48 protein-coding genes and 1 tRNA gene (1 of these 49 cut by a window edge) are annotated in these 56,989 nt (G+C 63.6%); 19 read left to right on the top strand and 30 right to left on the bottom strand.

The window, feature by feature from the left end:
- Positions 1-79: 79 nt before the first annotated feature.
- The 4 genes from FQ775_RS14535 (at position 80) to FQ775_RS14520 (ending at position 3,545) form a co-directional block, all read left to right on the top strand.
- Complete coding sequence (locus FQ775_RS14535; RefSeq protein WP_146301429.1) at positions 80-991, top strand: LysR family transcriptional regulator; 912 nt, start codon at positions 80-82, stop codon at positions 989-991.
- 154 nt (positions 992-1,145) lie between these two features.
- Positions 1,146-1,649, top strand: coding sequence for a cupin domain-containing protein (locus FQ775_RS14530; RefSeq protein ID WP_432420025.1), 504 nt, complete (start codon positions 1,146-1,148; stop codon positions 1,647-1,649).
- Positions 1,650-1,732: 83 nt separating this feature from the next.
- Entirely contained in the window at positions 1,733-2,935 is a 1,203-nt protein-coding gene (locus FQ775_RS14525) for an MFS transporter (protein ID WP_146301428.1), read from the top strand.
- A 136-nt stretch (positions 2,936-3,071) separates the two neighbouring features.
- On the top strand, positions 3,072-3,545 hold the full coding sequence (locus FQ775_RS14520) for a DUF302 domain-containing protein (RefSeq protein ID WP_146301427.1): 474 nt from the start codon (positions 3,072-3,074) through the stop codon (positions 3,543-3,545).
- Between the two features lie 332 nt (positions 3,546-3,877).
- On the opposite strand, the gene FQ775_RS14515 is transcribed toward FQ775_RS14520, so the two are convergent.
- The 4 genes from FQ775_RS14515 to cpdR all read right to left on the bottom strand — a co-directional run bounded on the left by FQ775_RS14515 (position 3,878) and on the right by cpdR (position 5,527).
- Positions 3,878-4,192: a hypothetical protein gene (locus FQ775_RS14515; RefSeq protein WP_146301426.1), complete on the bottom strand. Its 315-nt coding sequence runs from the start codon at positions 4,190-4,192 to the stop codon at positions 3,878-3,880.
- Positions 4,193-4,354: 162 nt separating this feature from the next.
- Entirely contained in the window at positions 4,355-4,762 is a 408-nt protein-coding gene (locus FQ775_RS14510) for a helix-turn-helix transcriptional regulator (protein ID WP_146301425.1), read from the bottom strand.
- Between the two features lie 246 nt (positions 4,763-5,008).
- Positions 5,009-5,083 (bottom strand) — tRNA-Val (locus tag FQ775_RS14505).
- An 81-nt stretch (positions 5,084-5,164) separates the two neighbouring features.
- Positions 5,165-5,527 carry a cell cycle two-component system response regulator CpdR gene (gene cpdR / locus FQ775_RS14500; RefSeq protein ID WP_146301424.1) on the bottom strand — a complete coding sequence of 121 codons (363 nt, stop codon included), beginning with the start codon at positions 5,525-5,527 and terminating at the stop codon, positions 5,165-5,167.
- A 269-nt stretch (positions 5,528-5,796) separates the two neighbouring features.
- Between cpdR and FQ775_RS14495 the strand changes: the two genes are divergently transcribed.
- Complete coding sequence (locus FQ775_RS14495) at positions 5,797-6,738, top strand: N-formylglutamate amidohydrolase (RefSeq protein ID WP_432420024.1); 942 nt, start codon at positions 5,797-5,799, stop codon at positions 6,736-6,738.
- A 241-nt stretch (positions 6,739-6,979) separates the two neighbouring features.
- Entirely contained in the window at positions 6,980-7,750 is a 771-nt protein-coding gene (hisN, locus tag FQ775_RS14490; RefSeq protein ID WP_146301422.1) for a histidinol-phosphatase, read from the top strand.
- A gap of 9 nt (positions 7,751-7,759) precedes the next feature.
- Here hisN and FQ775_RS14485 read toward each other — a convergent pair whose 3' ends face one another.
- A complete protein-coding gene (locus FQ775_RS14485) occupies positions 7,760-8,758 on the bottom strand; it encodes an alpha/beta fold hydrolase (protein WP_146301421.1) in 999 nt (332 codons plus the stop codon).
- Between the two features lie 406 nt (positions 8,759-9,164).
- Here FQ775_RS14485 and FQ775_RS14480 point away from each other — a divergent pair, with 406 nt between their 5' ends.
- Entirely contained in the window at positions 9,165-9,635 is a 471-nt protein-coding gene (locus FQ775_RS14480; protein WP_146301420.1) for an Hsp20 family protein, read from the top strand.
- A gap of 70 nt (positions 9,636-9,705) precedes the next feature.
- Here the strand turns inward: FQ775_RS14480 and FQ775_RS14475 are convergent, their stop codons facing one another.
- The 5 genes from FQ775_RS14475 to FQ775_RS14455 all read right to left on the bottom strand — a co-directional run bounded on the left by FQ775_RS14475 (position 9,706) and on the right by FQ775_RS14455 (position 13,598).
- Positions 9,706-10,305 (bottom strand): DoxX family protein, encoded by a 600-nt coding sequence (locus tag FQ775_RS14475; RefSeq protein ID WP_206064753.1) that lies wholly within the window; start codon positions 10,303-10,305, stop codon positions 9,706-9,708.
- A gap of 31 nt (positions 10,306-10,336) precedes the next feature.
- Positions 10,337-11,137, bottom strand: coding sequence for an HvfC/BufC N-terminal domain-containing protein (locus FQ775_RS14470; protein WP_146301419.1), 801 nt, complete (start codon positions 11,135-11,137; stop codon positions 10,337-10,339).
- The gene (gene bufB / locus FQ775_RS14465) at positions 11,121-12,032 is read right to left on the bottom strand and encodes an MNIO family bufferin maturase (protein WP_146301418.1); all 912 of its coding nucleotides are present in this window, start codon (positions 12,030-12,032) and stop codon (positions 11,121-11,123) included. The genes FQ775_RS14470 and bufB overlap by 17 nt, the downstream gene beginning before the upstream one ends.
- Positions 12,033-12,083: 51 nt before the next feature.
- Entirely contained in the window at positions 12,084-12,386 is a 303-nt protein-coding gene (locus FQ775_RS14460; RefSeq protein ID WP_146301417.1) for a BufA1 family periplasmic bufferin-type metallophore, read from the bottom strand.
- 162 nt (positions 12,387-12,548) lie between these two features.
- Positions 12,549-13,598: a threonine aldolase family protein gene (locus tag FQ775_RS14455; protein WP_146301416.1), complete on the bottom strand. Its 1,050-nt coding sequence runs from the start codon at positions 13,596-13,598 to the stop codon at positions 12,549-12,551.
- Between the two features lie 471 nt (positions 13,599-14,069).
- Between FQ775_RS14455 and gltB the strand changes: the two genes are divergently transcribed.
- Both gltB and FQ775_RS14445 read left to right on the top strand, forming a co-directional pair.
- A complete protein-coding gene (gene gltB / locus FQ775_RS14450; protein ID WP_146301415.1) occupies positions 14,070-18,797 on the top strand; it encodes a glutamate synthase large subunit in 4,728 nt (1,575 codons plus the stop codon).
- Positions 18,798-18,864: 67 nt separating this feature from the next.
- Positions 18,865-20,319, top strand: coding sequence for a glutamate synthase subunit beta (locus FQ775_RS14445; RefSeq protein ID WP_146301414.1), 1,455 nt, complete (start codon positions 18,865-18,867; stop codon positions 20,317-20,319).
- Positions 20,320-20,326: 7 nt separating this feature from the next.
- Here the strand turns inward: FQ775_RS14445 and FQ775_RS14440 are convergent, their stop codons facing one another.
- Positions 20,327-21,574, bottom strand: a complete 1,248-nt coding sequence (locus FQ775_RS14440) for an SGNH/GDSL hydrolase family protein (RefSeq protein ID WP_246730137.1) — start codon at positions 21,572-21,574, stop codon at positions 20,327-20,329.
- A gap of 14 nt (positions 21,575-21,588) precedes the next feature.
- A complete protein-coding gene (locus FQ775_RS14435; RefSeq protein WP_432420070.1) occupies positions 21,589-22,758 on the bottom strand; it encodes a lytic murein transglycosylase in 1,170 nt (389 codons plus the stop codon).
- Between the two features lie 235 nt (positions 22,759-22,993).
- Here FQ775_RS14435 and galU point away from each other — a divergent pair, with 235 nt between their 5' ends.
- Positions 22,994-23,899, top strand: coding sequence for a UTP--glucose-1-phosphate uridylyltransferase GalU (galU, locus tag FQ775_RS14430; protein ID WP_146301412.1), 906 nt, complete (start codon positions 22,994-22,996; stop codon positions 23,897-23,899).
- 15 nt (positions 23,900-23,914) lie between these two features.
- Here galU and FQ775_RS14425 read toward each other — a convergent pair whose 3' ends face one another.
- Positions 23,915-25,657, bottom strand: a complete 1,743-nt coding sequence (locus FQ775_RS14425) for an outer membrane beta-barrel protein (protein WP_246730136.1) — start codon at positions 25,655-25,657, stop codon at positions 23,915-23,917.
- Between the two features lie 149 nt (positions 25,658-25,806).
- On the opposite strand from FQ775_RS14425, the gene FQ775_RS14420 reads away from it, so the two are divergent.
- Positions 25,807-26,805, top strand: coding sequence for a KpsF/GutQ family sugar-phosphate isomerase (locus FQ775_RS14420; RefSeq protein ID WP_146301410.1), 999 nt, complete (start codon positions 25,807-25,809; stop codon positions 26,803-26,805).
- Between the two features lie 28 nt (positions 26,806-26,833).
- On the opposite strand, the gene FQ775_RS23990 is transcribed toward FQ775_RS14420, so the two are convergent.
- From FQ775_RS23990 to FQ775_RS14370, 10 genes are all read right to left on the bottom strand, one after another.
- The gene (locus FQ775_RS23990; RefSeq protein WP_246730135.1) at positions 26,834-28,225 is read right to left on the bottom strand and encodes an alpha/beta fold hydrolase; all 1,392 of its coding nucleotides are present in this window, start codon (positions 28,223-28,225) and stop codon (positions 26,834-26,836) included.
- A gap of 37 nt (positions 28,226-28,262) precedes the next feature.
- The gene (locus FQ775_RS14410) at positions 28,263-28,721 is read right to left on the bottom strand and encodes an NfeD family protein (RefSeq protein WP_146301408.1); all 459 of its coding nucleotides are present in this window, start codon (positions 28,719-28,721) and stop codon (positions 28,263-28,265) included.
- 18 nt (positions 28,722-28,739) lie between these two features.
- Positions 28,740-29,702 (bottom strand): SPFH domain-containing protein, encoded by a 963-nt coding sequence (locus tag FQ775_RS14405; protein WP_146301407.1) that lies wholly within the window; start codon positions 29,700-29,702, stop codon positions 28,740-28,742.
- 102 nt (positions 29,703-29,804) lie between these two features.
- Positions 29,805-30,821, bottom strand: coding sequence for an alpha/beta fold hydrolase (locus tag FQ775_RS14400; protein ID WP_146301406.1), 1,017 nt, complete (start codon positions 30,819-30,821; stop codon positions 29,805-29,807).
- Positions 30,822-30,826: 5 nt separating this feature from the next.
- Positions 30,827-31,891 carry a ferrochelatase gene (gene hemH / locus FQ775_RS14395; RefSeq protein ID WP_146301405.1) on the bottom strand — a complete coding sequence of 355 codons (1,065 nt, stop codon included), beginning with the start codon at positions 31,889-31,891 and terminating at the stop codon, positions 30,827-30,829.
- Positions 31,892-32,052: 161 nt separating this feature from the next.
- Positions 32,053-34,242 carry a 5'-nucleotidase C-terminal domain-containing protein gene (locus FQ775_RS14390; protein ID WP_167812983.1) on the bottom strand — a complete coding sequence of 730 codons (2,190 nt, stop codon included), beginning with the start codon at positions 34,240-34,242 and terminating at the stop codon, positions 32,053-32,055.
- Positions 34,243-34,415: 173 nt separating this feature from the next.
- Entirely contained in the window at positions 34,416-35,669 is a 1,254-nt protein-coding gene (locus tag FQ775_RS14385) for a phenylacetate--CoA ligase family protein (RefSeq protein ID WP_146301402.1), read from the bottom strand.
- Between the two features lie 114 nt (positions 35,670-35,783).
- Positions 35,784-36,152: an outer membrane lipoprotein Omp10 gene (gene omp10, locus FQ775_RS14380; protein ID WP_146301401.1), complete on the bottom strand. Its 369-nt coding sequence runs from the start codon at positions 36,150-36,152 to the stop codon at positions 35,784-35,786.
- Positions 36,153-36,277: 125 nt separating this feature from the next.
- Positions 36,278-37,723 carry a homospermidine synthase gene (locus tag FQ775_RS14375; protein ID WP_146301400.1) on the bottom strand — a complete coding sequence of 482 codons (1,446 nt, stop codon included), beginning with the start codon at positions 37,721-37,723 and terminating at the stop codon, positions 36,278-36,280.
- 237 nt (positions 37,724-37,960) lie between these two features.
- On the bottom strand, positions 37,961-39,715 hold the full coding sequence (locus tag FQ775_RS14370; protein WP_146301399.1) for a tetratricopeptide repeat protein: 1,755 nt from the start codon (positions 39,713-39,715) through the stop codon (positions 37,961-37,963).
- Between the two features lie 236 nt (positions 39,716-39,951).
- Here FQ775_RS14370 and ilvD point away from each other — a divergent pair, with 236 nt between their 5' ends.
- Entirely contained in the window at positions 39,952-41,787 is a 1,836-nt protein-coding gene (ilvD, locus tag FQ775_RS14365; RefSeq protein ID WP_146301398.1) for a dihydroxy-acid dehydratase, read from the top strand.
- 94 nt (positions 41,788-41,881) lie between these two features.
- The gene (locus FQ775_RS14360; RefSeq protein WP_146301397.1) at positions 41,882-42,172 is read left to right on the top strand and encodes a hypothetical protein; all 291 of its coding nucleotides are present in this window, start codon (positions 41,882-41,884) and stop codon (positions 42,170-42,172) included.
- Here the strand turns inward: FQ775_RS14360 and FQ775_RS14355 are convergent.
- Together FQ775_RS14355 and FQ775_RS14350 are read right to left on the bottom strand one after the other, a co-directional pair.
- Positions 42,169-43,089, bottom strand: coding sequence for a heme-dependent oxidative N-demethylase family protein (locus FQ775_RS14355; protein ID WP_146301396.1), 921 nt, complete (start codon positions 43,087-43,089; stop codon positions 42,169-42,171). The two genes, FQ775_RS14360 and FQ775_RS14355, sit on opposite strands and share 4 nt — an antisense overlap.
- A 14-nt stretch (positions 43,090-43,103) precedes the next feature.
- Positions 43,104-44,966, bottom strand: a complete 1,863-nt coding sequence (locus tag FQ775_RS14350) for a M3 family oligoendopeptidase (protein ID WP_167812981.1) — start codon at positions 44,964-44,966, stop codon at positions 43,104-43,106.
- A 141-nt stretch (positions 44,967-45,107) separates the two neighbouring features.
- Here FQ775_RS14350 and FQ775_RS14345 point away from each other — a divergent pair, with 141 nt between their 5' ends.
- Both FQ775_RS14345 and mepK read left to right on the top strand, forming a co-directional pair.
- Positions 45,108-46,622: a sigma-54-dependent transcriptional regulator gene (locus tag FQ775_RS14345; protein ID WP_146301395.1), complete on the top strand. Its 1,515-nt coding sequence runs from the start codon at positions 45,108-45,110 to the stop codon at positions 46,620-46,622.
- 238 nt (positions 46,623-46,860) lie between these two features.
- Positions 46,861-48,681, top strand: a complete 1,821-nt coding sequence (gene mepK / locus FQ775_RS14340) for a peptidoglycan L,D-endopeptidase MepK (RefSeq protein WP_146301394.1) — start codon at positions 46,861-46,863, stop codon at positions 48,679-48,681.
- A gap of 16 nt (positions 48,682-48,697) precedes the next feature.
- Here mepK and FQ775_RS14335 read toward each other — a convergent pair whose 3' ends face one another.
- Both FQ775_RS14335 and FQ775_RS14330 read right to left on the bottom strand, forming a co-directional pair.
- Positions 48,698-49,342: a 2-dehydro-3-deoxy-phosphogluconate aldolase gene (locus FQ775_RS14335; protein ID WP_146301393.1), complete on the bottom strand. Its 645-nt coding sequence runs from the start codon at positions 49,340-49,342 to the stop codon at positions 48,698-48,700.
- Positions 49,343-49,417: 75 nt separating this feature from the next.
- Positions 49,418-50,425 carry an N-acetylmuramidase domain-containing protein gene (locus tag FQ775_RS14330; protein WP_246730134.1) on the bottom strand — a complete coding sequence of 336 codons (1,008 nt, stop codon included), beginning with the start codon at positions 50,423-50,425 and terminating at the stop codon, positions 49,418-49,420.
- Positions 50,426-50,490: 65 nt separating this feature from the next.
- Between FQ775_RS14330 and trhO the strand changes: the two genes are divergently transcribed.
- Positions 50,491-51,435 carry an oxygen-dependent tRNA uridine(34) hydroxylase TrhO gene (gene trhO, locus FQ775_RS14325; protein WP_146301392.1) on the top strand — a complete coding sequence of 315 codons (945 nt, stop codon included), beginning with the start codon at positions 50,491-50,493 and terminating at the stop codon, positions 51,433-51,435.
- A 93-nt stretch (positions 51,436-51,528) separates the two neighbouring features.
- On the top strand, positions 51,529-52,287 hold the full coding sequence (locus FQ775_RS14320; RefSeq protein ID WP_146301391.1) for a tellurite resistance TerB family protein: 759 nt from the start codon (positions 51,529-51,531) through the stop codon (positions 52,285-52,287).
- 5 nt (positions 52,288-52,292) lie between these two features.
- On the opposite strand, the gene FQ775_RS14315 is transcribed toward FQ775_RS14320, so the two are convergent.
- Positions 52,293-52,910: a TetR/AcrR family transcriptional regulator gene (locus FQ775_RS14315; RefSeq protein ID WP_146301390.1), complete on the bottom strand. Its 618-nt coding sequence runs from the start codon at positions 52,908-52,910 to the stop codon at positions 52,293-52,295.
- A gap of 293 nt (positions 52,911-53,203) precedes the next feature.
- Between FQ775_RS14315 and FQ775_RS14310 the strand changes: the two genes are divergently transcribed.
- A complete protein-coding gene (locus tag FQ775_RS14310) occupies positions 53,204-53,959 on the top strand; it encodes an SDR family oxidoreductase (RefSeq protein WP_146301389.1) in 756 nt (251 codons plus the stop codon).
- Between the two features lie 161 nt (positions 53,960-54,120).
- Complete coding sequence (locus tag FQ775_RS14305; protein WP_146301388.1) at positions 54,121-55,899, top strand: SLC13 family permease; 1,779 nt, start codon at positions 54,121-54,123, stop codon at positions 55,897-55,899.
- An 18-nt stretch (positions 55,900-55,917) separates the two neighbouring features.
- Here FQ775_RS14305 and FQ775_RS14300 read toward each other — a convergent pair whose 3' ends face one another.
- Positions 55,918-56,292 carry a YciI family protein gene (locus FQ775_RS14300; RefSeq protein WP_146301387.1) on the bottom strand — a complete coding sequence of 125 codons (375 nt, stop codon included), beginning with the start codon at positions 56,290-56,292 and terminating at the stop codon, positions 55,918-55,920.
- 56 nt (positions 56,293-56,348) lie between these two features.
- On the bottom strand, positions 56,349-56,989 hold the 3' portion of the coding sequence (locus tag FQ775_RS14295; protein ID WP_146301386.1) for a pyridoxal phosphate-dependent aminotransferase. The gene runs 529 nt beyond the window's last position; 641 of the gene's 1,170 nt are visible here — the last part of the coding sequence; the start codon falls outside the window, past its right edge; its stop codon occupies positions 56,349-56,351.

Below are 56,989 nucleotides of genomic sequence, written 5' to 3'. Positions count from 1 at the left end.
CAGAAAAATGCCGCCATGCTATGAATTCCATACCCGCATAGCATTGGTTCAAGGTGCTCCCGCGCGCGAGGATCGGGCCATGGACATTCACCACATCCGCTACTTTCTCGCCGTCTGCGAAACGCGCAACTTCACCCGCGCGGCTGAGCGCTGCAACGTCACGCAGCCGGCCCTGTCGCGTGCGATCCAGCAACTGGAGGATGAGGTTGGCGGATTGCTGTTTCGTCGTGAGCGCAACCTCAGCCACATCACCGATCTGGGTGCCTTGCTGCGGCCGCGGTTCCAGCAGATCCTCGATGAACTGACCGGTGTTCGCCAGGAAGCTTCACGGTTCCTTTGCTTGGAAGACGCGAGCCTCAAGGTTGGCGTGATGTGCACGATCGGACCACGTCGTTTCACCGGCCTGCTCGCCGACTTCCACATGCGCCACAAGGGAATTCAACTGCAACTTGTAGAGGGCGTTCCAGGCAAGCTTTCAACGCTGCTCGAGGCAGGTGACATCGACGTCGCGCTGATGGGCACCAGTGAAGGGTTTCCCGAGCGATTCGATGTGAAACCTCTGTTCCGCGAGCGCTTCATGCTGGCCTTTCCGTCCGGACACCGCTTTGGCGGGATGGCGGCCATCCCGGTCGCCGAGGTCGCCGGAGAAAACTACCTGCGCAGGCTCAACTGCGAATACCGCGACCATCTGGCCAACCTGTGCCTCGACCACGGTGTAGCGCTACGCATCTCCTATGAGAGTGAACGCGAAGACTGGATCCAGAACATGGTCGCGGGTGGGCTCGGCATCTGTTTCATTCCCGAGTTCAGCGCAGTCATTCCAGGATTGCACGCACGCCCGGTGGTCGACCCTGAGGTGTGGCGGGAGGTGTGCCTGGTGACGGTGGCCGGCAGGCGCTTTTCGCCCGCGGTCGCCGCTTTCGTGGGTGCCGTGAAAGCCTATGGATGGCCGGCGAGCCCTCAGCCAGAGACGCACAAGAGTGCTGCCTGAGCCAAGTTGAACGACCGCCGCTCCGCGCCCCGATCGATACGCGCGCGCTATCAAATCCAGAAGGAGGCGGCATTTCCGCTCGGGCGCGCCCCCCGGCAATCTCCTGCGTATGCCCCGGCTGTCCGCCGGGTGCGTCAAACGGAGATTTCGTCCAATGAACACACTAACCATTTCCATGTCCCGCCGCTCGCCCCTTGCAGCGATGGCCGCCCTCGGGCTGCTCGCTGTTGCCTCGCTGCACGCAATTCCGGCGGCGGCCGGTGATTGCCCGGCCGACCAGATCGCCGCCGGCGCCACCGCTCCTGGCGCCACCGCACCCGAGGGCGTCACCGACGATGTGCTCGCCGTGATCGATCTCAGCCCGAAGGGCAAGGCCTGGGAAGGGCACATGTTCCGCATGCGCAAGCTGGTCGTGCAGCCCGGCGGTGTCGTGCCGTGGCACGAGCATTCCGCGCGTCCCGCCAACATCCTGATCGCCGAAGGTTCGATCACCGAATACCGCAGCTCGTGCAAGGTGCCGATCGAGCATGTAGCCGGCGAGGTTGCCGTCGAGTTCGGCGACCTTGCGCACTGGTGGAAGAACAACGGCTCCGTCGCTGCCGTTCTCTACTCTGCTGACATCCTGCCGCCGGAGATGCATGACGACCGGACCATGTAGTCCGCCCGCATTCTTCCTTCCACCGTCTTGCGCGCATCCCCGGTTCTCCGGGGATGCTGCGTTTTCACCTCCGGAGCAGTCCCATGACAGTCGAAAAGGTCGCTGCAAGGCGGCATCCAGCCATGACCGCGCATGCATGGCACTATGGTGTCATAGCCCTGATCGCGTTCCTTACCCTGGTTGACCTCTTTGCCGCCCAGGCCATCCTCCCGTCGCTGGTCAAGGAATTCGACGTTAGCCCGGCAGCCATGGGTTTTGCGGTGAACGCGAGCACTTTCGGCATGGCGGCGGCCGGCCTCGCCGTGGCCTTCTTCGGCCGCAATCTCGATCGCCGCAACGGCATCTGGATCAGCCTGGTCATCCTCGCCCTTCCGACGACCCTTCTTGCCTTCACCCACGACCTGACCCTCTTTGCCGTGCTGCGCGTGGCGCAAGGAGTGTGCATGGCGACCGCCTTCACGCTCACTATGGCCTATCTTGCCGAGCACTTCGAAGCGGGCGCGGCCACCGGAGTGCTCGCCGCCTACGTTACCGGCAACGTCGCCAGCAACTTCTTCGGGCGTCTGCTTTCAGCGGCGGTCGCAGAGACGCTAGGCCTGTCCCTGAACTTCCTCACCTTCGCTGGGCTTAACCTTGCGGGAGCCATCGTCGTCTGGGTGACCCTGAGCCGAAACGAGGACCTGCTGACGACCGAGTCGTCCGGCGCGGCGGTGTCTGGTGGCGCATGGAAGTTGCCGCTTGCCGATGCCCAACTGCGGGCGTCATTCGCGATCGGCTTCCTCATCCTCTTCGTCTTCATCGGAACGTTCACCTATGTGAACTTCCATTTGACGGCTCAGCCCTTGAGCCTGTCGCCGATGGCGCTGGGGTTGGTGTATTTCGTCTTCTTGCCGTCCATGGTAACGACTCCGCTCGCCGGCCGCCTGACAACCCGGCTGGGCGCACGCCACGGCATTCTGGCGACGCTCGCGTTGGCCGTGGCCGGTCTTGCAATGCTCATCTCTCCGAGTCTGCCCGCGGTGCTTGCCGGTCTCATGCTTGTTGCAGTCGGCACCTTTCTCGCCCAGGCGATGGCAACCGGCCATGTCAGCCGCACAGCACGCAGCGAGCGCGCGGCGGCGAGCGGCATCTACCTCGCATCCTATTACGCGGGTGGCCTGGCGGGTGGCTTCGTGCTTGGCATCACCTATGACGGCTTCGGTTGGAACGCGTGCGTCGCCGTCCTTGCTGCCGCGACCCTCGTGGCCATGTTTGTCGCGCGCCGGTTGTCGTCGCCCGATGCCTGAACGCGTTCACCGCCGTGACTGCGATCAACACCAGGCATCGAATCGGGTCCGCGACGGCATTATCGCCGGGAACGAGAACCGGTCACGGTGGTGCATCGCCCGGGACGAAGCCGGGCTGTCCAATCAGGAGACAAACATGATCAGGAAAGTCAGGACCTACCTCGCCTGTGCTGTGCTGGCGACAGCCGCGGGCCCCACTTTTGCCGGCTCACTTGACGGCGACGGTATCGTCACCGTGAAGAGCGCTTATCCGGTCGCCGAAACCATCGAGCGTATCCAGAAGGATGTCATCTCCAAGGGGATCACCTGGTTCGGCATCGTCGATCAGGCCAAACTCGGCAATGCCGCCGGCAACGAGGTGCTGCCGTCTACACTGCTGATGTTCGGCAATCCCGCGCTGGGCACGACTTTCGTGACGGCCAGCCAGACGGCCGGGCTCGACTGGCCGGTGCGGGTTCTGGTCTACGAGAATGCCAAAGGGGAGGTGTTTGCTGCCTATACAGATTTCGCCTGGATTGCGGATCGTCACGGCATCACAACCCGCGACGCGGAGTTCGCGATGGCCACCAGCGTCATCCAGTCAGTGACGGCATCGGTTCTTGGCGACTGAGCGGCAGAACGTGGCGCCTGCGGTAGCATGCTGCTGGCCGCGGGCGAATTCCCGCGACGTGACGGGCACTGCACGCTTCGGTGCTTTCCGGCTTCAAAGACCGTCATGTCGTCGCTCGTCCGGCCAAGGAGGCGGATGACAAGGGCGGATAGGTGCGCGCCCTACTCTGGGCGCCAGAACGCATCCGGACCGCTGCTGAGCGATTTTCCTAGGACTTCGATGATGGGTCAGAATTCCACTATCGGTGGCTCCCGCTGGCACTGATGAGCTTGGCTCCTTGCCCCCCGGGGTTCAATGTCGGCTGATCGTAGATTTCGCCCCCGTCCGAGCGCCTACGGCGACAACCGCCTCCTGATCTCGCCCAACCTTGCTTCCGGAGTCCGTTCGGTGATCAGACGCTTGCCATCGGACAGCGCGTAGATGCGTTCGTGCAGGCTGCGCACGTTGGCGACAGAGACGAAGCGGTTGGGTGACCTGGATTCTACCAGGAGTGCGTGGCCGGATCGAATGTCTTTCTGGATCCGCGAGAAATCACCGGGTCCAAGAACGAGTCCGTAGTGCTGATAGAGGCGCCGATGAAAGTGCCAATGGTGCTTCGGAATGAAAGCGCGATTCCAGCGGGAATCAAATGATGTTTGGTAGGGCATGATGTGTTCAGTCTCACGATCGGCACGCAGCGAGGCGCCCTGCTACTCAGGATGCGTGGCACTACGCACGTTCTGCGGCTTTGCGAGATGGAGGGAGTCGGACGACCCGCTGGTGTCGGCACGGGGAAACGCCGATCGGCGTCCTCGTCCTGCTCGGCTGGCTTACTTGCCGAAGATGCCGCGGATCGCTTTCTGGGCTTTCGTGGTCAGCGTCGGGTCGCTGTGATCTGACGCCGAGCGGATCTCTTCTAGCCAAGCCACCTCGTTGGCCGTGACGGGCGTGCCGAAGATTTCCTTGTGCAAGCGGGCCAGCGCCGAGTCTTGCTGCTCGACGGCCAGCATGAAGAGACGCGTCGGATCGCATTCGAGCGCCTTGGCCATGGCCGGCACCCGATCGAGCGGCAGCTTGGTCGCCCCGCTTTTGATCATGGCCAGCGTGTTGAGCGCGTTGAAGCCGGCTTCCGCGGCGATCTCGAGCTGTGTCTTGCGAGGACGCAGCTCGAGAATGCGCTTGTCGAGAAACTTCACAAGCCTGGTATGGGCAAATGGCTTACCGATCGTCTTCTTCATGAACTCACCTTATCACCTGACCGCGCATCGTTGCGCTATCAACGTCTATAGCGATCAGCTATTGGGGCGAGCGCGGGGGACATGGCGAAGTGCAATGTGTCGTCATCGTCGGCAATGTTCCGATAGGCCGCAACTGGGTTCGGCCCGAAACGGGTCAGCAGGCGAGAAGCAGGTCCAACTCCACCACGTCAGGTTCGTTGAACCTGACGGCCGCTACGCAATCTCGTGCTAAGTGCTTGGTTTTGATGGTGGGCGTGACAGGGATTGAACCTGTGACCCCTACGATGTCAACGTAGTGCTCTCCCGCTGAGCTACACGCCCATCAGCGCCGCGCATAGACCACACATTCCCGTCCGGCGTCAATGCCGAAAATCGTGGGCGGATGCCTCGCGCGGATGTCGGTCAGGCGGCCTTCAGCATCTTCTCGACCTCCGTGACGAGTTCGCGCAGATGGAAGGGTTTGGACAGCACCTTGGCGTCCTTGGGAGCATTCGAATCCGGGTTGAGGGCGACGGCCGCGAAGCCGGTGATGAACATGACCTTGAGGTCCGGATCGATCTCGGTGGCGCGGCGGGCCAGTTCGATACCGTCCATCTCCGGCATGACGATGTCCGTCAGGAGCAGGGAAAACGGCTCCTCGCGAAGCCGCTCATAGGCGCTGGCGCCATTGTCGAAGTCGATGACGTCATAGCCGGCGCGCTCGAGCGCCTTGACCAGAAAACGGCGCATGTCGTTGTCGTCTTCGGCAAGTAGGATTCTCGTCATGGATTCCCGTCCGCATTCCCGAACCGGGCCGGTGCCCCGACCGGCCGTTAACCAAGAATCTTATATGCGTCGCCCGAAGTAAACATCAAGTGAATTGCCGGAACGCCAACGCGAGGAATCCGGGGCGCGCTGCCGCGACGACGATCCTGTGTCGCCAAGGGGCGACGACGGCGCCCTCATGCGAGCGCAGTGCCTCCCGTAAACGGCACGCAAATTCCTGATTTCGACGCGGTTTTGTCATTTGTCCAACTGGACAGGCGGGGGATCGGATGGCACGTTCGGCGGATGAAGCATTCCCAACCGCGGCGGGTACGCTGCCGATGACTGCGCAGGACGATTTTGCCGGCGCCGCTCCGTTTGAGGTCCGGCGGCCCGGGGCACAGACGGTTCCTTTCGTTTTCAACTCCCCCCACAGTGGACGCCGCTATCCAGATCGCTTCATCGCCATGTCGCGGCTCGATCGCGACGCCATACGCAGATCGGAGGACTGCTTCGTCGATGAGCTCTTCGCGAGCGCCGTCACCTTTGGCGCACCGTTGCTGGCAGCCCACTTCCCGCGCGCCTACCTCGACGTCAACCGAGAGCCGTGGGAGCTCGATCCGCGCATGTTCGGCGATGCGCTGCCATCGTTCGCCAACGTCAGGTCGCCGCGAGTGGCGGGAGGGCTCGGCACGGTGCCGAAGATCGTGGGCGAGGGCCAGGAGATCTACGGCGCCAAACTGTCGTTTTCCGAGGCCAACGATCGGGTCAGTGGCATCTACATGCCGTATCATGCGTGCCTGAGGCAATTGGTCACCGAAACCCATGCGTGTTTCGGCATCGGCATCCTGGTTGACTGTCACTCCATGCCGGCCAGCATCAGGGTTGGTGACGCAGGCGTGCGTCCCGATTTCATCATCGGTGACCGGTTCGGAACGTCGGCCTCAAGCGCGCTCACCGAGGCGGCGATCGCCATCCTGATTTCACTCGGATATACGGTAGCGCACAACAAACCCTATGCCGGGGGTTTCATCACCGAGCATTACGGCAGGCCGGCGCACGGGCTGCATGCTCTCCAGATCGAGGTCAATCGCGGCCTCTACATGGACGAGCGCACCTATCGCAAATCGCGGGGCTTCGCGGCCCTTGCCGACGATTTGGCGCGGTTCATCGAGAGGTTGATCGCGGTTGCGGGGATCGGCGTCGAGACACCGCCGCTGGCAGCCGAATAAGGTCAGTTCGCCCAGCCACTCGCCGGACTCGGACAAAAAAAGACCGCATCGCGGAGACGACGCGGTCCAAGTCTAGGGAGGAAACGCCCAAGGAGGGCATGAACGGACGAACCGTTCACATATGAACGTATTGTGCATCGCACAAATGTCAAGCGCGCCATGTGGAAAACTGGTATCCGACATTCTGGTCAGGCCAATGCGCGCGGCTCTGTGACAAATCTGCAACAAGAATGAGGATGGAATGGTAAGTGCGGAACTCCTGCGCCGAATCGCGGACGCTGCCGCGGGTGAAACATTGCCTCGGTTCCGCAGCGCGGGCGCGGTCACGAACAAGGATGCGGGCGGGTTCGATCCGGTCACCGAAGCGGACAAGGAGGCCGAACGCGCTATCCGAGCGGTGATCCGGGCCGAGTTTCCCGATGACGGCATTCTCGGCGAGGAGCATGGTGTCGAGAACGCTGATGCCAGTCGCGTCTGGGTCATCGATCCGATCGACGGGACGCGGGCTTTCATTTCAGGCGTGCCGGTCTGGGGAACCCTGGTCGGGCTCCTGGACAAGGGGCGGGCCGTGGCCGGCTTGATGTCGCAGCCCTTTACCGGCGAACTCTACTTCGCAACCGAGGATGGGGCTTTTTACGAGGGGCCGGGCGGACCGCGTGCGCTAACGACGCGGCCCACGCGATCGCTGGCGGATGCGACCCTGTTCACGACGACGCCGGCCCTGTTCAGGGGGGCTTCGCGCGATCTTTACGACCGGCTGGAGGCAAGCGTGAGACTCGCTCGCTACGGTACCGACTGCTACGCCTTCGCGATGGTGGCCGCGGGCCATGCCGATTTGGCTGTCGAAGCAGGCCTGCAATCCTACGATATCGCTGGTCTCATACCTTTGATCGAGAAGGCAGGCGGCGTTGTGACGACGTGGAGCGGCGGCCGGGCCGAGGGTGGCGGCGACGTGATCGCCGCAGCCAATTCTGACCTTCACGCGGCCGCGCTGGCGGTCATCGGCTCCTGAGCCGCGGTCTCAACCGAGTGCGCTGTCAGTTCCCGGGACGAACGCAGAAAAAGCCGCGAGGAACTGCTCGCGGTAGATGTCCGCCTCCTGCAGCAGTTCGTGGCGCGCGCCGTCGATGGTGAGCAGCGAGGCCGAATGAAGGCGCGTGGCGTATGCTTCGATCGCGCCGGTGGCGACCACCTTGTCGGCTCCCGCGGCGACCAGAAGCGAGGGAACCTGAATCCGGCGCATGAAATCGGGGTCGGTCACGCGTTCGACGGCGATGCAGGCGGCGCGAATCCATCCGGCGGTCGGGCCGCCCAGCGCGAGTTGGGGATATTGGCTGTAGAGCGCGGTGTTGCGTGCATAGCGCGCAAGGTCCGTGGTCAGCTTGTTGGCTGAAAAAGGCGCCGGCTCGGCGGGGCGGCGGCCAGCGCCCAAATAGATGGTGCCGAAGCCAAGGCCATAGACGAGCGAACTGAGCTTGCGCAGCGTCTCCATGGAAAACGGCAGATCCGCGAAAGCCAGCAGCGGTGCTGAAAGCACCATGCGGCGAACCCGGTTGACCAGCCCGGGGGCGGCCAGAAGCGCGATCAGCGCGCCGGTGGAATGGGCGAGGATGTAGAACGGCCCGGGGCAGTCCGGCAGGGCGACCTCGCCAAAAAAAGCGTCTAGGTCGGTGACATAATCGTCGAAGCTGTCGACGTGTCCGCGCTGCGGATCGCGCAACAGGCGTTCGGACCCGCCCTGGCCGCGCCAGTCCATCACCGCCGACCACAGGCCAAGGCGCGAGAGGTCACCGATTGTCTCGAAATATTTCTCGATGCACTCGTTGCGGCCGGTCAGGATGATCACGGTGCCTTTCAGCGGGCGTCCGGCCGCCGGGAAAAGCGCGTAGCGGAGCCGTTTGCCGTCAGGCGACCGCATGAAGCCCGGCCGGGCGCGTGGCGGAACCGGATTGTCGTCGGTCGCATGGAGGATCGCCGCAGCGCTCTCCTTGCGGCTCGGCGTATCTGCTCGGACATTCATGGGCAAGTGATAGAAGTGGGACCGCCAAAAGCAAAGGAAAATCAACGTTCGGAGGGCTCGCAAAGTTCAAGGCCGGAGGTGCCTGCCTGGCGACCTCCGGCCTCTGTCGATCCGGGAGGAAGGGACGTTACACCCGGACCAAACCGTAGCGGGACGTTCGTCTGCCCCGTTCGTGATGTTGGATCAAAGCTAGCAGGGCGGGCATGAACCGAAGCCGAAGCGGCGGTTCATCGCGCATTCATCTCGTGAGAACGATGGAAAGCGGCGAACCTTGAACCGCGCACGGACAATTCCCAAATAGTTTGTGCGGTCGCCGGTAACCGGGGCCGCTGGCGCGACGGAGATGCCAGATGGATTTCCGAAGACGCGTCAACGCACAACTTGTTGCTCAACAGGAGAACACACCATGCGTCACGTCGATTTCTCCCCGCTCTACCGTTCGACCGTCGGCTTCGACCGCCTTTTCACCATGCTCGATTCGCTTGCGCAGCCGGATAACGGCCAGACCTACCCGCCCTACAATATCGAGCGGACGGGCGAGGACGCTTACCGCATCTCGATGGCGGTTGCCGGCTTTGCAGAAGGCGACATCTCGATCGAAGCCCATCGCAACGTGCTGACGATCAAGGGTGAGAAGAGCGAGACCGAGAGCGAAGACGGTACCGAACTGCTTTACCGCGGCATCGCATCGCGTGCCTTCGAGCGCCGCTTCCAGCTTGCCGACCATGTCGAGGTGTCCGGCGCCGCGCTGAAGAACGGGCTGCTGCATATCGATCTGAAGCGCAACATCCCCGAGGAGATGAAGCCGCGCAAGATCGCGATTTCGAACGCGAGCGGCGGCAAAGCCAAACAGATCGAGGCCGAGGCCGCGAAGTAAGCAGGCCATCCACGATTTCCAGTCAGGCGGCGCCTTCGGGCGCCGCTTTTTTCGTATCCTCGAGGAGGATTCAGGGCTGCCGGGCGCGAGCGAGCAGATGATCGAGCGACAGGCGGCCGGCGCCTTGGACAACGATCACCACCAGCACGAAAACCCAAAGCAGCCGCTGATCCCAGATCACGGCGTCGGGGAAGCGGTCGAACATCGAACCGATCGACCTGGCGTCGATGCCGTGGCCAGCGATGTCGACGTAGCTTTGTACGATAACAAAAAAGATCATGCCGAGCGCGGCGAGGCGGGTGAAAAGCCCGACAACGATCAGAATAGGCAGCACGATTTCGGTCCAGGTGCCCAGATAGACGATGACATCGTAGTACCAGGCGAGCGCCGACTCATCATAGCCATTGGCCTCCATGACCTTGGGCAGGATGGAGACATAGGCTCCGGATGACGGGCTCAAAAAACCGAAAACGCCCTCGCCGAACTTTCCCCATGCGGAATTGAGGTAATAGAGCAGCAGGACGCTTGCCAAGGCGAATCGGGCGGCAAAGCCGGTGAACCAGCCGGAAAGCGCCCGCTCCAGCCCGGAAAATACCCCATCATGGAGCCGAACAAGCCGTCCGATGAGGCCGGTTGGCCCGGTTCGACCCGTTCGGCTGACGTTCGTCATTGTCGTGTCCCACTACGGATAAAAGTCGCCGCTAGGCGGATGTTGAAACGTCGCAAAAGACGCCGGCGTCAAGCATGCCCGCAATGTTCGCACCCAGGTCGAAACCGGGTTCAGCCTCGGTGGTGTCCGCCGCGGCTTCGCCAAGCGGTTGGCCGGCACAAAGGCCGGCAAGGAAACGGGCACCGCCCCGAGGCAGCTTGCGCACCTGAACATCGAGCGCCGGGCGGGTGACGAGTGCGTCCTCGCCGTCACGCTCGTGGATGCGGCCGACCGGGCCGTCACGGCGGTTGGCGACAAAGATGGCGACGGCGGGATAGGCCGATCGAACGATCCGCGTGGCCGGGTGGGGAGTGAAGACCGCTCCGGGAAGGGATTCAGGTGCGATCCCCTGAAGCGTTTCAGCGGCCAATGGCGTGCGGTCGGCAGCGTGGTAGGCATCGAGCCAGGCGCGCTCGATGCGCGCAACGTCGCCGAGCCATGGGATGGGGGCGGTATGTTCGAACCCGTCAATGAAGTCGGCGAAGCCGTGGCCGTATTCGAACAGGAGCGGCGACCGAGGCGGCTCCGCGCGAACGTAGAGCCGCGCCATGTCGCGGAAGAACTCGCGCCCGACGATGCGCTGCACGGCCGGGAAGGTGTCGGCCAGAGCATCGATCAGGCTGACGGTGACATTGTTGCGGTAGACATTGTAGCGCTTGTGCCCGGCCTTGGTGTAACCCGCCTTGGCGCGCGGGCCGGAAACGCCGTCGGGGGTGGAACGCTCCGGATCAAGCAAGGGCAGCGAGAAGCGGCCGGCGAAGGTGCCGGCAGATGCGTTATTCAGCCGCTGCATGGTGGATTTCCGTTTCGACGCCGAGCCGGACGTGGCAGTCGAGGATCGCTTGCGCGGCCTCAGCCTCGGCCTTCAGCACGGGCCATTCGGGGATGTCGCCGTCCCATTCCACAAGCGTCGGGATCGGTCCGGCGCGAGCTATCACCATGTCAAAGAGCTTCCAGACGGCATCACAGACCGGGCCGTCGTGGCTGTCGATCAGGAGCGGTTCGCCCTCGTCGTCCGATTGCTCGCGATGGCCGGCAAGGTGGACTTCGCCAACCTTATCCAGGGGGAAATCGGAAAGGTACTCCAGCGCCGAAAAGCCGTGATTGGTGGCCGATACGAAGACGTTGTTGACGTCAAGGAGCAGCCCGCAGCCGGTACGCCGCGCGATTTCGCGGATGAAATCGGTTTCCGAGTAGTCCGAGGCCTCGAAGACGACGTAGGTCGAGGGATTTTCCAGAAGCAGGCGGCAACCGATGGTGGTCTGCACCTCGTCTATGTGATCGCAGACATCGGCCAGCGTGGCGCTCGTATAGGGTAGCGGCAGGAGGTCGTTGTAAAAGACGTCGTCGTGCGTCGACCAAGCGAGATGCTCGGAGACGATCGCCGGCTCGTAGCGCCGGACCAATTCGGCGAAACGGGCGAGGTGACGCTTGTCGAGCGCCTGCGGCCCACCGATCGACATGCAGACGCCATGCAATAGCACGGGGTAGTCTCTGCGGATGCGCTCAAGTGCGGCGTGTGGCGGGCCGCCGGCACCCATATAGTTTTCCGCGTGAACTTCGAAAAAGCCGACCTCGTCGCTGCCCGCAAGGATCGTATCGAGGTGCGTATGCTTGAAGCTGGCGCCGGCGCGCCCCTGAATCGAGAAGGCCGGGAAACGCGTGGTTCCGGTCATGGCGTGCAGCATGGCAATACCCTCGCGGATCTACGTGTCCCCAGCCCTCGGTCCGAACAGAGCTTACGACGGCAGGTCGCGCTCAAGCGGCTCAAGCGAACCCATGCGGTCGCCGGGCAGTTCCATCGACTCGCAGGTGCCGGCATCAACCAGCTTCCAGGAATTGCCCTGATAGTCGACAGTCGAGGTACCCTTGCAGGTCGTGCCCGCTCCGGCTGCGCAGTCATTCTGGCCAGCCATGGCAACACCATAGCATTTTTCTTTTTCCTGCGCCTGGGCACCAGTAGTGGCAAGGGCGCCGGCGGTCAGTGCGCCCGCCACGACGCTGGCGAGATAGGCTGCGCCGATCACGGTCTTGGTCGACATGATGTTCTCCTCTCGGTTTCGAGAATTCCGGCCGGCTGGTTGCCGGCAAGGGAGACCATTTCAAATGCGTCGCTCACATGGAAATAAACCCGCCGCGAGCAACAAACACGTTGCGCTAACGCGAACGTTACCGATTTGTAATGTTCGGCCACGGTTCGTCAGTTACGTGATGGTTGCGGCGAAACGGTCAATCTCCGCCTCGGTGGTGGCGAAACTGGTGACGAAGCGGCAGATGCCCTCGTCTGGCGCCATCGAACCGTCGAAACCCTCCGGCGCATTCCAGTCGTAGAACATCACGCCCGCGTTCTTCAGCCTATCGACGTCAGAATTATGCAGGATCGCGAACAGTTCGTTCGCCTCCGGCTCCCAGGCCAGCCGGGCACTCGCACTGGCCCGGATGCGCTCGGCGAGCAAACCGGCCATCGCGTTGGCGTGGCGGGCGTTATCGAGCCAAAGGTCATCGCGGAGATAGGCATCGAATTGGGCGGCTACAAAACGCGACTTGGAAAAGAGCTGCGCGGCGCGCTTGTGCAGGAAGGCAAACTCCGCCGCCTTGTCCGGGTCGAACAGCACGACGGCCTCCGCGCACCAGCAGCCGTTCTTGGTGCCGCCAAACGAGAGAATGTCGACACCGCGCTTCCACGTCATCTCGGCCGGCGAGACGTCGAGGGCGACGAGCGCGTTGGCAAAGCGGGCGCCGTCCATGTGCAGCACAAGCTGATGCCGGCGAGCGACCTCGGCCATGGCGTCGACCTGGGCGAGGCTGTAGATTGTGCCGATCTCGGTCGCCTGAGTAAGGGAGACCGCGACCGGCCGGCCGGCATGCAGGAATTCGGGCGGATAGTGGCCGACTGCGCGCTCCAGCAATTGCGGGTCCATGCGCCCGAGCGGGCCATGAACCTTGGCAAGCCGCGTGCCGCCGGTCAGGTACTCCGCCGCGCCGCATTCGTCCTCTACCAGATGGGCCTCTGCGTGACAAAAGGCGACGCCGCCCGGGCGGCTGGCGCTTGCGAGCGAGAGCGCGTTGGCGGCAGTTCCGGTCGCGACAAAGAACACCGCGACGTCTCTCTCGAAGATGTCGCAGAACCGGCGAACGACCTGTTGGTCGAGGTCGCTTTTTCCGTAGGCGGCGGCGTGACCGGCGGCGTGTTCGGCAAGGGCGTCGGCAATCGCTGGATGGGCGCCGGCCCAATTGTCTGAGGCAAAGGTCATGGGCGATTCCGGGAACGGTTAGGGATGCGGCCGGACTGTGCCTGCAAGCGGTCCTCCGCGGCAAGGCCGTTCTGCCAAGTGTGTTGGAACGGGTGAAGATTTTTTCATCGGGCCGTAAAGGCCGTAGTCGACACGGCTCGGAACAAACTTTCGCTGACGGGCGTCTTTCGGGCATTTTGTTGCGCTGCAGGTAAAAAAATATCGCGATCCGGTCTTGTGTGCTATCGGCCTTTCTGTCATTTTGGCGATAGGACAGCAGTGCTGTCTTATTTTCGGAATTCGCAAGCCGGGACTGGCGGACAAGCGCCGGTCCCGACTTGTGCGCCCTGGCGACAGCGAGGCCGGGGGATACTGAAAGTCACATTGCTTCGATCCGTTCCGGGATCGCAGCAATGTGCATGAGGCGGTGGTGCTGATATCATGTGCGGCCGCCCTGACGCTCCCGGCGGGGGCACGAACGGAGGAAGGACGATGACGGATAAGACGCCATCCACGACGACGGAGCTTTGCCCTGCCGCCGGGACCGCGCGCGCCGTCAAAACAGCCTCCGCAACCCTGTCGGGCCTGCCTGGCGCGCGGGGGCTCTACGATCCCCGCAAGGAGCATGACTCCTGTGGCGTCGGCTTCATCGCGCACATGAAGAACGAGAAGTCGCACCAGATCGTAAGGGACGGTCTGGCAATGCTGGAAAACCTCACCCATCGCGGCGCTGTCGGCGCCGATCCGCTGATGGGCGACGGTGCCGGTGTGCTGGTGCAGATCCCCGACAAGCTCTTCCGCGAGGAGATGGCCGAGCAGGGCATCGAGCTGCCGCCGCCGGGGCACTACGCGGTCGGGCATCTCTTCCTGCCACGGGACCGCGATTTGCGCGATCATATCGAGCAGGTTTTCGCCGAGGTTGCGCAGGCCGAGGGCCAGCCGCTGATTGGGTTCCGCGACGTGCCGGTCGACAATTCGTCGTTGTCGAAGGCGCCGCATATCGCCGCGTCCGAGCCATTGCACCTGCAGGTCTTTATCGGCCGCAACCCGGCGATCGAGTCCGACGACGAATATGAGCGCCGGCTCTATATCCTGCGCAAGGTGGTGTCGGCGCGCATCTTCGAGGAGACCGGCGGCCGCGACAACGGTTCCTACACGGTGTCGCTGTCGTCGCGCACCATCGTCTACAAGGGCATGTTCCTCGCCTATCAGGTGGGCGCCTATTACAAGGATCTGGTCGATCCGCGGTTCGAATCAGCGCTGATCCTGGTCCATCAGCGGTTCTCGACCAACACGTTCCCGTCGTGGAAGCTTGCCCACCCCTATCGCATGGTCGCGCACAATGGCGAGATCAATACGCTGCGCGGCAATGTGAACTGGATGGCGGCCCGGCAAGCTTCGGTCGATTCGGAACTGTTCGGCAACGATATCTCCAAGCTGTGGCCGATTTCTTATGAGGGTCAGTCGGACACGGCCTGCTTCGACAATGCTCTCGAGTTCCTGTGGCAGGGCGGCTATTCGCTCGCACACGCCATGATGATGCTGATCCCGGAGGCCTGGGCCGGCAACAAGCTGATGAGCGAGGACCGCAAGGCGTTCTACGAGTATCACGCCGCGCTGATGGAGCCATGGGACGGGCCGGCGGCCGTCGCCTTTACCGACGGTCGCCAGATCGGAGCGACGCTCGACCGCAACGGTTTGCGGCCGGCGCGCTACGTCGTCACCGACGACGACCGGGTGATCATGGCCTCGGAAGCCGGCGTGCTGACCGTGCCGGAGGAGAAGATTACCCGGAAGTGGCGCCTGCAGCCGGGCCGCATGCTTATGATCGACCTGGAAAAGGGGCGCATCGTTTCGGACGAGGAGATCAAGTCCGAAATCTCCGGCAAGCATCCGTTCCGCAATTGGCTGGAAAACACGCAGCTGATCCTGGAGGACCTGAAGCCGGTCGAACCGCGTGCGCTGCGGAAGGACGTCAGCCTTCTCGATCGCCAGCAGGCCTTCGGCTACACACAGGAAGATCTCAAGATCCTGATGGCACCAATGGCCACTACGGGCCAGGAAGCCGTCGGCTCGATGGGCACCGACACGCCGATCTCGGCGATGTCCGACAAGTCGAAGCTGCTCTACACCTATTTCAAGCAGAACTTCGCCCAGGTCACCAACCCGCCGATCGACCCGATCCGCGAAGAACTGGTGATGAGCCTGGTCTCGTTCATCGGGCCGCGGCCGAACATCTTCGACCTGGTCGGCAATTCGCGCCGCAAGCGGTTGGAAGTGCGCCAGCCGATCCTGACCAATGGCGATCTTGAGAAGATTCGCTCGATCGGCCATACCGAGGACCGGTTCGACACCAAGACGCTCGATGTCACCTATTCGTTCGGCGAAGGCGCCGCCGGCATGGCGGGCGCGCTCGACCGGCTGTGCGAGCGCGCCGAGGCCGCGGTCGCCGGCGGCTATAACATCATCATCCTGTCCGACCGGCAGATCGGACCCGACCGCATAGCCATCCCGATGCTGCTGGCCACGGCCGCCGTGCATCACCACCTGATCCGCAAGGGATTGCGCACCGCGGTCGGCCTGGTGGTGGAATCCGGGGAGCCGCGCGAGGTGCATCATTTCTGCTGCCTGGCCGGTTACGGGGCGGAGGCCATCAATCCCTACCTCGCCTTCGACACGCTGACCGAAATGCACCGGAGCAAGGAGTTTCCGCCGGAGGTCGACGCGCAGGAGGTGGTGACCCGCTTCATCAAGTCGATCGGCAAGGGCATCCTCAAAGTGATGTCCAAGATGGGCATCTCGACCTACCAGTCCTATTGCGGTGCGCAGATATTCGACGCGGTCGGCCTGCGCAGCGAATTCGTCGAACGCTATTTCACCGGCACGGCGACGACGATCGAAGGTGTCGGGCTGGAGGAAATCGCTGCCGAGACCGCGAGCCGCCACGATGGCGCGTTCAGCAATGATCCGGTGCTGCGCCATGCACTCGATGTCGGCGGGGAGTACATGTACCGCATTCGCGGTGAGGAGCATGTGTGGACACCGGACGCGGTCGCCAATTTGCAGCATGCCGTCCGCAAAGGCTCTCCGGACACCTACCGGGACTATTCCGAGGAAGTGGATGCCGCGGCCGGGCGAGCAAAAACGATCCGCGGCCTGTTCAAGATTCGCGAAGCCAAGGAAAGCGGCCGCAACCCGATACCGCTGCAGGACGTCGAGCCGGCCGCCGACATCGTCAAGCGCTTCTCGACCGGCGCGATGTCGTTCGGTTCGATCAGCCGCGAGGCCCACACCACGCTAGCGCGGGCGATGAATGCGCTCGGCGGCAAATCCAATACCGGCGAGGGCGGCGAGGAGCCGGACCGCTACATGCCGCTGCCGGACGGGTCGGTGAACCCCGAACGTTCGGCGATCAAGCAGGTCGCCTCGGGTCGCTTCGGCGTGACGACGGAGTATCTCGTCAACTCCGACATGATGCAGATCAAGGTGGCGCAGGGCGCCAAGCCGGGCGAGGGCGGACAATTGCCGGGCCACAAGGTCGACGCGACCATCGCCAAGGTCAGGCATTCCACGCCCGGGGTGGGACTGATCTCGCCGCCCCCGCATCACGACATCTATTCGATCGAAGACCTAGCGCAGCTGATCTACGATCTGAAAAACGTCAATCCGGCGGGCGACGTGTCGGTGAAGCTTGTTTCCGAGGTCGGCGTCGGCACAGTCGCAGCGGGCGTGGCCAAGGCCCGCGCCGACCACATCACCATTGCCGGCTATGACGGCGGAACCGGCGCTTCGCCTCTGACCTCGCTCAAGCATGCCGGCAGCCCGTGGGAGATGGGGCTCGCCGAAACCCACCAAACGCTGGTGCTCAACGGGCTGCGTTCACGCGTCGCCCTGCAGGTCGACGGGGGCCTCAGGACCGGGCGTGACGTGATCATTGGCGCGCTGCTTGGCGCTGACGAGTACGGCTTCTCGACCGCGCCTTTGATCGCGGCCGGTTGCATCATGATGCGCAAGTGCCACCTGAACACCTGCCCCGTTGGCGTCGCGACGCAGGATCCGGTGTTGAGGAAGCGCTTCAAGGGTACGCCCGAGCACGTCATCAACTATTTCTTCTACGTGGCGGAGGAGGTCCGCGCGCTGCTCGCCCGCATGGGCTTCCGCAAACTGAATGAGATCATCGGCGATACCGACCTGCTCGAAAAGCGGCCGCTGATCGACCACTGGAAGGCGCGTGGCCTCGATTTCAGCCGAATGTTCGAAAAGCCGAGCGCGCCCAAGGAGGCGACCTACTGGACCGAGCGCCAGAACCATCCGATCGATGATGTTCTGGACCGCAAGCTGATCGAGCAGGCGGGGCCGGCGCTGGAGCGAAAGGAGCCGGTGAAGATCGAGGTGCCGATCCGCAATACCGACCGCTCGACGGGAGCGATGCTTTCAGGCGAGGTGGCCAAGCGCTATCGCCACAAGGGGCTGAAGGAAGACACCATCTCGGTACGGCTGACCGGTACGGCGGGCCAGTCCTTCGGCGCATTCCTGGCGCGCGGCGTCTCCTTCGAGCTGATCGGCGATGGCAACGACTACGTTGGCAAGGGGCTGTCGGGCGGTCGCATCGTCATCAGGCCGCCTGAGAACACGAGGATCGTGCCGGAGGAATCGATCATCGTCGGCAACACCGTGCTTTACGGCGCGGTCGAGGGGGAGTGCTATTTCCGTGGTGTGGCCGGCGAGCGCTTCGCGGTGCGCAATTCGGGCGCGGTCGCCGTCGTCGAAGGCGTTGGCGACCATGGCTGTGAATACATGACCGGCGGTGTCGTGGTGGTCATTGGCGGCACCGGGCGCAATTTCGCGGCCGGCATGTCGGGCGGCGTCGCCTATGTGCTCGACGAGGCCGGAGATTTCGCCGAGCGCTGCAACATGGCCATGGTGGAACTCGAGCCTGTTCCGGAGGAGGACGACATGCTCGAAAAGCTGCATCACCATGGCGGTGACCTTGCCCACAAGGGCCGCGTCGACGTCTCCGGCGACATGACCCGCCACGACGAGGAACGACTGGTGCAACTGATCTCGAACCACATGCATTATACGGGTTCGACGCGAGCCAAGGATATCCTCGACAATTGGGCCGACTACCGGCCGAAATTCCGCAAGGTGATGCCGGTCGAGTACCGCCGCGCGCTCATCGAGATGGAGCGCATGCGGATGGGAATGGCCGCGGAGTAACAGGAAATACGGACACCATGCCGGCGCGGGCGCAAGCCCTGCGCCGCGGTGCCTTGGAGATAGACGAATGGGCAAGGTAACAGGTTTTCTCGAGATCGACCGGCAGGTGCACAAGTACCAGCCGGCCTCCGATCGTATCCGGCACTTCAGGGAGTTCACCCTGCCGATGTCGGACAAGGAGGTCGAGAAACAGGCCGCCCGCTGTATGGACTGCGGCATCCCGTATTGTCACGGGCCAACGGGGTGCCCGGTGCACAACCAGATTCCGGACTGGAACGACCTCGTCTACAATGGCGACTGGGACACCGCGATCCGCAACTTGCATTCCACCAACAACTTCCCGGAATGGACGGGCCGCATCTGCCCGGCGCCGTGCGAGGAAGCCTGCACGCTGAACCTCGAGGACATTCCGGTCGCGATCAAGACCGTGGAACAGGCGATCGCCGACAAGGCCTGGGAGACCGGCTATGTGCGGCCCTATCCGCCGGAGCACAAGACGGACAAGAAGGTCGCGATCATCGGTTCGGGGCCGGCCGGCATGGCGGCCGCGCAGCAGCTGGGGCGGGCGGGCCATGACGTCCATGTCTATGAGCGGGAGAGTCGGCCGGGCGGGCTGATGCGCTACGGCATTCCCGACTTCAAGATCGAGAAGCACCATATCGACCGTCGCGTTACGCAGATGGAAGGCGAAGGCGTCACCTTCTTCTGCGATGTGAATGTCGGCGTCGACAAGAAGGTCGAAGAACTGCTCGCCGAATATGACGCGGTGCTTTATTGCGGCGGGTCGGAGACCCCAAGGCCGGCCGGAATTCCGGGTGCTGATCTGGCCGGCGTGCATGACGCGATGCCTTATCTCGTGCAGCAGAACCGCCGCGTGGCGGGTGAGGATATCCAATCTTCGGCGTGGCCTTCGGACCCGATCCTGGCGGGCGGCAAGCATGTCGTCGTTGTTGGTGGCGGTGATACCGCATCGGACTGCATTGGCACTGCGTTCCGGCAGGGTGCAGTACGCGTCACCCAGCTCGACATCCGTCCGCAGCCGCCGGAGAAAGAGGACAAGCTCGCGGTATGGCCCTATTGGGCAACCAAGATGCGCACCTCTTCCAGCCAGGCCGAAGGCGCGGACCGTGAGTTCCAGGTGGCGACGCTGGAATTCATCGGCGAGGATGGTGTGCTGACGGGCGTCAAATGCGCCGCCGTCGACGAGGCCCGCAAGCCGGTCGCGGGAACCGAGTTTGTTATCCGGGCCGACCTTGCCTTCATCGCGATCGGTTTTGCTGGCGTGATGGAGACCGGTGTCGCGGAAGAACTCGCCGGCAAGCTGGACGTAAAGGTCGACCAGCGGCGTTCGCGCAACGTGGCCGCCAACGACCGCGACTACCGGACCAGTATCGACCGACTCTATGCCGCGGGCGATGTCCGACGCGGCCAGTCGCTGGTGGTGTGGGCGATCCGCGAGGGGCGACAGGCGGCGCGGGCCATCGACGAGTACTTGATGGGATCGACCCTCCTGCCGCGGTGAGGCCGCGCTACTCCGATATTCCGGAGGTGCGTTCGCCGGAGGCTGGCGCCGGCTCGATCTTCGTCGGCGCCGCGACCGGTCGAGTGTAGATGCCGAAGTCGTCGGCCCTGCCAGGCGCCGCCGGCGGCGCGATGCCATCTATGGCGAGCTTTTCGGAAAGTGTTTGCGCGTCATCGTCCCGCGGTTCGAACCCGAAGCCGAGCAGTTCCTCGCTGCCGTCAAGAGCCGGGTCGGACAGCGATATGGGCGGCGTGCGGTCGATCGCCGGCTGGCCGGCGGTCGGTGGCCCGATCAGTTCCGGAATGATCAGATCGGGCAGGACGATGGGTTGGCCGTCGCCGAGAATGCGGGCAAGCGGCTTTTCGGCATAAAACGCGATCTTGCGTCGGCCCGCCTTCGTGAAGTTGATGCCGTCGCTGGCGCGCAGACGTACCGGCTGGCCGTTGATGTCGGGCCCAGACGCGGCAAAGGCGCCGTTTTCGTCGACAAAGCCATCCCAGATATCCACGAAGGTTCCGCCGACCGCCTCGACCGCATTCCGCTGAATGTCGTTGAAGGCCAGCATGTCAGACGACATGCTGGAGAAGCGGAAAGCCGGCAGGCCAAGCCAGACCACCGGTATCCGCCGGTCGGCAAATTCCTTGATGAACGCTTCGATGCGCGTTGCGTATTCCTCGTTCCACTTCTCAGAACGCACGCTTTCGCGTTTGCCCTCGACGACCATCGGCTGACGGTCATTGGACCCGATCAGCACGACGGCGACTGCCGGTGCTTCCTCTTCGAGGATCGAACCGATGGACGCCGGCCAGTCGTAAAAGTCGTCGCGCACAAAGCCGGATGAGCCGTTGGACCGCTCGACGATGCGCACGGACGGGTTCTCCGCGTAGACAGTTTCCAATCCTTCCGCCAACCCGCCCGCGATGAAGTCGCCAACGACGAGGACAACGCGCGCCGTCTCGGCCTTTTCGACGGCGGCGGGCGCCGGTTCGACGGGAGCGGAACGCAGCGCCGTACTGCTGCGCGGGGTGGCACGGCGTGTCGTTGTGCGCTTTTTCACCTCTGGAACGCGCCGCTCAGGCTGGCGGGCGCTTTCGCGGCCACCGCGGAAAAGGAACTCGAACAGCGATCGAGGCCGATCCTGTGCCCTGGCATCGTCGGCCACGCCAACGAAGACCATCACCATCGCGGAGAACGCGATGACGGCAAAGCGCAGCAATCCCCGGCGCGGGCGTCGAGACGTATTGATGGCTGTCAAGTCCAGCTCCGTTGTCAGCGCCGCATCCGGCTCAGCACTTCCTTGCTCGGATGGCCATCCGGCGTCATGCCGACACGCTTCTGGTAGGCTTCGATCGCTGCGCGCGAGCCGGAGCCGATCTTGCCGTCGATCGGCCCGTCGTAATAACCGAATGTGCGCAGCCTTTCCTGAAGTTCCTGCTTTTCGGCGAAACTCAACTTCGTGAACGGCCTGTTCCAGTCGCGCTCAAGTCCGCCATAGCCCGCGATATGATCGGCCAGCAAGCCGACGGCGAGGGCGTATTTGTCGGCGTTGTTGTAGCGCTTCAGGACAAAGAAGTTGCGCGTCATCAGGAACGCCGGGCCTTCCCGGCCGTCGGGCACCTTGAGTTCGGCTTTCTCGTTTAGGCGCGGAAACGGTTTGCCATTGGTACGACGCAGGCCGAGAGACTGCCATTTGGCCAGCGTCAGCGAGCCGCCAGGAAACTTGCCGGGCGGGAGTGTGACCTCGTAGCCCCAGGTATGGCCAGAGCGCCAGCCGTTCTTTCTCAGCAGGTTCGCAGCCGTCGCGAGCGCGTCGGGCACCGAGTTCCAGATGTCGCGCTTGCCGTTGCCGTCGGCGTCCACGGCATAGGCCTGATAGCTAGTCGGGATGAACTGGGTATGGCCCATGGCGCCGGCCCAGGAGCCGGTCAGGTGATGGACGTCGATGTCGCCCGATTGCAATATCTTGAGCGCGGCGATGAGTTGTGTGCGCGCGAATTTGGCCCGGCGCCGATCGGCATAAGCCAGGGTCGAAAGTGAGCGCACGACATTGCGCATGACGCGGTCGTTCTTGAGAATTTCGCCATAGTTCGATTCCATCGACCAGATCGCGAGCAGGATATGGCGGTCGACACCGTAGGCACGCTCGATGCGGTCGAGCCAGGATTTCCACTGCCGTGCCATCTGGCGGCCCGTCGCAATCGACTCCTCGTGCACGCGATTGTCGAAATAATCCCAGACAGGGGCCGTGAATTCCGGCTGGTAGCGCGCCTTCTCCAGGACCTCGGGGTCTGGTGCGGTCACGCCCTGGAACGCGCGGTTGAAGGTGTTGTTGTTGATGCCGCTGCGGTTGGCGGTGCTGCGAAAGTCGGAAACCCAGCGCTGGAAACCGGCATCGGCCAGCGCGGGCATAGAGAGGAAACTGGCGGCAAGCGCAGCCATGGCTGCAAGCGTGGCGTTTCGGACGGTCGTCGTGCTGGCTTTCATCATGTCATCCGTGGTGGTTGGACGGACGGAGTGTGGCGGGTTGCGGTTAGCAGAAGGTTTACCATAATCTGGCTTGGCAAGACACGGATGTTGCCGACCCCGCCCGGCATTGCCGATAGGTTCGCGTGTACAGTATTTCGCCAATTCCGGCACGAAGATGTCCTACCCAACAACCCAGACGGTCTGATCTATGAAGAAGGTTCGCAAGGCGGTTTTCCCTGTAGCAGGTCTCGGAACACGTTTCCTGCCAGCCACGAAGGCCATTCCCAAGGAGATGCTGACGGTCGTCGACAAGCCGGTGATCCAGTATGTCGTCGACGAGGCGCGTGAAGCCGGCATCGAACATCTGATCTTCGTGACCGGCCGCAACAAGGCCGTCATTGAGGACCATTTCGATGTCCAGGTGGAACTTTATGATACGCTCGCCCAGCGCGGGCGCGACGCGCAGCTCGAGCGGCTGAAGCGCATGCAGCCGGAGCCCGGCCAGACAAGCTTTACCCGTCAGCAGGTGCCGCTCGGTCTCGGCCACGCGGTCTGGTGCGCTCGCGACATTGTCGGCAATGAACCGTTCGCGCTGCTTCTGCCGGACATGATCATGCAATCCGAGAGGGGTTGCATGGCCAGCATGATCGAGCTCTACGAGACGACCGGCAACAACGTCATCGCAGTCCAGGAATGCGACCCCAAGGACGCGCACAAATACGGCATTGTCGGCAAGGGCGCTGACACGGGCACCGGCTTCGAGGTCACCGAGATGGTCGAGAAGCCGCCGCAGGGGACCGCGCCTTCCAACTTCTATCTCAATGGGCGCTATATCCTACAGCCGGACATCTTCGATATCCTTGCCGCCCAGGAGCGTGGTGCGGGCAACGAGATCCAGCTGACCGACGCGATGGTCAAGCTGCAGAAAGCGCAGCCGTTCTACGGCTACCACTACACCGGCCGGACCTTCGATTGCGGTTCGCCGGAGGGGTTCGTTGCCGCGAACATCGCCTTCGCGCTGTGGCGCCCCGATTTGAACGCCGCGATGTCGGAGGTGGTGGCCCAGTTCATGGAAGAGATCAAACCGGTGGAGCGCCGGGCCGTCGCGCGATGAGGGTGGCGGGTCCGGCTAGCGCTGCAACCTCAGCCCCAGGAAAACGCTTGTCGCCTGCCAGTCGCGGTCGGGCAGGGTACTTTCGAAGGTTTCGTGACGTACGTTCCCGGTGATGCCGACGTGGCGATTGAGCCACCATGTGGCACCGGCCTGGGCGCGCAGCGTCGTTTCGTTGTCGGCCGAGCCGACATAGTCGCGATAGTCAGCGCCGAGCGATGCTTCGAGAAGGACGTTGGCGCGCACCTCACGCGAGAGCCCGAGCAGTCCCGAATAGAGGACGGAGCCGCTTTCGCCCGCCGTCGTCGTGCCTTCCACCAGGGTCGAGCCGGTCAGGGTGACTACGGTTCCCCGCTCCGGAGACCAGGAGAGCTCGGCGGCGACGCTCGGACCGGAAACGGCTTCGAGGCGAGTGTCGTCGAATGTCTCGCGGAGCCAGCCGGCCGAAATCTCGCCGGTGAGCTTTTCGCCGAAATCGAAGGCGACGCCGCCGCGCAGGGCCAGCCGGTCGGCCGAACGCGCGTAGCCACTGCTGTCGAGTTCGAGATCGTAAAAGCGGCGGCCGAGTTCGACCTCCGCGAACGGAATGAGCGCCGGCGAAACCTCATAGCCGGTGCGAAGGGCAATGGTAGCCAGCGTCGAGTTGCGCTCTTCCTGCGATAGCGTCCCTCCGCCCGACAGCTCCGCGTCGGAAAAGATCTCACGTTCGACCGTTCCTGTCGCTGCAAGCCGCAGCTTGCCGACATTCTTGGCGAAGCCCAGATTGCCACCGACGATATGGCGCAGCGGTTGCGATGCAGTACCGACGATGATGACGGGTGAAGAGGCCGATTCCGGCCGCAGGGAATAGTTCAGGCCGGCACTGGCCGAATAACCGCCGCCAAGATCAAAATCGAGCGCGGCGTCGAACCCGCCCTCCGGGTCTTCATAGTCGGCGCCAGAGACGGACTTCAGGAATGTACCGTAGGCGCTGAACCGCGCCGCGTGCCGCGACCAGTCCGAGGAGCCTTGAAGCCTCAGCTGGGTTTCCGAAAGCAGTGCTTCCTCGCCGGTAGGGCTCGAATCGACATTGGTCGTCCAGCGCAATCCCTGTTCGAGCGTGGCGTTGACATCGAAGGTGCCCAGGCGAAGGCCGAGCGGCGCGTAAGGTTCTTCCTCCAACTCGAAATCGCGGCCTTCGATTGCGTCCGTCCGCGGATTCTCGGCCTCGACCCCGCTATTGGCCTCTTCGTCGAGGCTGTCGATGGTCGGCTGGCGTACGGAGGCGGTTGCCTCCACCACGTCTTCATCTTCTGCTTCGCCCTCCGGCTCGGTGGCGCCATCAAGCTCGCCACCGGTACGTGAACTCGCGCGGCGGGGTTCGTTTTCGGGCTGTCGACGTCGTTCGCGCACACTTACCCGTCCCGCAGGCTCGGAACGCGTAAAGAGCCCATCGCTGGCGAACGGGTCGTCCGCCGGGGCGGGGTCGTCCTCGGCTGCGCCCGCGCGGGCAGGATCGGTGCCGCTTTCGGTTTCCGGGAGTGCGCCTTCGCTAACCGGAATATAGGGCTCCGGGGCGACGTCCTGCCTAACCTCCGCTTCCTGGCCGGGCCGCACACCGTCGCGGGAAAGGAGCGTGGCGGTGATCTCGTCCTCCGACACGTTGCCGCGAAGTTCGATTTCCTGGGCGGTAGCAAGCCCAGCGGACACGGCGAAGACGAGTGCCATGGCGATCACGCGTGCGGAACCGTCGGCGCGCAGGACGCCGCTCTTTTCCCGCATGGTCTTCGGCGTCCTCGACATTATCCGGCTGAAGCTGTCCCGAAACTTTACCGGACCGTAAATTGCGATGGTTAACGGTTGGTTATGGGTGGCCGCGCCATGGGCGATTGCGTTGGACAGGGATGGTTGAAAGGGGTAGACGGTTCGCCATGCACGGCAACGCGAAAACGACGCCAACCGACCGCCAGGCGGCGATCGAATCGGCGCTGCGAACGATCTCGACCGAACAAGCCGGCATGGCAGCCCTTGCGGCCGCGCTCGACAATGGCCTCTCGGGGCCTTTCGCCGAAGCGGTGGTGCTGCTTTCCGACATCAAGGGTCGGGTCATCGTTACCGGCGTCGGCAAGAGCGGCCATATCGGCTCCAAGATCGCTGCCACGCTCTCGTCGACCGGGACGCCAGCGCATTTCGTCCACCCGGCCGAGGCCAATCATGGCGATCTGGGCATGATCACGTCGCAGGACGCGGTGATCGCCATGTCGTGGTCGGGCGAAAGTACCGAACTCAAGGGCATCGTCGACTATACGCAGCGCTTCTCGATCCCGCTGATCGCGATCACCTCGGGCGAGGGTTCCGCACTCGCGCGCGAGGCCGACATCCTGCTGTGCCTGCCCAAGGCCACGGAGGCATGTCCTCATGGCCTGGCTCCCACGACGTCGACCTTGCTGCAACTGGCGATCGGTGATGCGCTGGCCGTGGCACTGCTCGAGGCGCGCGGCTTTACCCCCGATCATTTCCGGACGTTCCACCCGGGCGGGCGGCTTGGCGCCAACCTGACCCAGATCCGCGAAATCATGCATCGCGGCGACGAGATGCCGCTGGTCAGGCTCGGCACGCGGATGCCGGAGGCGGTGATGAAACTGGCCGAAAAGCGTTTCGGATGCGTCTGTGTCGTCGACGATGCGGGCGCGCTGGTCGGCATCTTCACCGACGGCGACCTCGCCCGCAGTCTCGACCGCAATCTCGGCGAGCTTGCGGTCGAGGATCTGATGACGCGCCAGCCCAAGACCGTCGGACCCAGTACTCTGGCCGGCGCGGCGATGGCGGTTCTAAACGACCACCATATCAGCGCGCTGGTTGTCGTGGATGATGGCCGCCCCGTCGGGATCGTGCATTTCCACGATCTACTCAGGATCGGCGCGGCTTGACGGCGGGCTTGGCCAAAGCTGCGTGGTCTTACTGGTTGTGCTCGGCCAGGAACGCTGCAACCTCGTCGAAATATCGATCGAACGACGGTGTCCCCGCGGTCGGGATGTGGTTGTTTCCCGGTAGTTCGATGAAGGTAGCGCCGGGAATAAGCTTGGCCACCAAGCGTCCCTCCGAAACTGGCGCCACACGGTCACCTGCGCAATGCAGCACTAGGGTCGGTGTGCGTACCTTTCTCGCCCATTCGGTCGCATCCACATCGCCATTCATGTCATAGATTCGGAGCGCATTTTCGCCACTGGTGGCGTTGCGTTGCAGTTCATCGAAACTCTCCGCAATCGATGCCGCCGCGTCGGGGAGGAACGAGGATGTGAAGAAGCTGCGGAAAAGCGGATTGGTAGACCCCCAGCCATCCCGAATCATGGCCTCTCCTAAAACGTGGAGCTTTATCTGTTCGGCGTCGGTGCGCCGCTTGCGTCCGTGTATGTAGCCGCCGAACAGGATCATGCAGGAGACCTGCTCAGGGAACTGCGCGGCATAACGCATGGAAAAGGGGCATCCCTGCGACATGCCAACAAGCGCAAACCTGTCGAGTTTTGCGGCTTGCACCACCGCCGTCATGTCACCAATCATCGCGTCGAACGAGATCTCGCCGACGTCCCAGTCTGATAGGCCGTTTCCGCGCTGATCAAAACGGAGCAATCGGCACATCCGGGCATATTGTTCCAGATAGGGCCGCCAGAGCGGGCTGCGCCATTCATAGTCGAGGTGGTTCAGCCAATGGGGCGCCCTGAGCACAGGGCGACCCTGACCGATACTCGCCCATGCGATCTGGATGTTGTCGGGTGCCCTGGCGAAGTGGACCCGCTGCTGCAGTTCGAGGTCCGATGGAGGTGGAGGAGCCACCTGCTCCGGCGTCCACTGCCAGACCCGCACCGGCCGGGAAATGTTCTTCACACGCTGACGTCCCAGGTCCCTGAATGGCGCGTGGATGCGGTCCTCTACCGCCTGATGGACAATATCGGAAACGCAGATTCCTCCGGGCTCGGCGAGGCCTTCAAGGCGTGACGCGACGTTGACGCCGTCCCCGAAGATATCTCCGTCCTCGACCAGGATGTCGCCGAGATTGACCCCGACACGGTAGGCAATTCGTTCGGCTTGGTCGACTGCCCGCTCGCGTTCGCGCATGGCGCTCTGGATGTCGATCGCACACTGGACTGCTTCCTGAGCCGACGCGAACTCCACCAGCATGCCGTCGCCGGTCGTCTTGACGAGCCGGCCGCCATGATTCCTCAGTTCGGGGTCAACCAGTTCGCGCCGATGCTTCTTCTGGCGTGCGAGCAGGCCTTGCTCATCCATCTCCATCAGGCGGCTGTAGCCCGCAATGTCGGCGCAAAGGATTGCAGCCAGCCGTCGGGCCACCTCAGCCTCCAGTGGACAGTTTTCGGTTCATGGCTGGCTAGATCACCTCGACGGTCAACTCCGAGTCCTTGGCTTCGACGACACGGACGCGCGTGCCGGCGGCAGCGTCCGGGCCGGAGACGCGCCAATAGGTATCGCCAAGGCGGATACGGCCCCGCCCCTCTCGCATGTCTTCCTCCAGCGTGGCCGTGCGTCCGACAAGTTGCCGGGCGCGCTGGTTGAGCAGGGGCTGGTCGCTCGGCGTCTCCCGACCGCGAACGAAGCGATAGCCGCCATAAGCGGAAAGCAGCGACAACAGCAGGAAGACGATCGTCTGTACCTGCCAGGTCCAGAAACCCGCCTCCCATAGTGCGATCGACAGCAGGCCGGTGGCGAGCGCTGCGAGGCCGATCCATACCAGGAAGACTCCGGGGACCAGTATCTCCAGCGCCAGCAGGAGGAAACCAAGGACGATCCAGTTCCACGGACCGAGTTCGGCAAAAATGCGTGCGATCATGGCCGCCTCCGTCCGCGCCTAGTCGTTCGGCCGCGACCGATCCGGCGTGACCGCAGGCGTGCGTGCGGTCGAGCGGGTCCGCGTTTCGCCGCCGCCATCTCCGAACACCTCCTTGGCGATCGCTCCAATGCCGCCGAGCGAGCCGATGAGGGACGATGCCTCGATCGGCATCAACACTACCTTGTTGTTTGCGGCCGAGCCGATCTTGCCCAAGGCTTCGGTGTATTTCTGCGCCACGAAGTAATTGATCGCCTGCACGTCGCCCTGGGCGATCGCTTCCGATACGGATTGGGTGGCGCGGGCTTCGGCCTCCGCGAGCCGCTCGCGCGCCTCGGCGTCGCGGAAAGCCGCTTCCTTGCGGCCTTCCGCTTCCAGAACCTGCGCCTGCTTCAGCCCCTCGGCTTCCAGAATCTGGGCGCGTTTGTTGCGCTCGGCCATCATCTGCCGGGCCATCGATTCGACTAGATTTTCCGGCGGGTTGATGTCCTTGATTTCGACCCGGGTCATCTTGACACCCCAGGGGTTGGCCGCCTCGTCAACGACGCGCAGAAGGCGCTCGTTGATAGCGTCGCGGTTCGACAGCAACTCGTCGAGATCCATGGAACCCATGACCGAGCGAATGTTGGTCATGGTCAGATTGAGGATGGCGTTTTCCAGCCCCGACACCTGGTAGGCAGCCTGCGCCGCGTTCAGTACCTGGTAGAACGCGACGCCGTCGACGGCGACGGTGGCGTTGTCGCGGGTAATCACCTCCTGGGTGGGAACGTCGAGCACCTGTTCCATCATGTTGAGGCGCGCGCCGATCCGATCGATGAATGGCACGATGATGTTGAGGCCGGGCGTCAAAGTGCGGGTGTAGCGGCCAAAACGTTCGACGGTGAAGTTGTTGCCCTGGGGAACCGTCTTGATGCCGGCAAAGATGAGCAGCAAGACGAGGACGACGAGAACCGGAATGAGGATATCGAGACCGGTGAATGCCATGGGGATGCCTCCGCTGCCCGTAACGCGCCGCAAGTGCGGCCGCCTTGCTAAGACTTAAGCGCGAAATGTTGCAGAAACAATCTTGCTTTTGGGGATTGCCACTCAGTCGTTGCGAGGCAAAGTCGCCAACCACGTCGCGACCGCATTGATCGCTGCCGGGTCGGTGACGATCCCCAGATGAGAGATGCCGGGCAGCACGCGGTAGGAGCCAGCGTCCGTATGTTCGGCGATGGTCACTTCATAGGCTTCCGCGATGAAGGCTTCGTCCTTGGCTCCCGCGACCAGCAGGAAAGGCGCTGTCATTGCCGCCAGGTCGGCCCCGAAGTCTGTGCGCGGCGCGAAAGAAACGTTCATGCGATGGCTGTAGCGCGTCGTTGCCGTCGCGCCGAGCGGTCCATCGAGCACGGAACGCGGCATCGCGAAGGATATGACCGGCAGGTGGTTGAACCCAGCGATGCCCAGGCCGTTAAGGATCGACAGGCCGATAATGCGCGGCGTCGCAGGCCGCGCCCAGCCGCCGGAGTTCGGCCGCGTAGTCGGCGCGTCGTATTTCAGAAATGGCGCCATAAGCAGGAAGCCATCGGCGATCTTGCCGAACGGGCCGCCGGCGAACCGTATGACGAGCCCGCCGCCCGAGGAATGCCCGCCGAGCACCATGTGGCCGTCCAGTCCCAGCGCGCGGAGGTGACCGATCAGGTCGGCGAGGTCTTCCTCGAGCTGGCCGATATGGTCGACGTCGCCGCGGCGTTCAGGGTCTCGGCCGTGGCCGCGCAGGTCCGGAACGATCACCGTCGCGAGGCCTCTACGTGCGAGTGCGCTTGCCATCGCGTGGAACTGCATGCCGTGCCAGCCGGAGCCGTGCACGAGAATGACGACACGACCACCGGTCCCTTCCCGGTCATAGCGGCGATAGACGAGCGCCGTTCCATCGCGTGCGGTCCAGGATGTCGGTTCAGGCAATCCGGCAAGGTCCTGAGAGATCGCCGCGCTGAAATCCAGACTTTCGTCCGCCGCCGGCTGCGGCTGTTCGGGAGGCCGACTGAAGGCAACGAGGCCGACCACAACAGCGGCGAAAGCCGCGAGGATCGCCACAATAAGTGCAATAATGCGAGCGATCATGCCAGTCAGAGCCAGCCGGAAAGCTCGCGGCGGACCATCGCCTCGATGACGGCCATGCCCTCGGTGCTGTCGTTCAGGCAAGGGATGTGGGTGAAATTCTCGCCGCCGGCTTCATGAAAAATTTCGCCAGCCTCGCCGGCAATCTCTTCCAGCGTTTCCAGGCAGTCGGAGACAAAGCCGGGGTTGAAGACGGCGATCGATTTCACGCCATCCCGCGCCAGCTTCTCAATCGTCTTGTCGGTGTAGGGCTGCAACCACTCCTCGGGCCCGAAACGGGACTGGAAGCAGGTGATCAGCGTTTTCTCGTCCCAGCCGAGGCGCTCGCGCAGCAGGCGTGTCGTCTTCTGGCAATGACAATGGTAAGGGTCGCCACGCTGGAAATAGCTCTGCGGAATGCCGTGATAGGAGGCGATCACAACCTCGGGCTCGAAACCGACCGTCGCGAGATGGGCTTCGATCGAGCGGGCCAGCGCCTCAATGTAGACGGGCTCATCATAATAGGCAGGCACCGTCCGGACCGCGGGCATCCAACGCTTGGCTGACAGAGCTTCGAAGAACTTGTCGTTCACCGTGGCCGTCGTCGTCGCAGAATATTGCGGATAGAGCGGAAACATAACAACGCGGTCGCAACCGGCCTCGGTCAGCCGGTCCAGCACGCTCGCAATCGACGGCTGGCCGTAGCGCATCGCCCAGTCGACGACGACATGCTCGTGGCCGGAAAGGGCGTCCGCCAGCTTCTCCGCCTGTGCCCGCGTGAACGTGCGCAGGGGCGATTCGTTGCGTTCCATGTTCCAGATCTTGGCGTAGGCGGCGCCGGATTTCTTGGGCCGTGTGTTGAGAACGATGCCGTAAAGGATCGGGTACCAGATGGCGCGCGGCCACTCGATCACGCGCCGGTCGGACAGGAACTCGCGCAGGTAGCGCCGCATCGGTGCGTAGTCGGTGCCGTCGGGCGTACCGAGATTGACCAGCATGACGCCGACTTTGGGAGCGCGAACGGGCGGATGCCCTCCGGGCAGAGGGCCGAGTGCCTTCGCGCTGGCGCCGGAAATGCTGGTCTTGGTCGTCATGAAGATGCCCTCGTCCACATGCCGAGATAGAGGCGCCCGATCCTGCTTCAATAGCGGGCGCGGCCTGTAAAGACGAGAACTACACGACCAAGCGTCGTAGAAAAGCAAAACCCGCCCTTTGACGAAAGGGCGGGTCAATTGGTCGCGAAGGAAGCAGGCGGTCAGTTCGCCGCCGGCACCTTCAACATCGCGCCGATCGGCAGGAAGTCGGGGTTGTAGTCCGGATTGGCGGCCTTCAGCTTGGGCCACATCATCGGATCGCCGTAGAACTTCGCCGCCAGCCTCCAGTAGCTGTCGCCGCGTGCGATGGTATGCATCTGCTCTTCCATCGCCATCTCGCCGCCAGCGGGCTTTTCGGCGGCCATGGCGGTTTCTTCCGCCTTCATCTCCGCCTCCTTGGCCATTTTCTCTTCCTCGGCCTTCTTGGCGGCTGCCTCTTCGGCCATCTTGGCCTCCTCGGCGGCCTTCATCTCCGCCTCCTTGGCCATTTTCTCTTCCTCGGCCTTCTTGGCGGCTGCCTCTTCGGCCATCTTGGCCTCCTCGGCGGCCTTCATCTCCGCTTCCTTCGCCATTGCCGCATCAGCGGTTTCATCGGCCGGCAACATCGGCGCCTCGGTGGTGAGCGTCGAGGACATGGCCGGCAGTTCCGGGGTGGTGATGGCCGCTTCCTCGGCCGCCGCTGCTTCCTCGGCGGGCGCGGGCTCATCCGCCATCGCCTTGTCCTCGGTCTCGTCCATCGCGGCCTCGACCTTGGTCACGCGGCCTTCGATCTTGGGCTCATAGGGGCCGACTTCGGCGAGGTAGTCGGCAACCACCTGCTCGAGACCCGGGCCGTAATCATAGGCGTTTTGGGCGTTGGTCTTGAACAGGGCGTAGCCGTCGCCGCCATTGCGCATGAAGTTGTTGGATACCACGCCGTAGACCTTGTCGGGGTCGATCGGTACCCAGTTGCCGCCCTCGTTGACCTCGACCGACTTGATGCGGCCCTCGTTCGGTGCCACCGACGGATCAAACGAGTAACGCAGGCCGGCAACCTGCGCGAAGCGTCCGCCGCCATCCTCGATCTGGCTGACGCCGTTCTCGAGCGAGGCCACGATATCCTTGCCGGCCAGTTGGAACGTGGCGAGGGTGTTCTGGAACGGCAGTACCGAGAGCACCTCGCCCATCGTGACCTCGCCCTGGTCGATGGAGGCGCGCAGGCCACCGCCATTCTGGATCGCGACCTGGATACCCTGGTTCTTGACCCGCTCCAGCATGGCGTCGCTGACGAGGTTGCCCATCTCGCATTCGCCGGCGCGGCAACTGTCGCGGCTGCCGTCGATCGGCGCCGTTGTCTCGGCCACGACCTTCGCCTTCAATTCCTCGATCGGTGCGCCCAGCTCAGCGATGCGGGTAAGCACGCCAGCATCGGGGGTGACCGAAGCATCAAGCAGCATCGGTTCGCCCGTCGCGGAGGTAACGACGCCGGCATCGTCGAACACGACCTTCAACTCGCCCAGATATTTGGAATAGGACGCCGCCTGGACGACAGGAACCTTGTGACCGTCGGGATTGTCCACCATCGTCGGGTAGGGGCCGTCGGCACCATCGGCGGTGTTCGACAGGAAGGTGTTGGAGTGGCCGCCGACGACCACGTCAACGCCGGGGATCTTGGCGATTGCCGCCAGATCGCGCGGATAGCCGACATGGGTGAGCGCGATGATCTTGTTCACGCCCTGAGCGGTGACTTCCTCGACAGCAGCAGTAATGGTCTCGACATCGTCGGCGAAGCTCACGTGCTCGCCGGGCGAGGAGAGCTCGGCGGTGTCGTTGGCGACGGCGCCGATGATCGCCACCTTTTCACCGCCGACGTCCAGGATGGCATAGGCCTTCACCCGGTCGCCGAGAACCGAGGCGTCGTCGGGCGCGACGTTGGCGCTGAGGACCGGAAACTTGGCCGCGTCGAGAAATGTCGCAAGACCTTCCTCGCCGTCGTCGAACTCATGGTTGCCGACAGCCATGGCGTCGGTACCCATCTGGTTGAGGAACTCGGCTTCGACGGCCCCCTTGTAGGTGGTGTAGTAAAGCGATCCTTGGAAATTGTCGCCAGCATTGAGGAACAGCACGTTCTCGCCCTCTAGCGCGCCGCGCCGGGCGGCCGCGGCGGTCACCAGCCTGGCGGCGCCGCCGAAGCATTTGCCTTCAGTCTCGTCCTCGGCCGAGCAGGTCGAATCGTATTTGTTGATCGACTCGATGCGGCTGTGCCAGTCGTTGATATGCAAAATGTTCAGCGTGTAGTCGGCAAAGGATGCCGTGGCCGACATCGCAAGAGCCGATGCCGAGACCGTGGCAAGCGCGGCGAGCTTTTTCATGACGATTCTCCCATTCCACCCCGAACAGGGACGCATTCCCGCCGGGAAACGAAAACGTTCGCAGATCAGACCTAGCGCGCCATGTTGTCGAAATTGTCTCGCGCCGGACAAATCCATGTTCACACCGCGCCCGACAGGATGCAAGTGGCTGGTTGTGCGCCGACGGATCTGACTCAGGCGGAATAGTCACGCTCGTCGGCGATCACCTTGCCGTCATTCGGCAGGCTCCCCGCCGCCACCAGTGTAACGGCTCCCGCGAGCTTGGTGAGTTCGCGCAGCGATCCCTTGAGCGCGCCGACGTCGGGCGCGGCGCCGTTCGCCGGTTCGACCTGCAACTCCATCGCGTCGGTTTCGCCATCGCGGCTCACCACAAGCCGCGCCTTTGCGACCTCGGGGTGGCGCCCGACGATCTCGGCAACCTGTTTCGGGTCGACGAACATGCCCTTGATCTTGGTACGCTGGTCTGCGCGCCCCATCCAGCCACGGATGCGCCGGCCGGTCCGGCCGCAAGGGGAGATGCCGGGCATGATGGCCGAAAGGTCGCCGGTTCCGAGCCTGACCAGCGGATAGGTGGCGTTGAAGCCGGTGACCACGACTTCACCGACTTCGCCGTCTTCGACGGGATCGCCAGTGCCCGGCCGCACGATCTCAACGATCAGGTTTTCGTTGAGGATCATGCCGGGCAGGGGATTGCCGCTCTCATCGGTGGATTCGTAGGCGATGACGCCGAATTCGGCGGTCGCGTAGCACTGAAGCACCGATATGCCGCGTTCGGCGTATTCGGCACGCAGCGACGGAAAGAGCGCGCCGCCAGAAACCAGCCCAAGGCGGAATGAGGACAAGTCCTTGCCGCTCTCCGCCGCCTTGTCGAGCATGACCTTGAGGAAGTCGGGCGTTCCGCAATAGACGGTCGGCCGCAGCGCCGCCGCCGCTTCGACCTGCATTTCGGTGTTGCCGACGCCGGCCGGGAACAGCGTGCAGCCCAGCGCCCTGGCGCCCTGGTCGAGGATGAAGCCGCCTGGCGTCATGTGGTAGGCGAAAGCGTTGTGGACAAGATCGCCGGGGCGAATGCCGGCGGCGAAGAAGGCGCGCGCAGCCTGGGCAGGATCGGCGCCATCGCCTTGCGGTTCCCAGATCGGACCCGGCGACAGGAATACACGCCGGCCTGCAAGCCGGGTCTCGTCCGCAAAGCCGCCGAAAGGCGGGTTCTTCGCCTGCATTTCCATCAGCTGCGCCTTGCGCAGCACCGGCAGCTTCGCCAGCGCTTCGCGTGAGGTCAATTCGCTTGCCGAAACGCCAGCCAGCCAGGTCGCTAACCCTGGTGCCTGCGCCATCGCCTGCGAGAGAAAATGTGGCAGCCGGCCGAACATTTCGGCCTCCCGCTCGACCTCGTCGCGCGTCTCCAGATCGTCGAAATATGCGCCCATGCGTGAGCCTCCTCCCGATTTTTAGCCGTTATCGCAGGAGGCCACTTCGCCGTGCAAGGCGAGGGAAGACAGACGCAGAAAGATTTGTGCGACGAGGGCCTGCAGCCCCCGTTGTCAGCTTACCGAGCGGCGGACAAGGACGAACTGACTGCCCGAATCGCTGGTGCAGTTGAGCTGGCGCTGGTTGACCATTGAGCACGCCACGCTCGAGGTGGTCTGACGGATCAGCGACCGGAGCGTGATGTCGATGGTGCGCGCGTCGCGCTGGCGGTATGTGCCCTGGGCGAGCTTGTTGCCGGTGTCGGTCGCGAAGGTTTCAAACGTGCCGCTGTTGAAGCGCGAGATGGCGACACCATCGGTGCCGATCCAGTCGCCCTCCACACCGGTCTGCTGCCGTGCGAACGAGCCGCCGCCTCCCTCGGTCTGGCATCCGGCCAGCACCGCCGCTGCCGCGGCCGCCAGCATCAAGCGGTAAAGTTTCATGGCGGCGTCTCCTTAAATTCCTGCGCTTTTCTTGCCGCGTCAGATCGGCAAAAGCAAGGCGGCCACGGTCGTGGTCCCCACCTTAGGCCGACAGATGCATCCTCCTGCCTCCACGAGGCGTGAGATTACCTGACAAGGATGTTGCGGAACTGCCAGGGGTCCTTGCGATCGATGTCTTCCGGGAACAACCCGGGACGGGCATCGAGAGGCGTCCAGTCGGTGTAAAAGCCGTTCACCGGGCCGAGATAAGGCATCTGGACCTCAAGACAGCGGCGATAGTCCATCTCGTCGGCTTCCACGATGCCGGCTTCAGGGTTTTCAAGGGCCCACACCATGCCGGCCAGCACCGCCGAGGTTACCTGCAACCCGGTGGCGTTCTGGTACGGCGCGAGCTTGCGGGTCTCGTCGAGCGACAGTTGTGAACCGTACCAGTAGGCGTTCTTCTTGTGGCCGTAGAGAAGCACGCCGAGTTCATCGACGCCGTCGACCAGTTCGTTCTCGTCGAGCACATGGTGCACCGGTTGCGCCTTGCCGGCCGCTCCGAACATCTCGTGGAGCGACAGGACAGCATCGTTGCAGGGGTGATAGGCATAGTGGCAGGTCGGCCTGTAGGAGACCTTTCCCGCCTTGTCGCGTACCGTGAAGAAATCGGCGATCGAGATCGCCTCGTTGTGGGTCACGAGAAAACCGTATTGGGCGCCGGGCGTCGGGCACCATGTGCGCACGCGGGTATTGGCGCCGGGCTGCTCGAGATAGATGGCTGCCTTGCAGCCCTTCTTGTGACCGCGGGCGTTCTTGGGCTTCCATTTCTCGTGGGTCCCCCAGCCGAGTTCGGCAGGCTGCAGGCCCTCTGACACAAACCCTTCCACCGACCATGTATTCCAGAACACGTCCATCGGCTTCGGCTTGCGGGTGCGCTGGGTATCGCGCTCGGCGATGTGGATTCCCTTTACACCGGCTTTCTTCATCAGCTTCGCCCAGCCGGCTCGATCATCGGGTGCCGGTACCTCGAACTTGAGGCCGAGATCGCCGGCCAGATTGACCAGCGCCTGCTTGACGAACCACGAAACCATGCCGGGGTTGGCGCCGCAGCAGGAGAGCGCGGTGGTGCCGCCCGGCTTGCGCTTCTTCTCGCGCCTGACGGTCTCGCGCAGCGCGTAGTTGGTGCGCGCCTCGTTGCCGGCCCTGCTGTCGAAATAAAACCCGAACCACGGCTCCACCACCGTGTCGACATAGAGCACGCCGAGCTTGCGGCAGAGCTTCATCAGTTCCAGCGACGACGTGTCCACAGAGAGGTTGACGCAAAAGCCCTGACCTTCGCCGGCGGTCAGATAGGGCGTCAGAAGCTCCCTGTAGTTGTCCTTCGTGACATGAGCCTGGACGAAGGCGATCCCGCGCTCGTCGAGCAGCTTGCGGTCGTCGTCGCGCGGATCGATGACGACCATGCGGCTCTTGTCGAAGCCGAAGTGGCGCTCGATCAGGGGAAGTGTCCCGCGACCGATCGACCCAAAGCCGATCATCACGATCGGACCGGAGATCTCACCGTAGACAGGCCAGTCGTTCTTCGCCATTGAGGAGCCCTCATGTCGGGTTGTCGCGATCGCACTCGTTGGCGGCTAAAACACAAACGAGTGTCACAATAAAGCGAAAAGCCGCAAAGCGAAGCCGCGCAGCACGTTGCGAGTTGCAAAGACGGTCGCCACTCTTGCGTTGCAACTCGCGAAGAGTTGCGCCGTGGCCAGCCTTTGCCGAGGTGGCAGATGACATGCGCGATCCGGCGCCAAAAGATTTGGCGCCGGATGCGGAGGCTAGAGTCGATCTAATGCGAGCAGGCCGGGATCGCCGCGCCACGCCTTGGCAAGCGCAGCCGTGGCGTTCTGTTCGCCGACGGTGTCGCCAGAGGCCTTGGCTGCCTGCTGCAGGCCGTATAGCGCCCACGCGCTGCCGCGGGCATGTTCGAGCGCTGCCTTGAACGCCTGGGTGGCAGCTTGGGCGTCGCCTTGCCTGAGCAGTGCGGCGCCAAGCGATTGACGGACCGGGTAGTACCAGAATGGCGGTTCCATGTAGGGGATCGTATCCTCGATCTCGGCGGCTTTGCGCCAGAGTTCGATGGCGGCCGTGTCGTCGCCCTTTTGCTGCTCGATGCGCGCCCGAACAACCGTTTCTGCGACCGCCAGCACAGGACGCGCCGGGATCGCCCAAGCATCTAGCGCCGCCCAGTCAGTTTTATTGGCGATGACCTTGATGGCATCCGCCTCAGCGGCGGCACCGGCAAAGTCCTTTCCGGCGGCGAGCGCCACGCCGCGCGCATAGTGCCACATGGCCTTGACGTAGGGTGGTGCACCTGGCGGTTCGGACAGCGCCAAGACGCTTTCGGGTTCGCTGTACTGAGCCCAGGCGAAATACGGCGCTGCCTTCACTGGTTGTGCGATCGGGATCGCTGCAGCGACGTCGTTGGTCAGCCATCTGTCGAGCTTGTCTGCTTGGGCGAGCACTGTTTCAGTTTCCCCCAGAAGCTGGGCCGAAACCAGTACGAAGTGGATATTGTGCGAGTAGTAGCCGAGCGGATAGACGCCCATGGCGCCGGTCTGGCTGATGTAGGCTTCGTCGACCGCGGAAGCCGCCTTGTTGGCCTCGAGTGAGTCGACGTAGCGGCCGACGCGATAATAGATGTGGCTTGGCATGTGCACGATGTGCCCGGCGCCCGGCATCAGCGCGGCGAGACGATCGGCATAGGGCTCGGCACGCTCCGGCCGATCCGAAGCCTCCATCAAATGGATGTAGAGATGAATTGCCCACGGGTGGTCCGGAGCCTTCGCCAGGACATGCTCGAGACGCTTCTGCACATCCGCGGTTCGCCCCTTGGGCATCGCGCCGCCGGGTTCCCAGTAGTCCCAGGGCTGCGTGTCCATGCCGGCTTCGGCCGCAAGCACCGCGAACTCCAGATCGTCGGGATATTTATCGGAAAGCGCGGCCATTGCCGAAGCGAAGGCGGCGTCGAGCTGTGACCGTTCGGCTGCGGGGTCGGGCGAATAGCGAACTGCCAGTGCGCCGATCAGGTCGGCTTCCTTCTCGCTTGCTCCAACCGCCAGCAATTGCGCCTTTTCCAGCGCAGCGAGGGCAACTGGATTGGCGTCGGGATGCATTGGCACGTTGATGTTGGGCCCTAGCACCAGGGCCTCGCCGAAAAAGCACATGGCGCATGTCGGATCGAGACGTTGCGCCTTTCGGAAAGCGCGCCGCGCTTCGGAATGGTTGAAATTGGCGGTCATGCGCAGACCTTGGTCGAAATAGGCCTGAGCATCCGGCACCGCGGTGGTGACCGGATAGGTCAAACTGCCAAGATCGTCCCAGATCGGCGGTTCGGCATCCTCGTAAGCCTTGACCGCTTCAGCAGACTGGACTTGCGTGGGGATATCAGCCAGCAAGCACCTCGGCGAGCGCGCGAGCGCCTGTGCTGCATCACCGCTGACATTGTAGGCGGCGGCCGCGGCGCCGGCTCCCAGACCGGCGAGGACCAGGGCGGGAAGTCTTGCGTTTTTCAGGAGTACGTGAAACCTCATGCGAGCCTCCACAGATGGGCGAAGGGTCTTGGAACCGACCCTTTAACGCCGGCAGCAATTATCCGCCCGCCAGCGATCGCTGGCAAATCAAATACGGCACGTCGACGGCGCGAAACGCATCCTGCGCAGACCATTTCGATCGACGGTACTGCCGCGCTGCTCGTCACAAATCCCGCCGTGGGTTTGCGGTCAGCCAAATCCGCGCTAAATGAAGGCCAAACAGACAGGACACCATCATGCCCGCCTATCGCTCCCGCACTACCACCCATGGCCGCAACATGGCCGGCGCGCGCGGTCTTTGGCGCGCGACAGGCATGAAGGATGGCGATTTCGGCAAGCCGATTATCGCGGTGGTCAATTCTTTCACCCAGTTCGTGCCGGGGCATGTACACCTCAAGGATCTCGGTCAACTCGTCGCGCGTGAGATCGAGGCTGCGGGCGGCGTTGCCAAGGAATTCAACACGATCGCCGTCGATGACGGCATCGCCATGGGCCATGACGGCATGCTTTATTCGCTGCCGTCGCGCGAGGTCATCTCCGACGCGGTCGAGTACATGGTCAACGCGCATTGCGCCGATGCCATGGTCTGCATATCCAATTGCGACAAGATCACGCCCGGAATGCTGAATGCGGCGATGCGGCTCAACATTCCCGCCGTGTTCGTCTCGGGCGGCCCGATGGAAGCCGGCAAGGCGCTGGTGAAGGGCAATCTCCAGGCGCTCGACCTCATAGACGCCATGGTGGTGGCTGCCGACGACAGCTACACCGATGAGGAAGTGCAGGCGGTCGAGGAGGCAGCCTGCCCGACCTGCGGCTCGTGCTCGGGCATGTTCACCGCCAATTCGATGAACTGCCTGACCGAGGCGCTCGGTCTGTCGCTGCCCGGCAACGGCTCGACGCTTGCCACCCACGCCGACCGCAAACGCCTGTTTGTCGAGGCGGGGCACCTCATTGTCGACTTGGCTCGGCGTTACTACGAGCAGGATGACGAGACCGCGTTGCCGCGCTCCATCGCCACCAAAAAGGCGTTCGAAAATGCCATGGCGCTGGATATCGCCATGGGCGGTTCGACGAATACTGTCCTGCATATCCTCGCTGCCGCCTATGAGGGCGGCATCGACTTCACCATGGATGACATCGACGCGTTGTCTCGCCGCGTGCCGGTGCTGTGCAAGGTGGCGCCGGCCAAGAACGACGTGCACATCGAGGATGTCCATCGCGCCGGCGGCATCATGGCCATTCTCGGCCAACTCGACCGCGGCGGGCTGATCAACCGCGAGGAGCCGACCGTCCACGCGGTGACGATCGGCGATGCGCTCGACATGTGGGATGTGTCGCGCACCAACAGCGACAATGTCCGCCAGTTCTACATGGCGGCTCCCGGCGGCGTGCGCACCACCCAGGCTTTCAGCCAGGCCAATCGCTGGAAAGAACTCGACCTCGACCGCAAGGCTGGTGTCATCCGTTCACCCGAACACCCGTTCTCAAAGGATGGCGGGCTCGCTGTGCTTAAGGGCAACATCGCGCTCGACGGCTGCGTCGTGAAGACGGCGGGCGTCGACGAATCGATCCTGACGTTCTCCGGGCCGGCGAAGGTCTTCGAAAGCCAGGACGCTGCCGTGAAGGGTATCCTCGGCAATGAAGTGAAGGCCGGCGACGTTGTCGTCATTCGCTACGAGGGGCCGAAGGGCGGGCCGGGCATGCAGGAGATGCTGTACCCGACCAGCTACCTGAAATCGAAGGGGCTGGGAAAGGCCTGCGCACTTTTGACCGACGGTCGCTTTTCCGGCGGCACCTCCGGGCTCTCCATCGGCCATGTCTCGCCGGAGGCGGCGGGCGGCGGTGCCATCGGGCTGGTGCGGGACGGCGACACGATCGAGATCGACATCCCCAACCGCACCGTCAACCTCATGGTCTCGGATGCCGAACTGGCCAGCCGGCGTGCCGAGCAGGACGCCAAGGGCTGGAGGCCGGCCGGTCCACGCAAGCGTAACGTGACGACTGCGCTCAAGGCCTATGCGGCGTTTGCAGCCAGTGCCGACAAGGGTGCGGTGCGCGTCCTGCCGGAATAGGTTCGTGCAGTGAGGGTGCAGCTTTCAGCGCCTTCAGCCGCGTTGCAGCGTCGCCGGTCGTGGCCTAGAGTTTCTCCGTAGAGGGAGGACCGAGATGGATGCAACGGGCTGGCGTCGGATGGAAACCGCGCCGAAAGACGGGACCCGCATTCTGGTGACGGTCCGCTCGTCCGAGCAGGGGCCGGCAGAAGTGGACGTCGCCCATTGGGCTCGTGCCGACCAGTACGGCATGGAAGGCTGGCGCTCGGCTGATTCCCACCCAGGACAGGTGTTCAGCTATGCCGAGCCGGAGCTGAAATGCTGGATGCCTTTGCCCAGGGCCGGCGCGGCACCGATGCCCGCCCCTTGGGAAGAGGGCGAGGAACTGTTCGGCTCCGGCATCTAGCCGAGGAGATCTCCGTCCTCCGCTATCGTCCGAAGGCTGGCCACCAGGCGATCGCGATCCGCTGTAAGGCCCTTGTAGTCCAGTTGTGCGTCATCGAGCGCTGCCAGTTGTTCGGCAAATGACGCGGCGATGCGCTGCCTTTGCGGATGCCGTCCGATCACCGTCATAGGGTCGAGGTGAATGCGGATGGTGAACAGGATGTCGCCGGAGAGTGGCAGCTTGGTGAGCGTCTGGCGCTCGACGCGGATGAAGGCGGCAGCGATGGGATCATTTGCTGGAAAGGATGGCGTCCGGCTTCCGATCCGTCCCTCTCGCGCTTGAGCTGACAAAGGCCTGTGAAGCAGGTCGTCGGTCTGCAGTGACCAGTTCAGACGTTCGACCGGCTGTTCCGGCTTCAGACTGTCGAAAATGCGGTTGATCAGCAGTGCGGCCCGCGTGCCGCGGCCGAATTGCGGCACTGGCGCGTGGATGTCCTCGATAGGTCGCGCGAATTTTTCCGTCAGCGTCCACGACGACGGAAAGCAGACCGAGCCCGCGGCGAGCCGCCAGCCGGCCTCGCCCTTTCGCATGAGGACAAGGTCTTCCTGGACGAGAAGTGAGGCCGCCACCAGGGGCGCATGCCCGGCGCCAAGTTCCCGGTCCATCGCCGCGAGTGCCGCCTCCCATTGGCGCGTGCCGGGGAAGATCGCCGGGAATCCTGCCACGAGGTGGCTGCAGATCCGTTCCAGTGCTTCGCCCTGTGCTTCGCGGGTGCCCGGCTCCTCGACGAAGACGGTATTGCGGCGCTCCGCCAGCAGCCGCCTTTTCCCCGCCAGCCAGGCCTCGTAGTGCTCGTCGATTTCGATCCAGCCGGTCGGACGAAGCGGGGTGAGGCCGATCGTGAAAGGACGAGACGACCCGTCATAGGGCGTGTGCATGACCGTGCTGTCGTTCAGCCGTCCATCGCCTCGAGTTCGTCGATCAGTCCCTCGATCATCGACAGGCCCTTGTCCCAGAAGGCGGGATCGGAGGCATCGAGGCCGAAAGGCTCCAGAAGCTCGGAATGATGCTTGGTTCCCCCGGCACGCAAGAGGTCGAAATATTTTTCCTGAAAACCGCGCTCCGCATTCTGATAGACGGCGAACAGCGAGTTCACGAGGCAATCCCCGAAGGCGTATGCGTAGACATAGAACGGCGCGTGGACGAAGTGCGGAATATAGCTCCAGAAGACTTCGTAGCCATCGCGCAGGCGGATCGCCGGCCCGAGGCTTTCGCGCTGCACCTCGAGCCAGAACTCGCCGAGCTGATCGGAGGTCAGTTCGCCCTTGCGGCGCTCGCAATGCACCTTTCGCTCGAAAGCGTAGAACGCGATCTGGCGCACCACCGTGTTGATCATGTCCTCGACCTTCTGGGCGAGCATTGCCTTGCGTTCGCGCCGGTCGGTGGTGCGCTCGAGGAGCGAGCGGAACGTCAGCATCTCGCCGAAGACCGACGCCGTCTCGGCGAGCGTCAGCGGCGTTGAGGCCATCAGGGCGCCCTGCTTGCCGGCCAGTACCTGATGCACGCCGTGCCCCAGTTCGTGGGCAAGCGTCATGACGTCGCGCGGCTTGCCCATATAATTCAAGAGCACATAGGGGTGGACCGACGGCACGGTGGGGTGAGCGAACGCGCCGGGCGCTTTGCCGGGGCGAACGGGCGCGTCGATCCAGCGCCTGTCGAAAAAAGTCGCGGCGATGTCGGCCATCTCCGGGGCGAAACCACGATAAGCCGAAAGCACCGTCTCCTTGGCTTCGTCCCAGCCAATCACCGCCTGCGGGCTTTCCGGGAGTGGTGCGTTGCGGTCCCAATGGTTGAGCGCCTCGAAGCCCAACCAGCGCGCCTTCATCGCATAGTAGCGATGTGACAAGCGCGGATAGGCCCCCTGCACGGCCTCGGCGAGCGCGTCGACGACGGGCCGCTCGACCCGGTTGGCCAGGTGGCGCGAGTCGGCGATGTCGGCAAACCCGCGCCAGCGGTCGGAGATTTCCTTGTCCTTGGCCAGCGTGTTGGTGATCAGCGTGAAGACGCGCAGATTGGCCTTGAAAGTTTCCGCGAGGGCATCGGCGGCTGCCTTGCGCTTGCCGCCGTCGGGGTCCTGCAACAGGTTCAAGGTCGGTTCGAGCGTCAGTTCGCGGCCATCGACATCGAAGCGCAAGGCCGTCATCGTCTCGTCGAACAACCGGTTCCAGGCTCCGCGCCCGGTCACCGATTTCTCGTGGAAGAGCTGCTCCACCCGGTCTTCGAGTTGATAGGGCTTGTCCTTACGCAAGTCGACGATCCATGGGCGATAGCGGCCGAATGCCGGGTCGGCGGCAAGCGCTTCGTCGACCAGCGCTTCGTCGATCTTGTTCAGTTCGAGCGGGAAAAACAGCAGGTGAGCGCTGGCGTCGGTCATCCGCTCCTGGATGTCGCCATAAAGCTTGGCGCGCTTCGGATCGCTGGTGTCGCCGGCATAGACCAGGCTTGCATACGAGACGATGCGGCCGATCAACTCCTCCAACGCCTCGTAACCGGCGATTGCCTCGCCAAGCCCGTTCGGCCCAGGCTTGGCGGCCGCGTCCGAGAGCTTGCCACGCCAGCGCGCCTCGAAAGCTTCCGCTTCCGCCCTGCCGCGCTCGAGGTCACGCGTCAGCTCTTCGGCTTCCATGCCGGCATAGAGGTCGCCCAGGTTCCACTCGGGCAAGTCACCGAGCCGCGGTTGACCTTCGGCGGACGCGGTTCCACGCGGCGCGGAGGTGGCCGAAGCGGCCGGGAATTTCTCGGTCATGGCGCGCATGCGGACTTCCTCGCGGTCAGGGATGCAGGCTCGCGGGCCGGGAAAGGGTTTGTTCACCGGCTTTGTTGAGCCCCTATTTAGATGGGTGTGCCACTATGATCCAGACACCAATTTCGGATCACTGCAGCACTCGCCATCGCCATGTCGCGTACCATACTCATCGTCGATGACGATCCCGTTCAACGGCGTCTGCTTGACGCCGCGGTGACGCGCGCCGGCTACGCCGCACTGGCCGCGGAGGGCGGCAAGGCGGCCATGGCGCATCTGGATGGCGGGTCCGCCGAGGCGATCGCACTGGTGATCCTCGACTTGGCCATGCCCGACATGGACGGTCTGGCAGTGCTGTCAGCAATGCGGGAACGCGGCGTCGACGTGCCGGTCATCGTACAGACCGCGCAGGCCGGGATCGAGACAGTGGTTGCCGCCATGCGTGCCGGCGCGTTCGATTTCGTGGTCAAGCCTGTGTCACCGGACCGGCTGCGCGTCGCCATCACCAACGCACTGAAGGTCGAGGCGATGGACGCCGCATCCCGGCGCTCGAAACCGGTCGCCGTCGAGACTCTGGCGATCAAGGATCTCGTCACTCGTAGTTCGGCGATGGACCGCGTTATCCGCCTGGCGGAAAAGGCGGCCTCGTCCAACATCCCGATCCTGATCGAAGGGGAGTCAGGCGTCGGCAAGGAAGTCATTGCGCGCGCGATCAAAGGCTCGGGCACACGCCGCGGCAAGCCGTTCGTGACCGTCAATTGCGGCGCGATACCCGAAAATCTGGTTGAGAGCATTCTGTTCGGCCACGAGAAGGGCTCGTTCACGGGCGCCCAGGAGCGCCACGCCGGCAAGTTCGTCGAAGCGAATTCGGGTACGCTGTTCCTTGACGAGATCGGCGACCTGCCGCTCGACGTCCAGGTGAAACTGTTGCGAGCTGTCCAGGAGGGGGAGGTCGACCCGGTCGGTGGGCGGGCGGCGGTCAAAGTCGACATCAGGCTGATCTCGGCAACGCACCGGGACCTCCTGCAAAGGGTCAAGGACGGGCTGTTCCGCGAGGACCTGTTCTATCGGCTCAACGTCTTCCCGATCTACGTGCCGCCCTTGCGGGATCGTGGTGAGGACCTTGAGGATCTGGTGCAGCATTTCATCGCGCGCTTCGCAAGGACCGAGACCGACGGGCGGGTGAAGGGAATCTCCGGCGAGGCGCTGGCGGTGCTCAAGGCCTATGACTGGCCAGGCAATATCCGCCAACTGCAGAACGCCATCTTTCGTGCCGTCGTACTCAGCGAAGGGCCGACGCTGACGTCGGAGGAATTTCCGCAGATCGTTGCGCAGGTGGGTGCCGTGGACCCGGGCACGGAAACCGGGCTCCACCTGGCCTCAACACCGGCGCTGGCGGCAGACCCGGTGCGGTATTCGATTTCCGGCCACTTGGGAAACAATGTTTCAATGGGGCAAGGAGCGCTCGAGGCTCTTGACGAGCGCGGCAACGTTCGGCCGCTCGTCGACATCGAGCGCGAGGTGATCCAGTTCGCCATCGATCACTATGGAGGCCAGATGAGCGAGGTTGCACGCCGGCTCGGCATCGGGCGCTCCACGCTTTATCGCAAGCTCAAGGAATATGGCATCGACCCGGAAACCGGCCGCGGCGAAAAGGTGATCTCCTGACCCCGGCACCGGCATTTCCGGTGTAAAATATTGGTTTACCTTGATACTGATCGTTCCGCGGGCGTCCGAATTCTGCCATCGTGTGACCGCATTTCACCTTCAATAAGCGTCGATTAACCATTAGGAATGATAGTCGGACGCAACGGAGTGCGTCTTGCGGTCTTCCGGGGACACTTCAAAGCCAACAAGGCCTCTTGATTTGAACGACCAGACTTCCATCGGCGGATGGCGATTCGGCATGCTTTTGCGCCCTTTTCACCGGGCGATTTTGCTGATTGCGGTTTGCTTCGTTTTCTCGGCCGGTGCCGCGCACGCGGAAACGCGGACGCTCAAGCTCTACTTCATACATACCAAGGAACGCGCCGAGATAACCTACAAGCGCAACGGGCGCTACCTGTCCTCGGGGTTGAATCAGATCAATCGGTTCCTGCGCGACTGGAGGCGCAACGAGCCGACCAAGATGGACCCGCGCCTGCTCGACGTCGTTTGGGAAGCCTATCAGAAGGTTGGAGCGCGCGACCATATTCACGTCGTGTCGGCCTACCGGTCGCCGGCGACCAATTCGATGCTGCGCAAGCGTGGTCGCGGCGTTGCCAAGAAAAGCCAGCATATGCTGGGCAAGGCGATGGACTTCTACATTCCCGGCGTCTCGCTCAAGAAGCTGCGAAATGCCGGCCTGCAATTGGGCGTTGGAGGCGTCGGGTATTATCCGCGCTCGGGCTCACCTTTCGTGCATTTCGACACCGGCAGCGTGCGCCACTGGCCGCGGATGAGCAGAGGCGAACTCGCCTCCGTGTTCCCCAACGGACGCACCTTGCACGTGCCGACTGACGGCAAGCCGCTGCCCGGCTATGACCAGGCGCTCGCCGCCTACAAGTCGAAGAAGAGCGGTACGGTCCAGATCGCGCGGACCAGCGACGACACGCCGTCACGTGGCGACGCTTCCGGCGGAGGTGGCTCGTCGGGTGGCGGCCTGCTGGCCAACCTCTTCGGTGGTGGCGCCGACGAGGAAGAGGACAACAACGAAAGCAGCAACATTTCGCAGGAGCCTCTTGATCGTGGCATGATCGCGACAAGGCGGCAGGGTCCGACGAAGCCCAAGCCGGCGGACGAGCTTCCGGGGGTGGCCGTTGCTGCGGCGCCTGAGCCGGCACGTCCGGCGCCTGAGCCCGAAAAGACCGAGGAAACGCCCGAAACCATTCTGGCTGCGTTGCCGCAACGCAGTATCCCGGTTCCCGCGTTCGCTCCGCGTCCGCAGACCGACACCGGCCAGGCGTTCGCGCTCGCGTCTGTTGCGGATGACGCCGAAACCAAGGACGGCGAGGCGCTGGCCTATGGCGTACCACTGCCCGCGACGCGTCCCGGACAGGCGCAGGCGGTCGCCGCAGCCCTCGCCGCGGCTCGGCCGCAGGAAGATGGTGATGCGGCCGCGGAAATCCGCAAATCGGCGATCGGTGCGATCATTGAGAAGAGTGCCCGGCTGATCGCGGCCGACAAGGAAGAGGAGAAGGAGCAGCGTCAACTGGTCTTGGCGGCTTTCGCTCCGATCCCGAAATTCCGTCCTGGTGGCGGGCCTCTAGAAGAAATCATCGCGGCATTGCCCGAGCCACGCCCGGGCGACCGGCTGCGTGAGGAGATTACCGGCACCACAGGGCCGATCCCAGAGAAGCGCAACCGTCTGGCGATTGCGCCTGACACGCAACGCGCGCTGCTGCTCGCAAGCACCGGCGACAGCAAGCCGGAAGATGTGATTGCACCGTCCGTGCGCACGACGCAGAAATCGGCAAAGCCGGGACCGTCCGACGCCAAGGGCGATCGCCGTATCGTCACCTTGCCGATTGAGGATGTACAGGCGCGCTGGGCGCTCGAAACAGCGGGCCGTGTGACTCGTGCCATCTCCAGCGCCAAGACGCCGTCTCTGGCCCACAGCGCCATCCGCATCGCACCTACGCAGGTCTATACAGGCGGCTTCCAGCCGGAGCCGGGCGAACCCGACCCGGCTCGTTTCGCGGGAAACGCGGTAACCTTCCTGTCGGTAGCCCGCTTCGAGGCTGAGTAGGCCCGAACCCAGTCTCCTACCTTGCCGGTGCCAGCGCCGCCGCTTCGCGCGCAAGCGCCGTGATGGCGCCCCACTCGCCCTCGTCAACGAGATTGTCAGGGGCGACCCAGGAGCCTCCCACACAGATCACGTTGGGCAGCGACAGATAGGCGCTCGCGTTTTGCGGGGTAACGCCGCCCGTTGGACAGAAGCGGGTGCCCGCCAGCGGCGACGACAGCGCTTTCAGGAAGGCAACGCCGCCCGACTGCTCGGCAGGAAAAAACTTCAGGATCTTGTAGCCCTCCTCAGCCGCCGCCATGACCTCGCTCGGGGTCGTTGCCCCCGGCAGCAACGGGACATCGGTTGAGCGAGCCGCATCGAGCAGTTCTTGTGTCGTGCCGGGGCTGACGATGAAGCGCGCCCCGGCGCGTCTCGCCTGGTCGAAGTGGCGTGCCGTGAGGATCGTGCCGGCGCCGACAATCGCTTCGGGTACTTCCGACGCGGCAAGCCTTATTGCATCGATCGCTTCCGCAGTGCGTAGAGTGATCTCGATGGCCGGCAGGCCGCCGGCGGCCAGTGCGCGGGCCAAAGGCACGGCATCGGCGGCCCGTTGGATTTTCAGCACCGGGATGACGGGCTGCCCGGTCAGCACGGGCAGCAGCTTGTCGGCTTTCTGGGGCATTGGCGGCTCACTCGGTTCCTGATCCAGGCGCGGTATAAACGATCGTCCGCCAAACCAGAAGCCGCCGCCGCGAAATCATTCCCGGCCAAGCCAGGCGGCGAACGCTGACAGGAAGCGCGCCCACACCCCGGGAGGTTGCGCGATCTGCTTGTGCCGGCGCAAGGCCGACATCGTTTCGGGACCGGCGATGCCATCGATGGCGAGCCCGTTGTGCTGCTGAAAGGACCGCAAGGCCTGCTCGGTCAGCGGCCCGAAGATCCCATCGGCCGAAATTAGGGCGCCGGCCCTGATCAGAAGCCGCTGCAGTTCCAGCACATGGGTGCCGCGCATGCCTCTCGCCAGCCGGCGCGACCCGGGCGTTTCCTGCGCGGTATCCTCGCCGTCGTTGGCGGCGGCATATCTGGTGTAGGCCGCAGCCATTTTTCGATCATAGGCATACTTCGCGTATTGCGGCCCGTTGTAACCCTTCGCGAACGTTTTCCAGTCGCGTCGCTTGAGTGCTGGCAGCAGTCCGGCCTTTTCGACGTAGCGCAACATCAGCGTGACCTGGCCCTCGACGCCGGAACGGGCGGCTTCCACCAGCGCGTCGACGCTCGCATAGCCGAGCCATGCCCAATGCGCGCCCATGACCTGCCCGATACCCCAGGAGACCGATTCGCGCGCTGCCTTGCGGTCGATCTCCTCGGCGCGCGCCAAGAGTTGCCACCTGGCGGCCTGCGTGCGGGGGTTGGCGACCTCGCCGGCCTTCGGGGATGCGAGCCCTGCCGCGCGCGCCTGAACTCGTTTGGCGCCCGTAAGTCGGCGGTCGAAATAATGCCCCTCGAACCGGATTATCGGCTCTGGCCTTCCGCCGACGATGGCGAAGGGCTTGCCTGCACTCTCGACGTGGGCGATCGCCAGCAGCGTCGCCGGCTCGAGCCTGGCGCCGCGCGCGGCGGCGGCGATCGATCGAATGACTTCGCTTGAAAACATCTTTGAGCTTCTCCTGAGGTGCAGCCGGCATTGTCGCCGTGCGTTGCAGGAGGTGGATCGAATGCCAGGGGCCGCGACCATCGGCGTTAAGGTCATGTGGCCGGCAAGCATCGGAACGGATTGACAAAACCGCCCCCGCTTGCACGTTGGCGGGCGAGGCGATAGGCGATTGCCCCATGGTTCCATCCCGCACCGACCTGCCGATCAAGATCGCCGCGCTCTACCGTTTTGCTCCGTTGCCGCGCTGTCGGCAATTGCAGGAACCGCTACGTGCGTTCTGCGACAGGCATGGCATTCGCGGCACGCTGATCCTGGCGCCAGAAGGAATTAACGGGACCGTGGCCGGAACCGACTCCGCCATTGATGCCCTTGTAGCCTTTCTGGAAACGGATTCGGCCCTTGCGGGACTGGAGATCAAGTTCAGCCGCTCGGCCGAGATGCCGTTTCATCGCATGAAGGTCCGCATCAAGCGTGAAATCGTGACGATGGGCGTCGACGGGATCGACCCGGTCGAAGACGCCGGCGACTACGTTGAACCCGGCGAATGGAACCGCTTGATCGACGATCCGGATACCGTCGTCGTCGACACGCGCAACGCGTATGAGACCGCGCTTGGCACGTTTGAGGGCGCGCTTGATCCGGGAACGGCCAGCTTTCGCGAATTTCCAGCCTGGGCCGCCGCGCGGCGCGGTGAATTGGTCGGACGCAAGGTGGCGATGTTCTGCACCGGCGGAATTCGCTGCGAAAAGGCGACCGCGTATATGAAGTCGATCGGGGTCGAGCAGGTCTTCCATCTGAAGGGTGGCATCCTCAAATATCTCGAACAGGTTCCGGTCGATGATAGCCGCTGGCGTGGCGAGTGTTTCGTCTTCGACGAACGCGTCTCGGTCACGCATGGTCTCGGCGCGGGAAACGCCGAGCTTTGCCGTGCCTGCCGTCGCCCCCTGACACCGGCCGACAGGGCTTCGTCGCTTTACGAAGTGGGCGTGTCGTGCCTGCATTGCCACGACGAGCGTTCGTATGCGGACCGCGAGCGTTATGCCGAGCGCCAGCGTCAGGTAGAACTTGCCGCGCAACGCGGAGGGCTTCGACATATCGGCCGACGCGACCGTTCCGGTTGACCTCTTGGAGGAGGCAGTCATTGTATTGTTGCGTGTGCCGTCCTAGCTGGAAAGCAGCGCAAATATTTCGACCGCCTGACAGACGGAGGCCGCATGTTCGACCCCAAGAAACTGCTTGATGACCTGCTCGGGACAAAAATCCCGGGAACAGAGTCGACGATCCGCGACAAGGCAGGGCAGGCGACACAACTCGCCAAGGACAACCCGATCGCCACGGGGGCGATTGCTGCGGTCCTGCTGGGGACCGGCGCGGGCCGTGCACTGACCGGGACGGCGCTTAAGGTCGGCGGGCTCGCCGCCGTGGCCGGACTAGCCTACAAGGCCTACCAGAACTACCGCGGTGGCGGTGAGCCCGATGCGGAAGCGGCCCGGGATCCGGAATTGCTGCCACCGCCTGTCGACAGCGGTTTTCGGCCCGAAGAAGCTCCGCAGGGCGAGACCGAATTTGCGCTCAGCCTGGTGCGGGCCATGATCGCGGCGGCGCGTGCCGATGGGCATATCGACCAAGAGGAACGCGGACGGATCGCCGATCGCTTGAAGCTGTCCGGGGTCGGCGCCGAAGCGGAAGCTTTCCTTGTTTCGGAACTAAAGAATCCGGTCGATCTCGATGCTCTGGTGTCGGCGGCTCGTACCGAGGCGCAGCGGGTCGAGCTTTACACCGCATCACGATTGGCGATCGAACCGGAGAGCCGCGCCGAGCGCGGTTATCTCGATATGCTGGCCGGGCGCTTGCAACTGCCCGATGCCCTCGTTGACCACATCGAGGCTACGGTCTCTTCGGCGAAGGAGCCGGCGGGAACGGTTGAAACGAGCGACAAACCCGAACCTGGCGGTCCCGCGTCACCCTGGTAGGCGACCTATGCGGGCAGGCTGCGCGCGATGATCGCCGCGAGGGCATTGTCGCGTTCCCTGCCTTCGAGGCTGTCGAGGCTCCGGATGCGCCCTGAAAGCAAGAGGTCGGCGAGGCCGTGTACGATCGCCCATGAGGCGGTAACGTCTGCCTGACGTCCGTGACTCGCGCGCGGATCATCGCCGCGTAACGTGCCAATAGTCGCCACCAGATGGTCGTAGGCAGCGGCACTGGCCCGATCGAGTTCCTGTTCGGAAAAGTCCGCCCGGCGCGACGAGAACATCAGCCGGAAGAGTTCGGGATTGGCCAGCGCGAAGTCGATATAGCCGAGTCCGGCTGCGACGTACTGGCTGCGTGCATCGGGCGCGGCTTTCGCCTGTCTTGCCCTCTGCGTGGCGATGAAACGCTGAAAGCCTTCGGTCGCCAGCGCCGTCAGAAGTCCGGTGGCATCGGCGAAATGATGTGCGGGTGCTGCATGGGAAACGCCAGCACGCTTGGCGCAGCCACGCAAGGTGAAACGCTCCAGGCCCTTTGCCCGCAGTTCCTGTTCGGCGGCAACCAGAAGCGCGTTGCGTAAATCGCCATGATGATAGGCGGGTTTAGGCGGAACGTCTCTTTCGGCCACAAAACTCCCCCATGGTGACCGGAGGATCAGTACCAAAGCGGACAGGCAGGAACAATCTTTCTACCGTCAAAATGGGCGGCGTCTGCGTTCCCCATACGTCGCCTCGAAATGAACCGCCATGCATTAAGTTTTTGTTAACCAATTGAGAGCAAGCTGAATTCAGTCGGATCAGCTTTCCTCCTCCCAAGCATGGTCCAGATCGGGCGGCCGCGAATGGCCGCCCTTCTCATTATCACGACAGCTTGCGCTCCACCACGTCCTCTGCAATGTGCAGGGGGTACGAGGAGGACGTTATGGCAAGCAACAAGGTCGCGATCGTCACCGGGGCGGGCAGTGGGATCGGTAAGGCGGTCGCGCTGGCTCTGCTTGCAGACGGCTGGAATACGGTTCTTGCCGGTCGGCGTGCCAACTTGCTCGACGATGCCGCGGCGATTGCGGGAGACACGGCCGGCAAGCCGCTTGCCGTCGCTTGCGACGTCACCAGGGCTGAGGAGGTCGACGCGCTGTTCGACAGGACCGTGGCTACATTCGGCCGGGTCGACCTCTTGTTCAACAATGCCGGCATGTTCTCCAAGGGTGCGACGATCGACGAAACCCCCGTCGATGTCTGGCAGGCAGTGGTCGACGTCAACCTGACGGGCGCCTTCCTGTGCGCGCGCGCCGCGTTCCGGCAGATGCGCCGGCAGCAGCCGATGGGTGGTCGCATCATCAACAACGGCTCAATCTCGGCGCATGCCCCGCGACCCGGCTCTGTGCCTTACTCCACGACGAAACATGCCATCACCGGGCTGACGCGGACCTTGGCGCTTGACGGCCGGCCCTTCGACATTGCCTGCGGCCAGATCGATATCGGCAACGCGCTGACCGAGATGGCGGCGCCGATGGCCAAGGGTGTGCCGCAGGCGAGCGGCGAGGTGGCGGTCGAGGCGGTGATGGATGTCGACAATGTTGCTCGTTCGGTCCTCCACATGGCAAGCCTGCCTTTGGACGCCAACGTTCTCTTCATGACCGTCATGGCGACGAAGATGCCATTCGTCGGCCGCGGTTGAGAAAAACCGTTCCAAAGCATCGCTCATCTTCAACGGATTTGCTTGGACAAGGCCGCCAAGGCGCGCTTCCATGAGGAACGTACGATCGGGCGAAGCGTTGATGGGCAGGCTTTGCCGATGGTCGAACTGCGGCGGAACATAAGCGAGGGACATTCCCGTCTATGGAAATGATGTTCGGCGCATATTCGGCATATGTGGCCCTGGCCTTGCTTGTCGTGCTGCTCGCCGCCTTCATCGTCGAGCGCTATCCGCCGGAAGTGACGGCGGTCGCCGGTGCAGCGGGCTTCCTCGTGCTCGGCCTCACGCCGCCCGACGAAGCGCTCGCCGCCTTCTCGAACGCTGCCCCGCTCACCATCGCGGCGATGTTTGTGCTGTCGGGCGCTTTGGTCCGCACTGGCGTTCTGGAGACTGTCGCCGACACGGTGATCAGCTATGCGGCGCAACGGCCGGCGGCCGCGATCGCTGTCTTGCTTCTAGGCACTGTCGCCGCGTCCGCCTTCATGAACAACACGCCCGTGGTGCTGATCCTGATTCCGATCGTTTTCAGGCTGGCGCGCTCGATCGATGTGGCCGCGACACGGCTCCTGATCCCGATCTCCTACGCGGCGATTCTGGGCGGTACGTGCACGCTGATCGGTACCTCAACAAATATCCTCGTCGACGGCGTGGCGCGCGAGGCGGGCTTGGTGCCGTTTTCGATCTTCGAGATGACACCGGTCGGCATCGTGGCCGCGCTGACCGGGACGGTGGTCATGCTGTTGCTGGGGCGCTTCCTGTTGCCCGACCGCCGCAGCGAGGCCGAAACCTCGCCGGGCAGTCAAACGGAGTTCCTCTCGGAAGTCACGGTGCGGACGGAGGGACGCTACACCCAGCAGAAAATCGGCCAGCTCGCGGATTTCAACCGCTCGGGGCTGCGCATCCTGGGACTTCGCAGCGGTCCGGAGATCATCCGCGACGGCGTCCCGGAATTGACAATGAAGAAAGGCGATTCACTCATTATCGCTGGTACGGCAGCCGAAATCCTGACGCTGAACGAAAAATCCGGCCTGCGCGTAGGCATGCGTCGCGGGCAGGAACGTTCGGGCGAGACCGTCGCGGTCGAGGCCGTTGTGGCCCCACACCGTGGAACTGCTGGCGAACGCATCGCCGACCTGTCACTCGGTCGGCGATACGGTGTGAGGGTGCTTGGCGCCCATCGTCACCGCCACATACCGGGCTCGGACCTGGAAAGCGTCAAGCTGAGGCCCGCCGACAAGCTGTTGCTCGAAGGCCCGCCGGACAATTTTGATGCGCTGACCGAGGACGCCGCGCTTGTCTCCGTGACCCGCCCGAGCAGCCGGCCCTATCGGCGCGGCAAGGCCCCCGTGGCCGCGCTGGCGCTGGCCGCGGTGGTAGCGCTGGCGGCCTTCCATGTGATGGACATCGCCATCCTTGCCATGCTGGCGGTCGCCGCTATCCTCGTCCTGCGCTGCATCGACAGCGACGAGGCCTGGAGTTCGATCGACGGCGGCATCTTGATCCTTATCTTTTCGATGCTCATCATTGGCGCTGGACTTGAACGCACCGGCGCCGTGCAGATCATCGTCGCCTTCCTGACGCCTCTCCTTTCCCAGTCGTCGCCGCTGGTGATGCTGGTGGTGATCTATCTGATCACGTCGCTCTTTACGGAACTGGTCAGCAACAATGCGGTTGCCGTGCTGATGGCGCCGATCGCGATCGGACTCGCCGCCCAGATCGGCGTTGATGCGCGGCCATACCTGATCGCGGTGATGATCGGCGCCAGTGCCAGCTTTGCTACGCCGATCGGCTACCAGACAAACACCTTGGTCTATGGTGCCGGCAACTACCGCTTCACGGATTTCCTGAAGATCGGCCTGCCGATGAACCTCTCCATCGCCGCGGCGACCTGCCTGGCGATCTGGTATCTTTACGATCTCTGACCGGCGGCCGTCCGTCGGCTATTCCTGTCCGACAGCGACACCGGGAAGGTAGAAAGGAATAGGGCGGATTTCGTAGACAGCCGAGGTGTTGACGCGCCGCAACCGGCGGGCGGCATCGATCGCCGCGTCCGCTGAATCGCATTCGATGACGTAGAAACCAAGCAACTGTTCCTTGGTCTCGGCGAACGGCCCGTCCGTAATCATGCCTTCTCCCGGCCCGCGCAAGGTCATCGCGGAGCGCGTCAAATCCAGACGTGCCGCGGGGCCGAGGCGGTTCTTCTCGTTGATGTTGTCGTGAACCTTCATGAGGTCCCCCATCAGCGCGTCGTCTTCCTCAGGGGTCATCGAGGTTATCGCGCCTTCTTCGTGATAGGCGAGGATGGCAAAGAGCATTTGCAGTCTCCGGCGGTGACAGAGGTGATTGCTGCCAAGAGCGAGGCGCGACCGGACTACGCGCTGAGGAATTGTTCAATCCGTTCCAGTGCGCGCAGGATGCTTTCTTCGGAATTGGCGTAGGAGAGGCGAATGTAGCCTTCACCGAGCACGCCGAAATCCGGGCCGCCGATGAGCGCGACGCCGGCATCCTCGAGCAGCGCCGAGGCAAGCTCCTTGGCTTTTCTGCCGGTGCCGGAAACGTTCGGGAAGGCGTAAAAGGCGCCCTTCGGTGTCACGCAGGACACGCCTGGCAGGCTGTTCAGCCCTTCCACGACGACCTGGCGCCTGCGGTCGAAGGCGCGGAGCATGGCGTCGACCTCGTCCTGCGGCCCGTCGATCGCGGCGATGCCGGCAAACTGGCTCGGCGCATTGACACAGGACCAGCAGTTGACCGCAAGCTTGCGGACCTTGTCGAAGAGTTCGTCAGGCCAGATCGACCAGCCCATCCGCCATCCGGTCATCGCCCAAGTCTTCGACCAGCCGTTCAGGATCACCAGGCGATCGCGCAGTTCCGGGAAGTTGAGCAGCGAGCAATGCGTCTCGCCGTCATAGGTCATGACGTCGTAGATCTCGTCCGACAGGATCGCGACGTCCGGGAAGTCGACAAGGCCGGCCGCCAGCTTTTCGATCTCCGTGCGCGGCGTTACCCCACCGG

The sequence above is a fragment of the Nitratireductor mangrovi genome, assembly GCF_007922615.2.
Lineage (GTDB): Bacteria > Pseudomonadota > Alphaproteobacteria > Rhizobiales > Rhizobiaceae > Mangrovimarina > Mangrovimarina mangrovi.
The sequence above is the reverse complement of the archived record's forward strand: the minus strand, read 5'-3'. Positions and strand labels throughout refer to the sequence as shown.

Bases quoted from the DNA above. Each gene is read 5' to 3' on its own strand.
- FQ775_RS14535 (WP_146301429.1), top strand. From the start codon at position 80: ATGGACATTCACCACATCCGCTACTTTCTCGCCGTCTGCGAAACGCGC.
- FQ775_RS14530 (WP_432420025.1), top strand. From the start codon at position 1,146: ATGAACACACTAACCATTTCCATGTCCCGCCGCTCGCCCCTTGCAGCG.
- FQ775_RS14525 (WP_146301428.1), top strand. From the start codon at position 1,733: ATGACAGTCGAAAAGGTCGCTGCAAGGCGGCATCCAGCCATGACCGCG.
- FQ775_RS14520 (WP_146301427.1), top strand. From the start codon at position 3,072: ATGATCAGGAAAGTCAGGACCTACCTCGCCTGTGCTGTGCTGGCGACA.
- FQ775_RS14515 (WP_146301426.1), bottom strand. From the start codon at position 4,192: ATGCCCTACCAAACATCATTTGATTCCCGCTGGAATCGCGCTTTCATT.
- FQ775_RS14510 (WP_146301425.1), bottom strand. From the start codon at position 4,762: ATGAAGAAGACGATCGGTAAGCCATTTGCCCATACCAGGCTTGTGAAG.
- cpdR (WP_146301424.1), bottom strand. From the start codon at position 5,527: ATGACGAGAATCCTACTTGCCGAAGACGACAACGACATGCGCCGTTTT.
- FQ775_RS14495 (WP_432420024.1), top strand. From the start codon at position 5,797: ATGGCACGTTCGGCGGATGAAGCATTCCCAACCGCGGCGGGTACGCTG.
- hisN (WP_146301422.1), top strand. From the start codon at position 6,980: ATGGTAAGTGCGGAACTCCTGCGCCGAATCGCGGACGCTGCCGCGGGT.
- FQ775_RS14485 (WP_146301421.1), bottom strand. From the start codon at position 8,758: ATGAATGTCCGAGCAGATACGCCGAGCCGCAAGGAGAGCGCTGCGGCG.
- FQ775_RS14480 (WP_146301420.1), top strand. From the start codon at position 9,165: ATGCGTCACGTCGATTTCTCCCCGCTCTACCGTTCGACCGTCGGCTTC.
- FQ775_RS14475 (WP_206064753.1), bottom strand. From the start codon at position 10,305: ATGACGAACGTCAGCCGAACGGGTCGAACCGGGCCAACCGGCCTCATC.
- FQ775_RS14470 (WP_146301419.1), bottom strand. From the start codon at position 11,137: ATGCAGCGGCTGAATAACGCATCTGCCGGCACCTTCGCCGGCCGCTTC.
- bufB (WP_146301418.1), bottom strand. From the start codon at position 12,032: ATGCTGCACGCCATGACCGGAACCACGCGTTTCCCGGCCTTCTCGATT.
- FQ775_RS14460 (WP_146301417.1), bottom strand. From the start codon at position 12,386: ATGTCGACCAAGACCGTGATCGGCGCAGCCTATCTCGCCAGCGTCGTG.
- FQ775_RS14455 (WP_146301416.1), bottom strand. From the start codon at position 13,598: ATGACCTTTGCCTCAGACAATTGGGCCGGCGCCCATCCAGCGATTGCC.
- gltB (WP_146301415.1), top strand. From the start codon at position 14,070: ATGACGGATAAGACGCCATCCACGACGACGGAGCTTTGCCCTGCCGCC.
- FQ775_RS14445 (WP_146301414.1), top strand. From the start codon at position 18,865: ATGGGCAAGGTAACAGGTTTTCTCGAGATCGACCGGCAGGTGCACAAG.
- FQ775_RS14435 (WP_432420070.1), bottom strand. From the start codon at position 22,758: ATGGCTGCGCTTGCCGCCAGTTTCCTCTCTATGCCCGCGCTGGCCGAT.
- galU (WP_146301412.1), top strand. From the start codon at position 22,994: ATGAAGAAGGTTCGCAAGGCGGTTTTCCCTGTAGCAGGTCTCGGAACA.
- FQ775_RS14425 (WP_246730136.1), bottom strand. From the start codon at position 25,657: ATGCGGGAAAAGAGCGGCGTCCTGCGCGCCGACGGTTCCGCACGCGTG.
- FQ775_RS14420 (WP_146301410.1), top strand. From the start codon at position 25,807: ATGCACGGCAACGCGAAAACGACGCCAACCGACCGCCAGGCGGCGATC.
- FQ775_RS14410 (WP_146301408.1), bottom strand. From the start codon at position 28,721: ATGATCGCACGCATTTTTGCCGAACTCGGTCCGTGGAACTGGATCGTC.
- FQ775_RS14405 (WP_146301407.1), bottom strand. From the start codon at position 29,702: ATGGCATTCACCGGTCTCGATATCCTCATTCCGGTTCTCGTCGTCCTC.
- FQ775_RS14400 (WP_146301406.1), bottom strand. From the start codon at position 30,821: ATGATCGCTCGCATTATTGCACTTATTGTGGCGATCCTCGCGGCTTTC.
- hemH (WP_146301405.1), bottom strand. From the start codon at position 31,891: ATGACGACCAAGACCAGCATTTCCGGCGCCAGCGCGAAGGCACTCGGC.
- FQ775_RS14390 (WP_167812983.1), bottom strand. From the start codon at position 34,242: ATGAAAAAGCTCGCCGCGCTTGCCACGGTCTCGGCATCGGCTCTTGCG.
- FQ775_RS14385 (WP_146301402.1), bottom strand. From the start codon at position 35,669: ATGGGCGCATATTTCGACGATCTGGAGACGCGCGACGAGGTCGAGCGG.
- omp10 (WP_146301401.1), bottom strand. From the start codon at position 36,152: ATGAAACTTTACCGCTTGATGCTGGCGGCCGCGGCAGCGGCGGTGCTG.
- FQ775_RS14375 (WP_146301400.1), bottom strand. From the start codon at position 37,723: ATGGCGAAGAACGACTGGCCTGTCTACGGTGAGATCTCCGGTCCGATC.
- FQ775_RS14370 (WP_146301399.1), bottom strand. From the start codon at position 39,715: ATGAGGTTTCACGTACTCCTGAAAAACGCAAGACTTCCCGCCCTGGTC.
- ilvD (WP_146301398.1), top strand. From the start codon at position 39,952: ATGCCCGCCTATCGCTCCCGCACTACCACCCATGGCCGCAACATGGCC.
- FQ775_RS14360 (WP_146301397.1), top strand. From the start codon at position 41,882: ATGGATGCAACGGGCTGGCGTCGGATGGAAACCGCGCCGAAAGACGGG.
- FQ775_RS14355 (WP_146301396.1), bottom strand. From the start codon at position 43,089: ATGCACACGCCCTATGACGGGTCGTCTCGTCCTTTCACGATCGGCCTC.
- FQ775_RS14350 (WP_167812981.1), bottom strand. From the start codon at position 44,966: ATGCGCGCCATGACCGAGAAATTCCCGGCCGCTTCGGCCACCTCCGCG.
- FQ775_RS14345 (WP_146301395.1), top strand. From the start codon at position 45,108: ATGTCGCGTACCATACTCATCGTCGATGACGATCCCGTTCAACGGCGT.
- mepK (WP_146301394.1), top strand. From the start codon at position 46,861: ATGCTTTTGCGCCCTTTTCACCGGGCGATTTTGCTGATTGCGGTTTGC.
- FQ775_RS14335 (WP_146301393.1), bottom strand. From the start codon at position 49,342: ATGCCCCAGAAAGCCGACAAGCTGCTGCCCGTGCTGACCGGGCAGCCC.
- FQ775_RS14330 (WP_246730134.1), bottom strand. From the start codon at position 50,425: ATGCTTGCCGGCCACATGACCTTAACGCCGATGGTCGCGGCCCCTGGC.
- trhO (WP_146301392.1), top strand. From the start codon at position 50,491: ATGGTTCCATCCCGCACCGACCTGCCGATCAAGATCGCCGCGCTCTAC.
- FQ775_RS14320 (WP_146301391.1), top strand. From the start codon at position 51,529: ATGTTCGACCCCAAGAAACTGCTTGATGACCTGCTCGGGACAAAAATC.
- FQ775_RS14310 (WP_146301389.1), top strand. From the start codon at position 53,204: ATGGCAAGCAACAAGGTCGCGATCGTCACCGGGGCGGGCAGTGGGATC.
- FQ775_RS14305 (WP_146301388.1), top strand. From the start codon at position 54,121: ATGGAAATGATGTTCGGCGCATATTCGGCATATGTGGCCCTGGCCTTG.
- FQ775_RS14300 (WP_146301387.1), bottom strand. From the start codon at position 56,292: ATGCTCTTTGCCATCCTCGCCTATCACGAAGAAGGCGCGATAACCTCG.